Here is a 52,859-nt window from a genome sequence, read left to right on the forward strand (position 1 = left end):
GGGACGAGGTCTGCCGCCGCCTGGTGGCCGACCGGACCGCGTCCAGGATCCTGATGCTCACCGCGTCCGGCGACGTCGACGACAAGGTGGAGGGGCTGGGGCTCGGCGCCGACGACTACCTGGCCAAGCCCTTCGTGTTCATCGAGCTCGTCGCGCGGGTGCGGGCGCTCGGCCGCCGTTCGGCTCCCGCGCTGCCCCCCGTGCTGGAACGCGCCGGGGTCCGTCTGGACCCGGGCAAGCGGCTGGTCACCAGGGACGGCGAGGAGATCGCGCTCACGAAGAAGGAGTTCGCGGTCCTGGAGGAGCTGATGCGCGCCGAGGGCGCGGTCGTCAGCCAGGAGGACCTGCTGGACAAGGCGTGGGACGAGAACATCGATCCCTTCACCAACGTGGTGCGCGTGACCATGATGACCCTGAGGAAGAAACTGGGCGAGCCTCAGGTGATCGAGACGGTGCCCGGGGTCGGATACAAACTGTGAGCGTTCCAGGAGGCGGCGAGGACCGGTGGGCGGGCGTTCCCGCCGAGGAGCAGGGACAGTCGGTGCCGACCCACCCGATGATCAGCCCGCACTCCGAGCGGGGCGCCGGCAGGGGCGGGCGGCAGGCCGCGGTCTTCCCCGTGAACGTCCAGGCGCCTCCGCCGACGGGGCCGCCGGTGTGGGACGGGCCGCCTCCGCCCGGCGCGACGCAGGTCTCGCGCACCCCCATCGAACGACTGCAGGCGGTCGTCGACCGGATCAGCATCCGCTGGCGGCTGACCATCACCTACGGCGTGCTGTTCTTCATGGCCGGCGCCCTGCTGCTGTTCGTGATCTATCTGATAGTCGGCTCCGTGATGGACTCGGTATGGCCGGAGATCCCGTTCAACCTGGATTCGTGGCCCGCCGCCGTGGTGGCCAAGGCGGAGCAGGACTGGAAGTGGTACCAGCACGCCGCCGTCTACGAGGTGGGCAAGGAACTGCTCTCCCGGTCGCTGCTGGCCCTGCTGGGGGTCGGCGTCCTGGCGATCATCATCGGTTACCTGGTCGCCGACCGCGCGCTCAAGCCGATCCAGCAGATGACCGCGACCGCGCGCAAGCTCTCCGACAGCACACTGGCCCACGAGCGCATCGACCTCAAGGGGCCGGACGACGAGCTCAAGGAGCTGGCCGACACCTTCGACGCCATGCTGACCAGGCTGAACGTGGCGTTCGACACGCAGCGAAGGTTCGTGGGCAACGCCTCGCACGAGCTGCGCACCCCCCTGACGATCAACCGGACGGTCCTGGAGATCGCACTGGGCGATCCTGAGGCGTCGGAGGACCTCAAGGCGCTGGGCCGCACGCTCCTGGAGGTCAACGCCCGCAACGAGCAGCTCATCGAGGGCCTGCTGCTGCTGGCGCGCAGCGAGCGCGAGCTGACCGTGCGCAAGCCGGTGGACGTGAAGGACGTGGCGGAGACCGCCGTCGAGCAGCTCGCCCCGCGCGCGGAGGAGGCGGGGGTCACCGTGACCGCCGAGCTTCAGAGCGCGCACACCGTGGGCGACCCGGTGCTCCTGGAGCGCTGCGTGTCCAACCTGGTGGAGAACGCCATCAAGCACAACCTCCCCGACGCGGGACGTCTGTGGGTGCGGACGGGAATGGTGGAGGGGGCGCTGATTGTTCAGGTGGCCAACACGGGGCCGCACGTGCCCGCGTACGAGGTGAACGGTCTGTTCGAACCCTTCCGGCGCCTCAACGCCGAACGGGTCGACTCGTCCAAGGGGGCGGGGCTCGGGCTGTCCATCGTCCGCGCGGTCGTACGGGCTCACGGGGGCAACGTGACCGCCGTCCCCAGGGACGGAGGAGGCCTTGTGGTGACGGTGAGACTTCAGCCGCGCTGATCCGGCGGGGGGCGTCTCGTTCACGCCGTACATGTGGTTGGATGTGCCGTCGAACACGGTGGTGCATGCCGCCAATGTTGTGGTTTACGCCATATTTGGCTAACCGCGCCCATTGGCAGTGGGTCCCTCACGTGTGGGGAGGTTCAGCGACCATTCCGACGGGGTACCGATGCAGGAATCTATCTGGCGGATCGGGCACAAGTTGAGCCTCTCGGACGTTACACACGCGCGAACGAGCGCAGACAGATTGACAAGCGCAAACAGATAGATGAGGGGGATGGAGCAGACCGATGGCTACCGACTACGACAGTCCACGCAAGACTGACGACGACCTCAACGAGGACAGTCTTCAGGAACTGCAGGCACGCCGTACCGACAAGTCCTCGGGCAGCATCGACATCGACGAGACGGATCTCGCCGAGTCGCTCGAACTGCCGGGTGCGGACCTGTCGAACGAGGAGCTCTCGCTGAGAGTGATTCCTCGTCAGGCCGACGAGTTCACCTGCGCGCGGTGCTTCCTGGTGCACCACCGCAGCCAGCTCGCGGTCGAGAGGAACGGCCAGCAGATCTGCAAGGAGTGCGCGGCCTGACGATGTTCCGACGGCCGTCCGATGTGTGTCCTTCCATCGACGGGTAGGGCCCCAGGACAGCCTTGAGGAGGTTCCGCGACATGACGTCAGAGAACAAACAGACCGGTGCCGAGCCGGACGACTCCACAGCCGGGGAGTCGCCCGGCGCACCGGATCGAAAGGCCGGAGCGACGGGCGGATCGGCCGACGCGCCGGAACGGTCGAACGGCGCGCTCGAGCGGAGCGCCGACGCCTCCGACCGGGAGGTGTCCGAGCTCGTCGGCAGGCTCGCCGAACCGGGTGACATGGAGGGCGCCGAGCGGCGGCAGCTGCTCGGCCGCCTGACCGCCGCACTGGCCAGGGGGTCCAGGAAGGCCAAGGAGACCGGGATCGGCCGAGGACGCTGGCTGGCCGACGTGTTCACCGCCGTCGCCCCCCGCATCCCCATCCGCGATCTGGCCACCCTGTCCGAGCACCACCACGGTCTCACGTCGGAGGCGCTGGCCGACGACCTCGTGCGGACCGCGGCCAAGGCCACCATGACGGTCGGCGCCCTCGGCGGCGCCCTCGCCGCGGCCGAGTTCGCCGCCCCGCCCCTGCTGCTCTCCGCCCCGGCCCAGCTCGTGGCCGAAACCCTCGTGGTCGCCGCGATCGAGGTCAAGCTTCTCGCCGAGCTCCACGAGGTCTACGGCGTCCAGGTGCCCGGCAGCGGCACCCAGCGGGCCATGGTCTTCGTGGGCGCCTGGTCCAAGCAGCGCGGAGTCGACCCGCTCTCTCCGGCCTCGGTGTCCGTCGCGCTCGGCGCGGCCACCAAGACGGCGTTGCGCAACCGGCTGATGCGCACCCTCGGGCGTCACCTGACCACCTTCGGCCCCTTCCTCACCGGAGCCGTGGCCGGTGGAGCCCTCAACCGGGCCGCCACAAGGAAGCTCGCCGAGGCGGTCAGGGCCGATCTAAGAATTCATCGGGCACTTCCACCCGGTAAGTCATAGAAACGCCTGAATTGGGTAGTTGTTAGGAGTAGTCCGACTACCTGGAGGATTTTGTGCAGGGCCGCAGCTCGTTTCTGATCGTCGCAAACCGCCTCCCCGTCGACCGCGCGGGTGACGACATGTGGCGGCGCAGCCCGGGCGGCCTGGTCACCGCGATCGCTCCCGTCCTCCAGCGACGCGAGGGCGCGTGGATCGGCTGGCACGGCGCACCCGGCGAGTTCCTCGACTCCTTCGAGCACGACGGCATGCACCTCATCCCCGTGCCGCTGTCGGAGTCGGAGGTCGAGCTCTACTACGAGGGCTTCTCCAACGCCACGCTCTGGCCTCTCTACCACGACGTGGTCGCCCCGCCGGTCTACTCCCGCGTCACCTGGGAGGCCTACCGCGCGGTCAACGACCGCTTCGCCCGCGCCGCGGCCGAGGAGGCCGCGGAGAACGCGGTCGTGTGGATCCAGGACTACCAGCTCCAGCTGGTCCCCGCCATGCTCCGCAAGCTCCGCCCGGACCTGCGCATCGGGTTCTTCCTGCACATCCCCTTCCCGCCGGTCGAGCTGTTCTCGCAGCTCCCGTGGCGCAGGGAGATCGTCGAGGGCCTGCTCGGCGCCGACATGGTCGGCTTCCAGCGCCCCGGCGGCGCCTCCAACTTCATCAGGCTCTGCCGCAGGCTGCTCGGCCTCCAGCACCACAAGAACGAGATCTACGTGGAGGACCGCGTGGTGCGGGCCGCCGCGTTCCCCATCTCGGTCGACTTCGGGGAGCTCGACTCCCTGGTCCGCGAGCCGCACATCATCGAGCGCGCCAAGGAGATCCGCACCGAGCTGGGAGATCCCGAGTGCGTGCTGCTCGGCGTCGACAGGCTCGACTACACCAAGGGGATCGGCCAGCGCCTGAAGGCGTTCGGCGAGCTGCTGTCGGAGGGCTCGATCAAGCCAGGGGAGGCGGCGTTCGTGCAGATCGCGACGCCGAGCCGGGAACGGGTCGAGGAGTACATGCGCCTTCGCGACTCGATCGAGCTGCAGGTCGGCCGGATCAACGGGGAGCAGGGCGAGTTCGGCCAGCAGCCGGTGCAGTACATGCACCAGTCCTACGGCCGGGAGGAGCTCGCCGCGCTCTACCTGGCGGCCGACGTGATGGTGGTGACCCCGCTGCGCGACGGGATGAACCTGGTCGCCAAGGAGTACATCGCCTGTCGCAACGACCTGCGCGGCGCCCTGGTGCTCAGCGAGTTCGCCGGGGCCGCCGACGAGCTGCGGCAGGCGTTCATGGTCAACCCCTACGACGTGGACGGGCTCAAACGGACGATGCTGGCCGCGATGCGGGCCACGCCGCACGACCTGTCACGCCGGATGCGCTCGCTGCGCAGAAGGGTCGCGACCTACGACGTGGACCGCTGGGCGAAGGAGTTCCTCACCTCCCTGGAGGCATGACCCCGGACCTCCGCGCCCGCCGGGAGTCCGTGTCTCCGAGGTCCTCCGAGGTCCCCCGAGCCTCCGAGGCCTTTCGACGACCGAAGGCTCCGTGCCCGCCGGGGTCCCGCCGGGCGCGCCCGGCCCGGGGGAGGGCGTCAGGCGGTGACCTCCCTGGCCGCGTCACGCAGGGCCTTCCACGCGTCGTAGCGCCTCCTGGCCGTGCGGGCCACCAGGATCTGCGCGACCTGCATGCCCACGCCCATCACCACGGCGTAGCCGATCGCCTCGCCCAGGCCGATGTCCAGCGACTCGTTGTCCGCCGGGGGCTTCTTGCCGGTCGTCTTCTCCCAGGCGAACCCGATGGCCTTCCTGGCGGCCCAGGCCGTCACGAGCCCCGCCAGGCCCCCGATGGCCCGCCACGCCAGATCCTGCTTCTCGGTCTTGTCGGCCATGAGGCCTCCTCCCCTTTTCTCACTCCGTCAAGAACACTAGTCTCCTCCGTCGCGGTACCACGTGACGCCATACCATAGGGTGGCATGACACAACAGCGACTGCGCCGTGCGCCCATGCCCGAGAAACCCACTCTCGACGGGCTGGAAACCGTATGGGTAGCCCGCTGGGAGGCCGAGGGGACCTACCGCTTCGACAGGTCGCGCACCCGGGCGGAGATCTACTCCATCGACACCCCGCCGCCGACCGTCTCCGGATCCCTGCACGTCGGCCACGTCTTCTCCTACACCCACACCGACACGATCGCCCGCTTCCAGCGCATGCGCGGGCGCGAGGTCTTCTACCCCATGGGCTGGGACGACAACGGCCTGCCGACCGAGCGCCGGGTGCAGAACAACTTCGGCGTGCGCTGCGACCCCTCCGTCCCCTACGACCCGGACTTCCGGCCCCCGGCCAAGCCGGACGCCAAACGCCAGGTCCCCGTCTCGCGCGGCAACTTCATCGAGCTGTGCGAGCGGCTCACGCTCGAGGACGAGAAGGCGTTCGAGGAGCTGTGGCGCCGCCTCGGCCTGTCGGTCGACTGGTCGCTGACCTACGCCACCGTCGACGGGCAGGCGCGGGCCGCCTCCCAGCGCGCGTTCCTGCGCAACCTCGCCAGGGGCGAGGCCTACCTGGCGCAGGCCCCCACGCTCTGGGACGTCACCTTCCGCACGGCCGTCGCCCAGGCCGAACTCGAGAACAGGGAGTGGCCGGGAGCCTTCCACCGGCTCGGCTTCACCCTCTCGCCCGAGCAGCGGGCGGCGGGGCTCGGCGAGCGGGTCTGGATCGAGACGACCCGCCCCGAGCTGGTGCCCGCCTGCGTCGCGCTGGTCGCCCACCCCGACGACGAGCGCTACCGCCCGCTGTTCGGCGCCACGGTCAGGACGCCGCTGTTCGGCGTCGAGGTGCCGGTGCTGGCCCATCACCTGGCGGAGCCGGACAAGGGCTCGGGCATCGCCATGATCTGCACCTTCGGCGACCTCACCGACGTCACCTGGTGGCGCGAGCTGGACCTGCCGACCAGGGCCGTCGTGGGCAAGGACGGAAGGCTGCTGCCCGAGGCGCCGCAGGGCGTCCCGGCGGAGCCGTACGCCGAGCTGGCGGGAAGGACCGTGCACGGGGCCCGCGAGCGGATCGTGGAGCTGTTGCGCGAGTCCGGCGACATGGAGGGCGAGCCCCGCCCGATCAGGCGCCCGGTGAACTTCTACGAGAAGGGCGACCGGCCCCTGGAGATCGTCACCACCCGTCAGTGGTACATCCGCAACGGCGGGCGGGACCGCGCGCTCAGGGACGCGCTCCTGGCGCGGGGCGGAGAGCTGGCCTGGCACCCGCCGCACATGAAGGTCCGCTACGACAACTGGGTCGAGGGACTGGCGGGCGACTGGCTGATCTCCCGGCAGCGGTTCTTCGGGGTGCCGATCCCGGTGTGGTACCCGCTGGACGACAGCGGGCGGCCCGACCACTCCGCGCCGATCCTGCCCGAGGAGTCCTCGCTGCCGATGGACCCCGCGACCGACGTGCCGCCCGGCTACACCAAGGAGCAGCGCGGCGTGCCCGGCGGTTTCACCGGAGAGGAGGACGTCATGGACACCTGGGCGACCTCCTCGCTGACCCCGCAGGTCGCGGGCGGCTGGGAGCAGGACGAGGACCTGTTCGGGCGGGTCTTCCCGATGGACCTCAGGCCGCAGGCCCACGAGATCATCCGTACCTGGCTGTTCTCGACCGTGGTCAGGTCGCACCTGGAGAAGGGCACGCTGCCCTGGCGCAACGTCGCCATCTCCGGATGGATCCTCGACCCCGACCGCAAGAAGATGTCCAAGTCGGTCGGCAACGTGGTCACCCCGCTCGGCCTGCTGGAGCAGTACGGCTCGGACGCGGTCCGCTACTGGGCGGCCGGCGGCCGTCCCGGCACGGACACCGCCTTCGACACCGGCCAGATCAAGGTCGGCCGCAGGCTGGCGATCAAGATTCTGAACGCCTCCAGGTTCGTCCTCGGCCTCGGAGAGGACGGCGGCGAGGTCACCGAGCCGATCGACCTGTCGATGCTGGCCCGTCTCGACGAGGTGGTCCGCGAGGCGACCGAGGCGTTCGAGGCCTACGACTACACCCGCGCGCTCGAGCGGACCGAACGGTTCTTCTGGGAGTTCTGCGACGACTACCTGGAACTGGTCAAGGCGAGGGCCTACGAGACCGGTCCCGCGGCGCGCTCGGCCCACGCGGCGCTGCGCGAGGCGCTGGACGTCATGCTCAGGCTGTTCGCCCCGTTCCTGCCGTTCGTCACCGAGGAGGTCTGGTCCTGGTGGCGCGAGGGCTCGGTGCACCGCGCGGCCTGGCCCGAGGCCGCCCGCCGCGGCAGTGGTCCCGACGGCGGCCCCGACGGCAGGACGGAGCTGCTGCCCGCGGTGGCCGCGGTCCTCGGCCACGTCCGCAGGGCCAAGTCGGACGCCAGGCTGTCGATGCGCGCCGAGGTCGCCAGGTTGACCGTCACCGGAGGCCTGGCCGATCTCGTACGGCAGGCGCAGGACGACCTGTGCGGCGCGGGAGCCGTCGAGGAGTTCGTGCTCCAGCCCGGTGAGGGCGACCTGCTCGTCGAGGTGGCCCTCACCTGACCGCGCACGCGAATCTGGCCTTTTCGTCCGACGCTCCTGCCGTACGGTCGAGGCACGAGCAGGTGAGGGGAGGAGGAGAGCGTGCTTCCTGGCTGCGGCAACTGTGACTGCCACCTCGACGACAGGGTGATCGCCCGGCCGCCGGGCGAGCGCTGATCCGGATCGCACACGGAGGGGCCCACCCCGGGCCCCTCCCATTCAGCCGCCCGGAGACGCCCCGCCCGGCCCGGAGACGCCCCGCGCGGGCCGGGGCCGAGGTCCGCCCGGCCGCCTCCCTTTCCGTGTCCGGCCGATAACCATGCGCATCACACGCCGTGGCATGACAGTCTGGAAGCGTGATCTCCGATCGGGAACGTCTGACGAACCTGGTGCCGCGCACGTTGCTCCGCGTGGCCGTCTGGAGCCTGTGCCTGATCATCATCGGCTGGGCCGTGTTCTACTTCGCGCAGTTCATCGCGACGTTACGCATCGTGGTCCTGCCGGTGGCCATCGCGCTGCTGCTGACCGCGCTGATGTTCCCGGTCACCAGAAGGCTCAGGGCGGTGGGCGTCAGGCCGATATACGCCACCTGGATCACCATGCTGATCGCGTTCGCCGTGCTCGGCGGCATCGGCTGGTTCATCGGGCTGCGGGCCAACGACGAGATCCCCGCCCTGGTCGACCAGGTGCGCAAGACCTCCCAGACCGTGGAGCAGTGGCTCTACACCGGGCCGCTGCACCTGCAGCCGAACCAGCTCACCACCTGGGTCGACGAGATCAGCAAGCAGGTCACCGCCCAGCGCAACCAGATCACCCAAACGGTGCTCACCGGCGCGACGGTGGCGCTGGAGGTGCTCGCCTCCATCGTGCTGCTGCTCTTCGTCACCTTCTTCCTGCTCAAGGACGGCGACCGCATCTGGTCGTGGTTCCTCAAGGCGTTCGGCTCGGCCGCGCCCAGGGTCGACAGGGCGGGACGGGTCGCCTGGGTGACCCTGTCGCACTACGTGCAGGGCACCGTGGCGGTCGCCGCCGTGCACGGCGTGGTCATGGGCATCGTGCTCGCCGGGATGGGGGTTCCGCTCTGGGCGCCGCTCGCCGTGCTGATCTTCCTGGCCAGCTTCATCCCCATCGTCGGCATCTTCTTCGCCGGAGGCGTCGCCACCCTGGTCACCCTCGGCGCGAAGGGGCCGATCTACGCGCTGATCTTCCTCGGCATCCTGGTGGTCGAGCAGCAGCTGGAGAACCACGTCCTGCAGCCGCTGATCGTCGGCAGGGCGCTGAGCTTCCACCCGCTGGCGATCATCCTGGTGCTGGCCGTCGGCGGAATCGTGGCGGGCATCGCGGGGGCCGCGGTCGCGGTGCCGGTCGCCGCCGTGATCTACCGGGCGCTCCCCGAGCTCATGAGCGAACCACCGATCGCCCTGCCCCCCGTCCCGTCGGGGTCCCCGCCGTCCGCTGAGCCCCCGGCGTCCTCGTCCGGGCTCGTGGGAGCGGCGGCCGGGGCAGGGGCGGGCGAGGAGGCCGCCGGAGCCGCCGAGCCCGGTGAGACCGGTGAGAGGACCGACGCCGTGGAGCAGGCGGGACAAGCCGGGCACGCCGGTCAGGCAGGGCCCGCGAATGAGGGATCCCCGCAGCACAAGGGGTAACGTTCTGCTCCGTGACCCGTTCCACCGTGACGACCCCTCCGCCGGGGGCCACCCTGCCGGAGGCGCGGCCCGGCGCGCCCGCCCCCGGCGCCCGGCTCGGCCCGCACTACAGCCGCTGCTTCGGCTGCGGGGACCGGCATCCGACAGGCCTGCACCTGAACGCCGTGACCCCTGACGGGATCACGGTGACCGCCGAGTTCACCGTCGGAGAGGCGCACCAGGGCGCGCCGGGCCTCGCGCACGGCGGTGTGCTGGCCGCGGCGATGGACGAGGTCATCGGCATGTCGGTGTGGCTTTTCCAGCGTCCCTACGTCACCGGACGCCTCGAGACCGACTATCTCGCGCCCGTCCCGCTCGGCACGACCCTGCACCTGCGCGCCTGGTGCACCGGCATGTCGGGGCGGAAGGCGTACCTTGAGGCTGAGGGACGGATCGGCTCCGAGGACGGCCCGGTCGCCGTGCGCGCGGCCGCGCTCTTCATCGAGGTGGGCATGGAGCACTTCGCCAAGCACGGTGACGCCCAGGCGATCATCGACGAGCATCACGATTACGAGGTGAACCCGTGACCGGCAAAGTCGAGGTGTTGATCCACCGGCTCGACGCCGAACTGCCCATGCCGTCCTACGCCCACCCCGGCGACGCGGGCGCCGACCTCTACGCCGTCGAGGACGTCGAACTGCTTCCCGGAGAGCGCGTCATGGTCGGCACCGGCGTCGCGATCGCCCTGCCGGACGGATACGCCGCGTTCATCCACCCGCGCTCGGGCCTGGCCGCCCGGCACGGCGTGACGCTCGTCAACGCGCCCGGCACCGTGGACGCGGGCTACCGCGGCGAGATCAGGGTGACGCTGCTCAACACCGACGCCAAGGAGGCTGCACGGCTGCGCAGAGGCGACCGCATCGCCCAGCTCGTGGTCCAGCGGGTGGAGAGAGCCGTGTTCTACGAGGTGGACCGGTTGCCCGGTTCGGCGCGAGGCGCCGACGGGTTCGGATCCACCGGCCGCTGACGAGGAGGCGAACCCGATGACACCCGTGCAGCGGCCGGCGAGCCCGACGCGGGAACCGTCCCGCCGCCGGGCCGTCGCCCGTGAGACGAGGGCCGAGGGGAAGCGTCCAGTGAATCTTCAAGGAGCGTGAGAAAAGTGTTCGGACGTCGCCGTCGCGAGGAGCCCCGGGCTCAGGCCGAGCAGGTCGAGCGGAACGGGCCGTTGGAGGAGGAGGCTCAGGTCCGGGAGTCGGGGCCGTGGGACTCCGGCGAGCCGTACCCCGAGCGGGAGCGGGTCGATCTCGGAGGCCTGCGCCTGCCGGTCGATCCCGGCTTCGAGGTGCAGCTCAACCTGGCCGGCGACCACATCGTGGGCGCGGTCGTCATCTTCGAGGACAGCGCCCTGCAGGTGCACGCGTTCGCCGCGCCCAAGCGCAGCGGCATCTGGGACGAGGTCCGCGCCGAGCTCGCCGAGGGCGTGCGAGGCGCGGGAGGCACGGTCGAGGAGCGGGAGGGGCCGTTCGGGGCCGAGCTGGTCGCGCGGGTCCCGGGAGAGGAGGGGGCCCAGTCGGTGCGCTACATCGGCGTCGACGGGCCGCGTTGGTTCCTCCGCGCGGTGGTCAGCGGCCGTGCCGAGCCGAGCGAGGAGGTCACCGCGACCCTGGAGGGGGTCGTCCGCGACATCGTCGTGGTCCGCGGGGACGAGCCGATGGCCCCGAAGGAGGCCATCGAGCTGCGGCTTCCGCCCGAGGCCAGGCAGGCGGTCGAGCAGCAGGCGGGCGGACGGGACACCCCCGATCTCAACCCCTTCGATCGCGGTCCGGAAATCGCGGAGATTCGCTGACGTGAGGGATCGCGTACGCTGATTCAACACGTATGTGAAGGAGAGGTCGTGGGTTCTCAGGAACCGCATAAACAGGGCGGATTTCGAGGCTTCTTCCGTCGGCTGACGACGAGCCAGGCAGAGCTGGAGGCCAGCGAACTCCAGCAGGACCTCGATCGCCACGGCGCCACGCCGATCGTCTCGTGCGGCGGCCGACGCCGGTTCTGTGTCACCGGTACACTACGGACGGTCACGCTTCGCCCTCGCGGGGGCGCGCCCGCCCTTGAGGCGGAGCTCTACGACGGTTCCGACGTGATCGACCTGGTGTGGCTCGGGCGGCGGAGGATCGCCGGGATCGAGCCGGGCAGGATGCTGCTCGCGGAAGGGCTCGTCAGCCTTCAGGACGGGCGCAAGGTGATGTTCAATCCCAGGTACGAGCTGCGCCCGGCGGGCGGTGCGTGAGCGATCGACGACCACGGAGCGGTGAGCGAGAACAGATGAGCACCACCGACGAGAACAGCGCGCACCTCACGGTCGAGGCGGCGATGCGCAGCCAGCTCGCCAAGGCCTTCGGCGGAGTGCGGGGCATCGTCGAGGCCGCCGTGCCCACGATCGCCTTCACCCTGATGTGGGTCGTCACCTCCGACCTGAGGACGTCGCTGATCGTCAGCGTCTCCGCCGCGGTGCTGCTGCTGGTCGTGCGCGTGCTGCAGCGTTCGACGCCGCAGTTCGTGCTCAACAGCCTGGTCGGCATCGGCATCGGCGCGTTCTTCGCCTCGCGCACCGGCGACGCGAAGGACGTCTTCCTGCCGGGCATCCTCTACAACGCGGGATACTCGGTGGCGATGCTGCTGTCGATCGTCGTGCGCTGGCCGGTGGTCGGCTTCCTGATCGGGTCGGTCACCGGTGATCCGACCTCGTGGCGCGACGACCCGGCCGTCGTGCGCCTGTGCTCCAAGCTCACCTGGATGCTGATGATCCCGTGCGTGGTCCGGGTGGCCGTGCAGCTTCCCGTGTACCTCATCGGCGGCAACGACGCCGTCGCGGAGCTGGGCATCCTGAAGATCGTCATGGGATGGCCGCTCCAGGTCGCGAGCCTCGCCGCCATGGTCTGGCTGCTGGCCAGGGGGAGGACCCCGGTCCGGCCCGCCGTCTCCTGAGAAGACGGGCCGGACCCGCACGGCCATGCCGTACGGGACCGGTGCTCCGGGCGGGGGAGGTCAGCTCGCGGAGCGGTGGTGCGGCGAGAGCAGCCGCCCCAGCTCCTCCTCGACCTCCTGGTTGGCCACGAACATCAGCTCGTCGCCCGCCTCGAGCGGGTCGTCCGCGGTGGGGACCAGCACCCGGCCCTCCCGCAGGATCGCGACCAGCGCCGTGTCGGCGGGCCACGGCACCGAACCCGCCCGGTGCCCGACGACCGGCGCGTCCTCGGGCAGGGTGAGCTCGACCAGGTTGGCCTGTCCCTGGCGGAAGGTCATCAGGCGGACCAGGTCGCCGACGCTCACCGCCTCCTCGACCAGCGCGCTCAGCAGGCGCGGGGTCGAGACGGCCACGTCCACGCCCCAGGACTCGTTGAACAGCCACTCGTTCTTGGGGTGGTTGGTTCTGGCCACCACGCGCGGCACGCCGTACTCGGTCTTGGCGAGCAGCGAGACGACGAGGTTGACCTTGTCGTCGCCGCTGGCGGCGACGACCACGTGACAGTCGGCCAGGCCCGCCTCGTCCAGGGAGGAGATCTCGCAGGCGTCGGCGAGGAGCCACTCCGCCCTCGGCACGGTGTCGATCTTGATGGCCTTCGGGTCGATGTCGATGAGCAGGACCTCGTGGCCGTTCTCCAGGAGCTCGGCGGCGATGGAGCGCCCCACGGCTCCCGCACCCGCGATGGTGACGCGCATCAGTGACCCTCCTCCGGAGCCCCGGAGAGCACCTTGTTGATGCGCTCCATGTCGTTCTCGGCCGCCATGACGTGCAGGATGTCGCCCTCCTGCACCACGGAGTCGTTCCTGGGCAGCAGGGTCTCGCCCATCCGGTTGATGAACGCCACGCGGGTGGCGGCCGCCTCCTCGAGGTCCTTGCTCCTGGTGCCGATCCACCCGGGGTGGTAGGCGACCTCGGCCAGCACGACGGACCCGGTCGGGTCGCGCCACAGCGGCTCGGCGCCCTCGGGCAGGACCCGGCGCAGGATCTGGTCGGCGGTCCAGCGCACCGTGGCCACCGTGGGGATGCCGAGGCGCTGGTAGACCTCGGCGCGTCGGGAGTCGTAGATGCGGGCCACGACGTTGTCCACGCCGAACGTCTCGCGGGCGACCCTGGCGGAGATGATGTTGGAGTTGTCGCCGCTGCTGACCGCCACATAGGCGCCCGCGGACTCGATGCCGGCCTCCTCCAGGACGTCCCTGTCGAAGCCGATGCCGGTCACCCGGCGACCCCGGAAACCGGCCCGCAGCCTGCGGAAGGCCTGCGGATCCCGGTCGATGATCGCGACCGAGTGGCCGCTGTCCTCCAGGATGTGCGCCAGGGTCGAACCCACCCGGCCACATCCCATGATCACGATATGCATGCTCCCCCGCCGCTCGCGTTGAGGCGGATCTTGTTCCCTGTGTACCTAGTCAGTATGGCCCGCTTCGGGAGTGCCGCGTCAGCGGGGCGTATGGATGGGGACTAGCATCGGCAGACGTGTCAAAGGTGACGGACCTTGTCAAGCGCCTGTTCATCGGGCGCGCGCTGCGCAGCACGCAGTTACATGAGCAATTGCTCTCCAAGCGCATCGCGCTGCCCGTTTTCGCGAGTGACGCCCTCTCCTCGGTGGCCTACGCGCCACAGGAGATCCTCGTCATCCTCTCCATCGCCGGACTCTCGTTCTACCACTTCGCGCCCTGGGTGGCGGTGGGCGTCGTCCTGGTGATGCTCACGGTCGTGGCGTCCTACCGGCAGAACGTGCACGCCTATCCCAGCGGCGGCGGCGACTACGAGGTGGCCACGGTCAACCTGGGCCGCAACGCCGGCCTCACCGTCGCCAGCGCCCTCATGGTCGACTACGTGCTGACCGTCGCGGTCTCCGTCGCCAACGGCGTCGACTACGTGGGCGCGACCATTCCCTACGTCGCCGAGCACAAGCCGCTGGTGGCGATCGTCATCGTCGTCCTGCTGACACTGGTCAACCTGCGCGGCATCCGCGAGTCCGGCGCGGCGTTCGCGATCCCCACCTACGCCTTCATGATCTCCGTCATCGGACTGGTCGCCTGGGGCGGCTTCCGGCTGCTCGTCCTCGGCGACGAGCTGCGCGCGCCGACCGCCGACTACCAGATCGTCGCCGAGCAGACCAATCTGACCTCACTGGCGGCGGCGTTCCTGATCCTGCGCGCCTTCTCCTCCGGCTGCGCGGCGCTGACCGGCGTCGAGGCGATCAGCAACGGCGTCCCGGCGTTCCGCAAGCCCAAGAGCAAGAACGCCGCGACCACGCTGCTGATGATGGGCCTGATCGCGGTCACCATGTTCGTCGGCATCATCACGCTCGGCCTGGCCTCGGGCGTCAAGGTCGCCGACCCCGCCACCGCCGCCCACGACGTGCTCATCGACGGCAGGCCTGCGGGGCCCGACTACTACCAGCAGCCGATCATCGCCCAGGTGGCCGACGCGGTCTTCGGCAGCGGGTCGCTGTTCTTCATCGTCATCGCCGCGGTCACCGCGCTGATCCTGTTCCTCGCGGCCAACACCGCCTTCAACGGTTTCCCCGTGCTCGGCTCCATCCTGGCCCAGGACCGGTTCCTGCCCCGCCAGCTGCACACCAGGGGTGACCGGCTGGCCTTCTCCAACGGCATCGTCATCCTGGCCGCGGGCGCCTGCCTGCTGCTGTGGGGGTTCGACGCCGACGTCAGCCGCCTGCTCAACCTCTACATCGTCGGTGTCTTCGTGTCGTTCACACTGAGCCAGATCGGCATGGTCCGGCACTGGACCCGGCACCTGAGGACCGAGACGGACCCGAAGACCAGGGCGCAGATGCGGCGCTCGCGGGTCATCAACTTCTTCGGCGGCGTCATGACCGGCGTGGTGCTGGTGGTCGTGCTGCTCACCAAGTTCACCCACGGCGCGTGGATCGTCTGCGTGGCCATGCCGGTGCTGTTCCTGACCATGAAGGGCATCCACCGCCACTACGAGAACGTCGCGGCCGAACTCGCGGTGTCCGAGGACCTCCAGGTCGACGAGTCGATGCTGCCCGCGCGCAACCACGCCGTCGTCCTGGTCTCCAAGATCCACAAGCCGACCCTGCGGGCGCTCAGCTACGCCCGCGCCACCCGGCCCTCCACACTGGAGGCCGTCACCGTCGGGGTCGAGGGCGAGGAGGCGCGGGCGCTGCAGGAGGAGTGGGAGCGCAGGGGCATCCCGGTCCCGCTGAAGATGCTCGACTCGCCCTATCGCGAGATCACCCGGCCGATCCTGGAGTACGTCAAGTCGTTGCGCCGCCGCTCGCCCCGTGACGTGGTGACCGTCTACATCCCGGAGTACGTCGTCGGCCGCTGGTGGGAGCACCTGCTGCACAACCAGAGCGCGCTCAGGCTCAAGGGGCGGCTGCTCTTCCAGCCCGGCGTGATGGTCACCAGCGTGCCCTGGCAGCTGCACTCCTCCGACCGCCTCAAGGGCCGCCCCGAACCCTTCGCCCCCGGCGCGGTGCGCCGTCCCCGCCACGAGACGGTCGCAGGAGGGATGGCTCGGGACCAGGACGCCAAGGCTTAACCTTTCGTATGTACTCCTGACCGCGGGGAGGCTTGACCGACGACGAACCTGGGGGCGTGGCGATGGCGATCGAACTGACTGTGGGACCCGTCGCGCACGGTGGCTGGTGCGTCGCTCGCCATGACGGCCGGGTGGTCTTCGTACGGCACGCGCTCCCCGGCGAGCGCGTCCTCGCCGAGATCACCGAGGAGACCGCGAGGTTCCTGCGGGCCGACGCGGTCGAGATCCTCGACCCCTCGCCCGACCGGGTGACCCCGCCCTGTCCGTTCGCGGGCCCGGGGCGCTGCGGGGGCTGCGACTGGCAGCACGCCTCCCTCGACGCCCAGCGCCTGCTGAAGACCGACGTGGTGGCCGAGCAGCTGAAGCGGCTGGCCGGGATCGAGTGGAAGGGCATCGTCGAGGAGGTGCCGGGCGCCCCGGACGGCCTCGGCTGGCGCACCCGCGTCCAGTTCGCCGTCGACCGCGACGGAGTCCTGGGGCTGCGACGCCACCGTTCCCACGACATCGAGCCGATCGACGCCTGCCTGATCGCCCACCCCGAGGTGGAGAACGTCGGCGCCGAGGTCATGAACTGGCGCAACGCCTCCTCCGTCGAGGTCATCGCCTCCAACACGGGGGACCAGGCCGTCGTGGTGGCCCCCAAGCCGCGCCGTACGGTGGCCGTGCCGGATCTCGACACGAGCGTGGCCGTCTTCGTGGACGAGGGCAGGGGGCACTCCCGCGTCGTGCACGGCCGCAACCACCTCGTCGAGCGCGTCGGAGACCGCGACTTCCAGGTCACCGGCAGCGGTTTCTGGCAGGTCCATCCCGGAGCCGCGGAGACCCTGCTGGCCACCGTCCTGGAGTTCGCCGCCCCGCAGCCGGGGGAGTGGGCGCTCGACCTCTACTGCGGTGTCGGCCTGTTCGCCGCGGGCCTGGCGGAGGCGGTCGGTCCCGGCGGCGCGGTGTTCGGCGTCGAGTCCGAGTCGGTGGCCGTGCGCGACGCCGAACGCAATCTTCGCGACCTTCCCCAGGCGCGCTTCGCCAGGGGCCGTGTCGAGAACGCCCTCGATCACTTCGGCGTCGAGCGCGCCGACCTGGTCGTCGTCGACCCGCCCCGCGCGGGTCTCGGCCGTGACGTCGTCGACCGTCTCGCGAGCCTCGAGGCCACCCGGATCGTCTACGTCTCCTGCGATCCCGCGACCCTGGCCCGGGACCTCGCCTGGTTCGGCGACCGTGACTACGGCCTCGCCGACCTGCGGGCCTTCGACGCCTTCCCGATGACCCACCACGTGGAGTGCGTGGCGCTGCTGGTCAACGGTTCGATCTAGCCTCCGACCAGGAGTTGCGCAACACGTCATCTGTCGGTGTGAGTCATTGTGAGCCGGCGTTTTTCAAGATCGTTGCGCACGGGATGCGCACGATCACGAACCCGCTTCGCCCCACTCCGCGGAGACAAAGCGAAAGCCAGATCGATATCCACTGCCGAGTGGATCTCATGCAGATCGTCACATAAGGTCTCCGGCATCCGGTTGCGGAGGGGAGTCGCCCTCGCCCCGCAGTCGCAAGGCTCCCGCCTCAGGCGGGGGCCTTCGCCGTCCCGGAAGCTCCCAGAGCGCCCCTAGGCCTCCAGGGGGATCCTCCTGAGCTGAACCTCCTGGGGTCGTCCTCGCGGCCCACAGGGGCTCACCTGCCCAAAGTGAAAGCCCCGGCCGAAACCGGGGCCCTCAACCCCCGCGTAGGCGGGGAGCGGAACTCGTCGGCCAGGTAGGCGATTTCGGCCTTGGGATCATCCTCACCAGCGCCCACCACGGCGCCTGAAGAGGAAGTTCGACCGCGCCACCCAGGGCCGCCCCGACAACGTGGGCGCGCTCGTCAAGCTGTTGGCCGCAACGGTCGACATCCCCGCCGGAACCGTCGTGCACGGATTCGGCATCGACATCTGGAGCAATCCGCCAGGTGTTCGCCGATCGAGCTGGAAACACTGATCCGGCCGGCTGAGGCAGCACGCCACGACGCCCCCGTTCTCCGTGCTGGAGGCGGGGGCGCCGTCATGCCGCTCAGTGCCGCGTCAGTCGAGCAAGATGATCCTGTAGCCGACCAGCTTGCCCGATATGGACGCCACCGATATCTCGCCCACCCCTACCGGGTCGCCAGAGCGGTAGATGTACCCCACCTGAGGGTCTACGTGCAGGCCCTCGGCGTGGATCATTTGCCGGCCCGTGCCGCCCGTGCACTGGCTGTAGGCGGTGTTACCCGAGTGCCATGCGGTGCAGCCTGTCAGGGTGGCGTAGGCGGGGGATGCGGAGCCCACCAGCAGCGACGCGGTGAGCAGGGCGGTGGCGGACACAGCCGCGAACCGGTTTCTCATGTGCGCTTCCTCCGATTTCGAAGGTAAATGGCGCTTCCAGTAAGAAACTTTCCTAAATGGACGATACGTCCCAGGAAGGGCGACGCAAGCACTTTCCGCGCCCTCACCGGGACAAGAGCGCCTCGGCGCACCGACACTCCCCGGGGGCGTCCTGCTGTCTGCCTGCCCCGCCCGGCCGGTGGGCCGTACCCTGACCGCAACACCCCGAGGAGAGCGGAGCATGAGCAGCGGAACCGTGGAAGCCCGCACCGCAGCGCACTGGTGGGCCGATCAACTCACCGGCCCGACAACCACCGAACAGGTCGAAGCGTTCCGCGCCGCTCTGGAGGCGGCCATTCTCGCCGGGCCGGTCAGCCATTGGTCGTGGCGGAAAGCAGTTGAGTCCGGAGACCCACATTGGGGGGCAATCCTGCGCGTCGTAGCTGCTGGCTACGATCCGGAGCCGATCCTCATCACAGCTCTGAAAGCCGCCGGAATCGAGGCCTCCGACCTACTGGAGCCCTTACCTCCCGAAACGATCATGTGGATCAATCCTGGCCAGGTCCGCGTCTCCTCCGGACACAGCGACACCGTCGCGGAGCTGAAGCTGATCGCCCTCTAGGCCCTCCGCTGAGGAAGGGCGTTGTCTTGAGGATTTCGAAGGCTGAACGGGCACGGCTCTGCCTCGCCGCCGACGGAAGCCAGGCAGATGCACAAGGCGGTGCTGAAGGCTGCCGCGATTGGACACGAGGGCGGGGTGACCGCCGAGCAGGTGAACCGACAAGCCCTGCTCTGGCTGAGAAACCCGGGAAGGAACATGGGGTTTTGCTGAGAAACCTCCACACCCCTAGCTAGAGTTCCACCCTGGGTAAGCCTCCCAAAATGACCATCCCGACCCAGCTCGCCCTGTGCGCCTTCCTCGACGACCCCACAAGGGAGATGTACGGGCTGGAGATCTGCGCCGCCGCCGGGCCGGCCAGCGGTGCCATCCACCCCATCCTCGCCCGCGCCCTTCACCATGCACTTGAATGCACCCACGCCCTCGGTTTCGACCTCGACCGCATCCCCACCTACGAGCTCGACCGGTCTGGTAGCTACTGGAGGTGCATCACCCCGGGCGCCTACTGCCCGAAGGCAGCCCACAACCGGTACGGCTACGCCAAGGTCACCAACCGGCGGCACAAGTGCTCGCAGTACCCCAACGGCCAGTGACGGTGGAAGCGCGCCTGATCCGATGCAAGACGAATGAGCCCCTGCTTCCCTCGGGACGACAGGGGCTCTGCGTTTTCAGCCCCCGCCTGGAGCTGGTCCTCGTCGAGGCGCGCCCCCTGCGGAGGCCGAGGCGCCGGCCCGCGGCTGAATCCGGCTCGGCCCCGGCCCCGGCGAGGGGAGCCGGGCCCTCAGCCCGCCCTACTGGGCAGTGCGACATCGACTCCCAGGGCTTCCAACGCCCTGAGGGTGCTCCGCTGCTGGTGACCGAGACGGTCAACGTGTGGCGAAGGTAATACGGACAGTACGCATTTAGGCGAAGGCCGGGTACTTCGGAAAACACCGTCTTATGATCAGCAAGGCCGGGAAGGATCCGTTCCTTCTCTGTCGCTCCTGAAGACCTCCGAAGCAGACACCCCCAGCCAGGAGTCCGGTTGTCTTACCCTCCAGTGCCGCAGCCCTTCGGAGCGCAAATCGTGCCCGCCATGGGCGGCCGCGCCGCGTACGTCGGGATAGTGACCTGCGGACTCCTGGACGGCCGCCCGATCGTGATCAGCGAGGGTTACAACGACATGGTGCGAGTCTGGGATCTGGCCTCTCACCGGCAGATAGGTCCCTCGCTGACATGCGAAGAAGGACACGACCCTTGGTCGATAGCCTACGGACAGATCGATGGCCGTCCCGTCGCCGTCAAGGGCCAGGGCGACCTGATCATCTGGGAGCTGACCGGACACGCTCACGCTGAGCAACCCAGCGCCCCCCGCTACATCCGATACAACGCTCCTGGATCAATCTACGCACTGGCATGCACCATGCTGTACGGCCGCTCGGTCGCGGTCACCGGCAGCTACGACTGCACCGTACGCATGTGGGATCTGGCCGTCGGAACCCAGATCGGTGAGCCGTTGCACGGCCATGGGTCCGTAGTCAGATCGGTGGCCGCTGGAATGCTGGCCGGACGAGCGATCGCTGTCAGCAGTAGCGAAGATCACACCATCCGTGTCTGGGATCTGAATGCCGGCCAGGCGATCGGCGGCCCGTTAACCGGTCATACCGACGAGGTGTGGGCGGTGGACATCGGAATGCTGGATGGGCGCCCCATCGCCGTGAGCGGCGGCGACGACGACACCGTCCGCGTATGGCACCTGCCTACCGGCCAGCAGGTCGGCCCTCCCTTGACCGGCCATACTGGCCGCGTCCGGGCGGTTGCCTTCGGCGCCCCTGACGGCCGCCCCATCGCCGTCAGCGGCAGCGAGGACTACAGCATCCGCGTGTGGGACCTGCGGACCGGCCGCCAAATCGGCCTGCCGATGGAGGACGACCGCACCATCGGCATCCGCTCGATCGCCTACACGCTGCTGGGCGGCCGTCCCCGAGTCGTGGCAGCCGACGGCATGGGCAGGGCGCGCGTGTGGAATCTGGACGCGCACCATGCGATGGGGATGACCAGGCCCACGCAGATCGCTCCCGTGCTGCCCGACATGTGGACCGACCCCGACACCGGCGACGTCTATGACCTGACGGGCCCCATCGTCGACGATGACGGCAGAGAGTGGGACTACATCGACTGGGACGGCTTCGAGCCGCTGCTCGTTGAGGACGGGGATTTGGCCCTCGGCATCGTCCAGGTCCACCAGCAGTGGGGGCTCAGATCTATCATCACGTCAGCGTCGGGGCGTCAGCACGGCAGAGACGATGAGGACGACTGGACCGAATAGTGAGCCAGGCATGCGATCGTCTGTTCATCGATACCTCGCGGCCTTGCCCCTCCTCCCATGGGCGCGTCGCCGGCTGGGCGCTCACCGTCGACACCGCCGAGCGAGACACCCTGGCCGCACTCGCCCAAGACTGCCCGAACGTGCCGCTCCCCACGGTCGCCGCCGAGGGCGCTTAGGGCACCACCCGCTGACACCAGACGCACAAACGCCCCGCTCGTCCTCCAGACAGGAGAACGGGCGGGGCATCCTGCTGTTCAGGCCTGGCGAAACGATCGCAGGACAGCGCGCCATGCAGCCGAAATATGGGAAACCGGGAGCTCCCCACCCCCAGCGATCGGTGGTCACCTTGAGGTGTCCTCCTTCCCAGTCGTAAGGAGTCATCCAGTGCGAATCCGCCGACTATCCGCAGTCCTACTCGCGACGGCACTGGGCGCCGCCACGGTCGTCACCGGGGCGACACCGGCGCAGGCCGAGCCCACTGACTGCACCATCAGCGTCACCGCCGAGGGGTACACCAGCTACTGCGCGAGCGGCACCGGCTACCACCTGATCGGCGTGTCCTGGAAGCACCCCAACCCGCAAATGCCCGAGTCTGGAGTGTGGTACGGCGAGTGGGCGCCCGTCGGCGGCAAATCCGTCGTGAAGCCTCCCTTCGCCAGGGAGATCACCGGCGTTGGCGTTGTGAAAAAAGGCTAGTAAGAGTGCCCCGCTCGCCCTCCTGTGTGGAGGGCGAGCGGGGCGTCCTGTTGTTCAGGCCCGGCGAAACAGCCACGGACCTCAAACCATGCGGCCGAAATATGAGGAAATGCGAGCTCCCCACCCCCAGTGATCGGTGGTCACCTTGAGGTGTCCTCCCACCCGACCGTGAGGAGCCACCATGAAGATCCGCCGATTGTCAGCCGCAGCCCTGCTCGCAGCGGCACTGGGCACGGCCGCCCTGGCCGGCGTCACACCCGCTTCCGCCACTGCTCAGGTCAGCTCCGCCACTGCTCAGGCCGTAGTGTGGGCAGGCCCCTACGCCACCTATAGAAAGTGCGAGGACGCACGTCAATACGTCCTCACGCACGACCCCGTCTTGTTTGCCGACCCGTGCGAGTACAGCAGCGAGACTCCTCCCGGCTTCTACTTCCTCTACGTCTACTGAGCCGGCAGACGGACGGTTCGGGGCTGCGGTCAGGCCTTGGCGGTTTTCTGCAACGCGACCCACGCCCGGTGCCCGTCATCCACCGTTCCCACCACGAGTGCTTGTGGAACACCTCCAGGGCGTCCAAGTGTGCCGCGCGAGCCTCCGCCGGCCCGGCCCCCGCTGCTCCTCCGTGACCTCCGCCTCGCCCGTCGGCGCCGCGACCGACGACGGCAGCGCGTCCGTCACCTCCTGCACCTGGGCGTCGGCTGCCCAGTGGGCGCGCTGCGCGGCGATCAGGGTGTCTGGGAACGCGTAGTCGGATATGCCTCCCCCGGGTGTGCGTGGTTCCGGGTGATCCTATTCCGATCAGTATGTCGGACCGAAAAACCTCATGCGGTGGCGCGGCCGTACACATCGATCGGGCCTTCTCGATGACGCACCGCGACACCCTCCAGGCGAAGCGGATACAGATGTCCAAATGCGGACATTTAGCAACCCGGCGTCATCGGCAGCCGTCTCATCAGCGTCCGCACCTAACCTCCTGGGAGGGCTGCTCGTGTTCAGACGCTTACTCGCTTGCGCCATGCTCGGCTCAGCGCTCATCGCCCCGATCGTCGTCGCCCTGCCCGCCTCCGCGGCCACCGGGTCATGGACCGTATACCAGCCCCAGGGCACGATCACCTCTGATGGCGGATCCGCCATCACCTACTTCAGCAAAGCGACCACCCCGAGCACCGGCCAGATCACTGGCACGACCCTGCTGGTCCAGCCCTACTCCAACGGCAGAACAAGCGAAACGGTCGATGTCTGCTACCAGGAGCCGGGCACCGCCACCGACTACAGATGCGCAGGCCCGTTCTCCTTCAGCAGCAGCATGGGGATATGGCTTCACAGCTTCGATGGCCTGGACCCTAAGGGCACGATCACCGTCAAGCACACCCTGCACGGAGGCACCTACCCCGCGGCCGGCACCGGAGTAGACCGCGTCACAGTGGACTACCAGTACTAACCCGCACGCACGCAAAAGGCGCCCCGCCGCCCTCCGAGGAGGACGACGGGGTGCCGCGCGTTCCGAGGTGAGGTCCCGACCGGCATGGCCGCACGTCCGAGACCCACAGCTCTCGACCGGACTCGAAATCCCGCTTGTGACCAGCGCGATCCAGACGCTCTGTGGCGTCACTCCAGTCGTGGTTGGCAATCTCCGCGGCGAACTCGCGCGCAAGACGGCCAAGCGCCATGGGTCCCTCCTACCAGGACGGGGCGGCTTGGTTGACCATCCGAACAGGTCACCGCCCAATGTGGCTGTGCCCTGAGGCAGGCGAGCAAGCAGGGGCTGCCTATCCCTGCTCGCTCCTCTGCTCACTGTTCAGGCCCGGCGAAACAACCCGCGAACGGCGCGCCATGCAGCCGAAATATAGGAAACCGGGAGCTCCCCGCCCCCGGCGATCGGTGGTCCTCTGAAGGTGTTCTCCTACCCGACCGTGAGGAGTCACCCGTGAAGATCCGCCGATTACCTGCTGCGGCCCTGCTCGCGGCAGCGCTGGGTACCGCCACCCTGGCCGGCGCCACACCCGCTTCCGCTGTGCCCTGGATAATCAGATATGGCCCCTACCCCACCCTGGACCAATGCCAGACGCAACGGGACATCGTCGCGACGTACGGTGAGCCGACCAGCCACTGCATGCCCGACCGCGGGGGCTACAGCTTCACGGTGTACATCAGCCAGAGCGTCCAGGCGGACTGAAGGCGCCTCGCCACCAGGGCGGGGCGCGCCCGGTCAGCCCTTGGCCGCCTTCCGCGGCGCCAGTCGGGCGGCGTACCGGTCGTCCACCGTTCGCCCACCACTCGCGCCGGTCCAGCGCCTCCAGGGCCTGCAGGCGGGCCTCCCGCACGCCGGCGAGCTCGGCCCGCTGCTCCTCCGTGACCTCCGCCTCACCCGCCGGCACCGCGACCGACGACGGCAACGCGTCCGTCACCTCCTGCACCCGGGCATCCGCCGCCCAGAAAGCACGCTGCGCGGCGATCAGGGTTCCTGAGAACTCGTATTCGGAGCCGTACATGTCACGGTGGACAGGGAGTTCTCGGCCTTCTACCGCAGCACCTTCCGCCAGCTGATCGCTTTCCTGATCAAACAGGGGGCCTCGGTGCCCATCGCTTCGGACATCGCTCAGGACACAATGATCAAGGTGTATCAGCGTTGGACCGATATCGACCAGCCCAAGGCATGGGTACACACCGTGGCCTCCCGTGCCCTGGTCCGCAAGATCGCCGATATCCATGAACATCCCCACGATCAGGTGCCCGAACCGACATCACTACTGCCCTGCCCAGACACCGTCGCGGAATGGGAGACCCGCCACGACGCGCTGCGGGTGTTTCGAAGCCTGCCGCCTCGACAGCGCCAGGTCCTGGCCTGGACGTACAGTGGCTTCACGCCCTCCGAGATCGCCCAGCAACTCGGCATGACTCCCAACGTGGTCAGCGCCAACCTCAAGAAGGCTCGCCGCGCCGCCGCCGCGTACTTCCAGGCTGGAGAGGAGGAGCAGTGAACGCTCATCGCCCGTTCGATCATCATGACGAGCCCGTCGACCGCTGGCTCGACGAGCACCAGCGTGCCCTCGAGGACGACCTCGACACCGTCCTCGATGTCGAAGCTGGCCTGCGCGAAGTCTTGCTCCAGTCCCAGCACGACGCCCTCGTGGGCGATCTCGGCACCGTCCTCGATGTCGAAGCCGGCTTAGCCGCGATTCTCCCTGTTGCCCAGCCGGAACCACGCACGGAGGAGCAGGAGCACCCGGCTGCCAAGCAATTCAATTGGCCGGTCAGTCCCGAAGACCGCTTGGCACTACGCCTCAACCCCGATGTCACAGCGACATTCCGCGAGCTCAACCGCGCCCGCGCCCTCGACCGCAACCGCGCCCTCGACCGCGACCTCACCAGCTTCTACGTGGCGAAGGTGCGGAAAACCATCGCCCTGGTGGTAGGTCAAGATCTACCCATCCTTCACGAGAGCTTGGTGGAGGCTTTCCTGGATGACTTCACAACAGTTGATCTACGCAATGCCAACTTGATCGCCGTCGACCTCGGTGGCGTGCGCTGGTCCGCAAACGGAACAAAGTGGCCGGAAAGGATGGACATCGAAGCCCTCAAATCCCGTTCGAAAGAGATCGGCACCAGGAGCGGAATCTACGTTGTCCAATCAGGCTCAGCAACTGTGCGCGATTTCGCGGATCTGACATGAACACGGGGTGATCGGGCAAGGCTTCGGGAATCGCAGCTGTTTACCCCTTCCCTCAGGGTGGTCGTTGCGGTTTCTTCCTCGGGATGATCAGGCCTGGATGTCGTTCGGGCGGCCGAATGTGGGATGCGGCACACGGCGGCCGCACGGCCGCCCTGTGATCCGCTTTTCTTCAGGTGGTGCCAGGCGCACTCGGCGACGAGGTTTTCAGGCCGGTGGTCGTCGCAGTGGCCGAGGTGGTCGACGTCGGTCGCGGGACGCGGGTCCGGCCGCGTCCCGCGATTCGGCCCCGGCCTGCATGGTCGTCATCGCGCGGGGCCGGGTGCCCTGCGGGTCGCAGCGCAGCGCCTCGAAGACCAGCCGCTCCAGGCTCCAGTTCTCCGGCAGCTCCTGGGGGTCATCGACGCCCGGCCTGACACCCGCGTGCACCGAGCAGGCGCCGACCACGACGGGCGCCCGGTCGCGCGACAGGCACACCCAGACGCACCCAGACGGAGCTGTCATAGGCGAGGCTCTTGTGGCCCTCGACCTTGTACTCCCGGCTGCCCTCGACGGGCTTGCTGGCTCTGTAGGTGAATTTAGGAGCCGAATGTCGGTCAGTGGCTCTGTGGCGCTCGGTGGGGGTGGAGCCGTGTCAGCGAATTCCAGAGCCACCTGACTCGCTACCAAGCTCGTGAACGAACTCGTCGAGGCCGCCGACGAGAAGGTCCTCGCCAAGACTGTCGCCCGCTACGGACGCGTCGACCGGCTCGCCTTCACCTGCGACATCATCGAGACCGGCACCGACTCCTGCCGCCTTGCCCAGACCCGGGCCAGAGCCGAACAAGCCAGCTGACCACACTTGTCGGCGTACACCTCCATGTGCAGAGGCACGTACGGACAGACGCGCAGAGCATGGTGGTGTTGTGGTGCCTCCGCCAGGAACGGCGAGGCGAGCTCGACGGTGAGGCTTCTGATCCGCGAGGGATTCAGCGGCGAGGGATGGCGCTGGGGCTGGAGGCCCTCGTGAAGCTCATGTCCATCCAGTGCCGCCAGTTCGAGCCGTTGTCAGTGCGCTCCCATTCGGCCGTCATGGAGTCGCCGTCTTCGGCGATCACCAGCGTCGCCCGCTCCGTCTCACCGGCGAACGTCCAGACCCCCTCGTCGTCGACGCTTGCCCGCATGGTGACGAAGTTGCCGTGATTGTCGAAGGAGCGCATGGGGTAGGTCCGGCTCGCTGGATCGTAGGGCCCGATCATCTCGATGACCTCGACGTGCTCCTCATTCATGCGCACGTCCACACGGTGAATGAGGAAGTGCTCGCCCGCCAGCCACTCGTAGGTGTCCGACCCGGCGATGCGGATCGCCGGGTCGATCGCGGTGGCTGCTATACGCCCCTGCGAACGCCAACGGCCAACCAGCGCGTTCAGGCGCTGGTTCTCCGATCGCGGGGCACGGGTGTTGTCGTCTCCTGACATGGCGGATCCTCGTCATCGATAGAGTGTAAGATATTGCTTAAACACTTACATGCTGTCCCGGCATGTGCGCAAACGAAGGCGGTGGCCCATGGACGACGCGCTTCGCGCTGTGGCGGACCCGACCCGCCGCGCCATCCTCGTCCTGGTGCGGGATCGCGAGGTGTCGGCAGGCGAGATCGCCGAGCGCTTTCCCGAAATCAGTCGCCCTGCGGTATCCCAGCATCTGCGAACGCTGGCAGCGGCCCGCCTCGTCGACGTCCGCCGCGCAGGCAATCGCCGCTTCTATCGGCTACGTCCGGAGGGGCTGGCCGAGGCGGTGACGTTCCTGGAGACGATGTGGTCCACCTCGCTCAGCCGCCTCCAGCACGAAGCCGAGCGAGAAGAACGCGCGCACACTGGTGACCAGGACGTGAAGGGATCGTTGTGAGCAGGACGATTGAGCAGACGTTGCACATCCGTGCGCGTCCCGAGACGGTCTGGCGGTTCTTCACCGACCCGGCACGCCTGGCGCAATGGTGGGGAACGGCCGAGCTGGACGCTCGCCCCGGTGGCACATTGCAGGTTGCGATGCGCGAGGGCCCGCGCCCGGTGATGCGCGGACGGTTCGTGGAGCTCGTGCCGTACGAACGTCTCGTCTTCACCTTCGGCTGGGAGGCCACACCAGGAGCGCCCGACATGGCGCCAGAGGCATCCCGAGTCGAAGTCACCCTGACCCCGGACGGTGATGGCACCGAGCTCACCCTGCGCCACAGTGGTCTGCCGGCCGCACTCGAAGAGGAGACCGGCGATGGCTGGGCGCACCTGCTCCATCGTCTGGGCGAAACGGCAGAACGCCAGGAACTCCGCTGAACTTGGTCGAACATACGCGTACGTCGCACCCCTGCTGCCGCCTCACGAACCCCGGCCGCCGTCAAAGCCACATCGCCCCCACCTGCTAACCGTCCTCGGGCTGTGCACGTTTACGCGTACTCGCCTCCGCGGCGGGAGGTGGCCGGCGAGCATGCTCGGTGACGCCGTCCTGGAGGGCGTCATCCCGGTGTCGCCGTGCCAGAAGGTCGCCCTGCCCGCGACGGTGGCGAAGCCGCCCAGCTGGTTCACGCCGGCGCAGGTCGGCGCGATCGTCGAGCGGCTGCCCGAGGGGCACGGGGTGATGACCGACCTCATGTGCCACGCCGGACCCCGATGGGGAGAGGCCGCCGGCACACCGCGGCGAGCCGGCTCGTGCGGCCGGGTCGACCTCTACCGGGTGAAGGACCTTCTTGGTCACTCGTCGTACCAGACGACGCTTCGCTACGCGCATCTCGCCCCCGGCGCGCACGGGGAGATCGAAGAGGCGTGGTCGAAGATCGTTGCGCACGAGATGCGCACGAGCCCTGATCGGGAGTCCCTTCGATCCACCTGAGCTGCGGTGCTGGAAATTCCATGTGTTCCCGACGACCCACCGCGTGGAGTGCGTGGCGCTGCTGGTCAACGGGGCGGTCCAGTCTCCGGACGGCGGCGGCGGTGGCCGCCGCTCCGGAGCGCGTCGGCTGCCCTGACCGGCTCTCTCGGACTCTCCGCGGAAGTATGCCTCTCGGCGTCCACCTCGTTCAACAGCGGGCCGAACACTTCTACCGAATAGTTATTTATAGATAAACCCTGTTTGTGATAATTCAACCGCTTTAAACACTGCCAATGACTGATGTCGGGTATCACTGCTCCGTCAGGAAGTCGTGGTCGTGCCGCCACGGTTCCAGTGGGTGCGGCAGGCCATTCGATCGGCAAGGGAGATGGTTCCCGTGTCCAGTGAAATCCGCCAGGCGATCACAGTCTGCGCCACCGGCATCGCGCTGATCGGGAGCGCCACGATGGGCGTGGCAGCCGCCCCGACCGCCTCCGCCGCCACGAGGACGGCTGCCGTGGCGGGGGTCGACGCTCCGTATGTCGCGGCGACGAAAAACACGTCCCACGACAAACCATGTCAGAAAAACAAGGACTGCAGGAGAGGTTACGCCGATGGATACTCCGCCGGCAGGCAATCCTGTACTGGAGGCGGCGGCGGGGGAGGCGGGGGTGGAGGTGGAGGCAGAGGGTTCGGCGAGTATCAGCGCGGGTTCGACCTGGGATTCGACCGCGCCCACAGTAAATTCTGCAACAAGGGCTAACGGTCCTCGGTGAAACAGGGGAAGAGGCGCGATGTTCTCACATCTTCGCCTCTTCCCCTTCGCTGTGGCCGAACCGGCTTTGTCGTGGCCGAACCGGCGCGGCCGAGACGCCCGGGTCGCGACCGAACGGGCCCGGCGCGTGCTCGGCCCCGCGGAGGAGACGAGAGCGCCGAGTCGGCCCGAACCCGCCATGACGATGTGGCGTGGCGGTGACTTACCCGACCTCCTCACGACGACTACTTTAAGTGATGAATCTATTGCTCTGAGTGACAGGCGGGTGACCGCCTCCGCGACCGAGGAGACCTCGATGACAGTCAGGCGCACCGTCGCCACGACCGCCGGCGTGCTGGCCGCCGCCTGCACCCTCGCCCTCACCTGCCCGGCTCCGGCCTCCGCCGCGAGCGGGAGGCTGGTTCTCTACTCGCGGACCGGCTTCCAGGAGTACGTCGATCCCGAGCCCGGCTGTTACCCCGGCACCGGATCCAGGACCTTCGTGTGGAACGACACCGACAGCCGGGTGTTGCTGTTCCCCGACGACAGTTGCCGGACCAGGGTTTACTGGCCCGTGGAGCCGTACCAGATCTCTGTGAACCGGAACGTCGGCAGCGTCCGGGTCCTGGACCGGCCTGCCGTGGGCGGCGCTGACGCTGTGACGGACCGGCCGCAGGCGACGGCGCCCACGCCGTGACGGACCGGCCGTGGACGCGGCCGGTGTCGGCGGGGCTTTTCGGAGGCCTGTCCCCGGCCCGTGCCTCCGCGGCCTACGCGGACGGGTCGCCCTGCCCCGAGGACCGGGCCGTCGCGATGGCCGTCTGGACGCGCTGTTCCTCCGCCGCGCTGAGCGTGGTGCGGATGACGTGCCCGCCGTAGGGGGCGATCGCGGCGACGACCTTGTCGATGTCGGCGGTCAGCAACAGGAACAGGGCCGCGCCGCCCGCGGGCAGGTGCTCGCCGAGTTCCTTGACGAAGCCGATGTCGAGACTGTTGTCGTCCGCCTCCTTCACGGCCGCGCCGACGCCTGCTCCGGCGAGCGCCGTCGTGCCCGCTCCCAGAACGGTCGCGCCCGCGGCCGCGGAGGCGAACCCGGCCGCGGCCAGGGCGAGGCCGATGATCGGGCCGAAGGCGACCAGCCCGAGCAGGCCTCCCGCGACCGCCCCCTCGGCGGCGTAGGTTGAGGCTCTGTGGTGCGTGGGGTGCACCGTGATCCTGCCGTTGCCCTGACGCTCGACCAGCGCCAGGTCCGCCAGCTGTACGGAGTGCTCCCGCTGCAGCGACAGCAGCCTGTCCCTGGCCTGAACCGCGTTGTCGATGTGCGGGTAGGCGATGGTGACGAGTTCGCTCATGGAGTCCCCCGGACGCTTCGGGCGCGCCGGATCAGCGCTCAGGCGACGCCCCGGCGCGCTTCTTGGGAGCAATTCCCGGGATGGGCCGGATGCAGCGACCGTTCCGCGTCATCTTCCCCACCGGGAACCTTGGCGGGAACTTTGCGCGTCACACGGACGCGAGTCCTGAGGCAGATCGCGCAGCGTTGGGTGACGACGCGGCCGATGGCCTCGACGACGTACCAGTGGTGACGGAGGTGCACGGCGTCACCTGGGGCGGCGGCGCCGGTGGGCCGTCGGTGACGGGGCCGCCTCTCTCGCCGTGTCGAGCGAGGCGAAGGTGGTCGGGTGCAGGCGCATTTCCCACTCCAGTCGGAACTCGGTGTTCCCGCCGATTGCCGTGCCCAGCATGGGAGGGACGGCTTGGAACCCTCTTGTCCCTGACTGGTCGTCCTGTTCCTGACCGGTCGCCGTGGGGTCAGGCGGGTGGGGCCTCCCCGGCCATGCCCAGGTGCTCCTCCAGTCGTTCCAGGCGCAGGAGAACGGGGCGCAGCTCCTGGCGGACGGCGGCGGACAGGGCCTCGGCCTGGCCTCCGGGAGTCGAGGCGGAGGCCGCGGCACTCTGGTCCTGTGCTCTGAGGTGCACGTATCCGGCCAGCGCGGCGGTGACGGCGCGGCGGGTCAGCCTCGGCTCGGCGCCGAGACTCCGCAGGATGTGGCCCGCCACCCCGTTGGGCTCGGCGATGAGACCGAGGAGCAGGTGCTCGCACCCGACGTAGTTGTGTCCCAGGGCGATCGCGTCGGTGACGGTCAGCTCAAGGGCGCCCGCGGCCGACTCGCTGAACCGCAGCGTCGTGGTGTCGTCCGTCGCGGTCGTCGTGCCGGGGTTCAGCCCGTCCAGCTCGCGACGCACCTGCTCCGGGGCGATCTCGATGGCGCGCAGGACGTGCAGGGCCAGGTTGGTGCCCTCGGTCAGCAGACCGTCCAGCAGGTGCTCGGTGCTGACCTCGGCCGCCCTCGCGGCGCGCGCCCGCTCGACCGCGATCTTGATCACGGCGCGGGTCCGGGGAGTGAAGTTGGCGAAGCGCCCGCTCTGGCCGTCGAGGTCGGGTACGCCAAGGCCGGTCTCCCTGATGGCGGTGATGCGCCGTACGGCCTGCTCCAGGGCGTGCTGGCAGACAGCGGAGACGGGAACGCCCGCCTCCTTGACCGCCTCGGCCAGCTCGTCGGGCAGATAGACATTGATCTTTGGCATGTCTCCCCTATGGGGTTAGTAGAGGGTTATAGGCCATTTATAACCCCATGGGGGGCACATGTCTAGCGGGCGGCGCCCGCGAGAACGCGGGTCACCCCCGAGGAGGGGGAGGCGCCACGGGTGGAGAGCCAGGCCATCCTGTTGCGGGTGGTGAACGCCACCAGCCTGCGCGCGTCGGCCGAACTCAGGTCTCCCGCGCCGGCCAGGACCGGGCTGAGGGCGATCCCGCGCCAGCCGGTGGCCGTGCCCAGCGATCGGGTGATCTGGGGGTGGGCCGCCTGGACCGCCGAGGCGATCGGTCGCAGGCGGGACCCGCCGACGGACGCGCCCCGGATCGGCACGAGGAGGTTGACCGCCGAGATCTCGGCTCCCCGCCGCCGGGTGGCGCGGAGCATCGTCTGGTCGTCGCGGGTCAGGCCGGTCCTGCCCGCGGGCAGGGTGAAGCTCACCGTGAGGGGCCTGCCCTCCGCCGCGGCCTCGCGCTGGAGGGTCGCGATGGCGTCCGCGCGCCGCAGGACGGTCGCCTCGTCCACCGGCCCCCTGATCTCGAAGTCGATGTGGCCCGCCCCGAAGGAGCGGACCGCCCGCCGGTAGGCCTCGGTGAGGCGTCCCGTGTCGGCGCACGCGGCGGCCAGCTCGCGCCCCGAGGGGCCGCCGAAAGCGAGCCCGGCCTCACCACCCGCCGCGCGCAGGCGGCCGAGGCGGTCCGCGACGGGGTCGCCGCGCCGCTGTCCGTGACCGTCCCAGCCCGGGGTGCAGCCGTCCGTCCCCGCGGTGAGATGCCCCAGGGTGAACCAGCGGACGCGGTCGCGCCCGGCCGCCCGGGGCAGCTCGAAGAGCGGGTCCCGGCCGGCGTCCACGAACGTCACGAATCCCGAGGGGCGCGAGACCCGCCGGGGCGCCGGGCTCGTGACGGGCCTCGGGACGGGGCTCGCGGTCGGCGGGGGTGCGGCGACCCCCGAGGCGGGCGAGTGTCCTGGCGGGCCGGGGCGCTCGTCGACGCCCGAGGGCAGCAGCCAGAGCGCGGTCCCCGTTCCGGCGGCGAGCGCGAAGGACGCGAGCGCGACGAGGGAACGCGGCGGGGTGCCGGGCTCGCGGACGCGGCGGGCGGCGGAACGCTCTGTCGCCACCGGCATGGGATCCACCTCCTCGACGGCACCAACCGGTCGCGATGGGTGCTCGAATGGTCACGTGGCGCATGGAGGTCTGAACCGTAGCAAGTGTTCCGCCACGCCGTTGGCTTTCTATGGATGCCGTCCGGAGTGCCCGGATAATGATGTTCATGAAGTTGCGCATCTTCACTGAGCCGCAGCAGGGCTCCACCTACGACGAACTCCTGACGGTCGCCCGGACCGCGGAGCGCCTCGGCTTCGACGCCTTCTTCCGCTCCGACCACTACATGCGGATCGGCCCGGGCGATCACGGTCCGGGCTCCAGCGACGCCTGGGTGACTCTCGCGGGCCTGGCCAGGGAGACCTCCACGATCAGGCTCGGCACCCTGGTCACCCCCGCCACCTTCAGGCTCCCCGGGCCGCTGGCCATCAGCGTGGCCCAGGTCGACCAGATGAGCGGCGGCCGGGTCGAGCTGGGCCTCGGCACCGGCTGGTACGACGACGAGCACATCGCGTACGGCGTCCCCTTCCCCCCGTCCGGCGAGCGCTTCGCCCGGTTCGAGGAGCAGCTGGAGATCGTGACCGGGCTCTGGACCACGCCGGTGGGCGAGACGTTCTCCTTCGAGGGCGCCCACTACCGGCTGGCCGACTCGCCCGCCCTGCCCAAGCCCGTGCAGAGCCCCAGGCCGCCGATCATCATCGGCGGGTTCGGCGCCAAGCGCACCCCGCGCCTGGCCGCGCGGTTCGCCGACGAGTACAACCTGCCCTTCCGCACCCCGGAGGACGTCGCCCTGGCCTTCGACCGGATCAGGAAGGCGTGCGAGGACGAGGGGCGTGACAGGCCGATCACGTTCTCGGTCGCGCAGACCGTCGCCGTCGGCGCCGACGACGCCCAGATCGCGCGCCGCGCGCAGGCGGCGGAGCAGGACCTGGAGGCCCTGCGGGCGAGCGGCCTGGCGGGCACCCCCGCCGAGGTGGTCGACAAGATCGCGAAGTTCGCCGAACTGGGCGCGGACCGGGTCTACCTGCAGGTGATGGACCTGTCGGACCTCGACCACCTGGAGCTCATCGCCGCCGAGGTCCTTCCCCACGTGTAGGCCGCGCGCCCCGTCACGCACGGGGCGTCGGTGGGATCCTTCACGGGTACGGAACCCTGGCGGTCATCGCCTCTCCCGCGAAGCCGCGGGGAGGGCGATAACCCATGGCAGAGTGGATCAGGCGTCAGGCAGACTGTGCCGGGTGTTGCTCACGATCTCCACGACCCTGCGGCCCGCGACGGACCTCGGGTTCCTGCTGCACAAACACCCGGACCGAGTCCAGGAGTTCGAGCAGTCGTACGGCGTGGCCCGGGTCTTCTACCCGGAGGCCGGACCGGAGCGCTGCACGGCGGCGCTGATGCTCGAGGTCGACCCGGTCCGGCTGGTGCGCTCGCGCGGCAGGTCGACGCCCGACTACGCGCTCGGCCAGTACGTCAACGACCGGCCCTACGCCGCCTCCTCGCTCCTGGCGGTCGCGATGGCGGACGTGTTCCGCACGGCGCGCGCCGGACGCTGCCACAGCCGTCCGGAACTGGCCGCAGGCCCGATCCCGCTGGAGATCTCCCTGCCCGCGCTGCCGTGCAGGGGCGGCCCCGAGCTGGCCCGCCGGCTGTTCGAACCACTCGGCTGGGAGGTCGAGGCGCGGGCCGTACCGCTGGACGAGGGGTTCGCCGAGTGGGGCGACTCCCGCTACGTCCGCCTCTCGCTGCGCGGCGAGGTGCGCCTGGCCGACGCGATCAACCAGCTGTACGTGCTGCTTCCCGTGCTCGACGACTCCAAGCACTACTGGGTCGCCTCCGACGAGGTGGACAAGCTGATCAGGGCGGGGGAGTCCTGGCTGGCGGCGCATCCGGACAGGAGTCTGATCACCCGCCGTTACCTGGGCAGGCGCTGGGCGCTGACCCGCACGGCCTTCGCCCGTCTGGCAGAGATCGGTGACGACGTTGAGGAGGACCTCGAGCCTCCCGTCGAGGAGGAGCCGCCGGCGACCGGCTCAGGCGCGGAGAACGCGGAGGGCACGGGGAGCACGGCGGAGAACACCGAGGGAAACACCGAGGGGAACACGGGGAGCACAGAGGGCACAGAGGGCGCCGGGAGCGTGGGAGTCGCGGAGGGCGCCCCCGCCGTCGCGTCCGCGCGGCCGCTGAACACGCTGCGGCGCGAGGCGGTGCTCGGCGTGCTGGCCGAGCTCGGCGCGCGCGAGGTCATCGACCTGGGGTGCGGGTCGGGGCAGCTGCTGGGGGAACTGCTGCGCAGGCCGGAGTTCACGAGGGTGACCGGAGTGGACGTCTCGGCGCAGGCGCTGGCGCTCGCGGCCAGGAGGCTGAAGCTCGACCGGATGCCCGAGCGGCAGCGGGAGCGGCTCGAGCTGTTCCAGGGCGCGCTGACCTACACCGACAAGCGGTTCGCGGGCTACGACGCCGCCGTGCTCATGGAGGTCGTCGAGCACGTCGACCCGCCCAGGCTCGGCGCGCTCGAACGGGTCGTCTTCGGCGTCGCCAGGCCGGGGAACGTGATCGTGACGACGCCCAACGCCGAGTACAACGTGCGGTACGAGTTCCTGGACGGCATGCGCCACCAGGACCACCGTTTCGAGTGGACCAGGGCCGAGTTCAGGGCGTGGGCGGCGGGAGTCTGCGGCGAGCACGGCTACCGCGTCACGTTCCACCCGGTGGGCGACGACGACCCCGAGGTGGGCCCGCCGACCCAGATGGCCGTCTTCGCAGTGGGAGGGGGAGCCGGAGATGACTGAGATCTCTGTGCCGGAGATGTCGCTGGTCGTGCTCGTCGGAGTCTCGGGAAGCGGCAAGTCGACCTTCGCCCGCAGGCTCTTCACGCCGACGCAGGTGGTCTCCTCCGACTTCTGCCGGGGCCTGGTCGCCGACGACGAGAACGACCAGGCCGCCACGCCCGACGCTTTCGACGTGCTCAACTACATCGTCGCCACCCGCCTGCGGCGCGGTCTGCTGACGGTGGTCGACGCGACCAACGTCCAGTGGGACGCGCGCAAGAAGCTGATCGACGTCGCCAAGGCCCACGACGTGCTGGTCGACGCGGTCGTGCTGGACGTCCCCGAGGAGGTGGCGATCGAGCGCAACGCCGCCAGGCCCGACAGGGCCTTCGGGCCGCACGTGGTCAGGCGCCAGAGCAAGGAACTGCGGCGGTCCATGGGGAAGATCTCCAGGGACGGCTTCCGCCGGGTCCACGTGCTGCGCGGCGTCGAGGAGATCGAGACCGCGACGCTCGTCACGGAGAAGGCCTGGAGCGACAGGCGCGAGCTCGCGGGGCCGTTCGACATCATCGGCGACGTGCACGGATGCCGAGTCGAGCTGGAGACGCTGCTGCGCACCCTGGGCTGGCGGATCGACCCCGACGGCACGGGCGCGACCCACCCGGAGGGCAGGACGGCGGTGTTCGTCGGCGACCTCGTGGACCGGGGTCCCGACTCGCCGGGCGTGCTCCGGCTGGTCATGGGCATGGTCGGGGCGGGGACCGCCCTGTGCGTCTCCGGCAACCACGAGCAGAAGCTGGTCCACGCCCTCAACGGGCGCAAGGTGCGGGTGGCCCACGGGCTGCAGGAGTCGCTGGACCAGCTCGCCGCCGAGCCCGAGGAGTTCCGCGCGGCCGCGCTGACCTTCATGGACGGCCTGATCAGCCACTACCGGCTCGACGGCGGCAAGCTCGTCGTCGCGCACGCGGGGCTCAAGGAGGCCTACCACGGTCGCGCCTCGGGGCGGGTGCGCTCCTTCGCGCTGTACGGCGAGACCACCGGCGAGACCGACGAGTACGGCCTGCCGGTGCGCTACCCCTGGGCGAGGGAGTACCGGGGCCGGGCCATGGTCGTCTACGGTCACACCCCGGTTCCCGAGACCGAGTGGGTCAACAACACGATCTGCCTCGACACCGGAGCCGTGTTCGGCGGGAGGCTGACCGCGCTGCGCTACCCGGAGAGGGAGATCGTCTCGGTTCCCGCGGAGCGGGTCTGGTACGAGTCGGTCAGGCCGTTCGGCTCTCCCGGTCACCGTGAGCCCGAGGTGCTGTCCATCGAGGACGTCCAGGGCACCAGGCACATCGAGGTGCGTCACGGCGGCGGCCACGTCAAGGTCAGGGAGGAGAACTCCGCCGCGGCACTGGAGATCATGAGCCGGTTCGCGGTCGACCCGCGCTGGCTGGTCTACCTGCCGCCGACGATGGCGCCGCCCGAGACCTCCCGGCTCGACGGTTACCTGGAGCACCCGGCCGAGGCGTTCGCCGAGTTCGCGGCGGCCGGGGTCACCCGGGTCGTGTGCGAGGAGAAACACATGGGGTCGCGGGCGGTGGCCGTGCTCGCCAGGAGCCCCCAGGCCGCGGCGGCGCGGTTCGGCGTCACCGACGGCACGGCGGGGGCGGTGTACACCCGCACCGGCAGGTCCTTCTTCGACGACACCACCGAGCTGGTCGACCGGCTGAGACGGGTGTGCGAGTCGCTCATGGACGAGCTGGGGTCGGACTGGCTCGCGCTCGACTGCGAGCTGCTGCCCTGGTCGGCCAAGGCGGAGGGGCTGATCCGCAACCAGTACGCGTCGGTGGGGGCCGCCGCCCGCGTGGCGCTGCCGGAGGCGGTCGCCGTGCTGGAGGCGGCGGCCGGGCGCGGGTTGGATGTGGGCGATCTGCTGGACCGCACCCGTCGCCGCCTCGTCAACGCTTCCCGGTTCAGGGACGCCTATGCGCGTTACTGCTGGCCGGTCTCCGGGCTTGACGGGGTACGGCTGGCGCCGTTCCAGATCCTCGCCTGCGAGGGCAGGGCGACCGCGGCGCTGGAGCCGCACTCCTGGCATCTGGAGCGGTTGTCCGCGCTCGACGACCCGCTCGTCGCGCCCACCCGGCACGTGTTCGTCGACCTGGCCTCGCAGGAGTCCATGGACGCGGCGACCGGCTGGTGGGAGGCGCTGACCGCCGAAGGCGGGGAGGGCATGGTCGTCAAGCCCCTGCCCCCCGAGGGCGCCCGCGCGCAGCCGGGGATCAAGGTGCGCGGGCGGGAGTACCTGCGGATCATCTACGGCCCCGACTACACCGAGAGCCTGGACGTCCTGCGCCGTCGCTTCCTCGGCCGCAAGCGCTCGCTCGCCCTGCGCGAGCACGCCCTGGGCCTGGAGGCGCTGTCGAGGCTGGCCGAGGGGGAGCCGCTGTGGCGGGTGCACGAGCCCGTCTTCGCGATCCTGGCGCTGGAGTCCGAGCCGGTCGATCCGCGCCTTTGACGTCCTCCCGGCCCGAAAGGAGCGGGATTCCCGGCCGGAGCCAGGCGGTTCGCGGTTCACAGCCCGCCCGGCGGGCCACCTCATGCCCTGGGGCGGTCAGCGGAGGCGGCGTCCGGGTAAAGACACGTGCAGAGGTAGGACATATTACCGACTGCGACGATGATCCCCTTTGTCTTGCTTCCTAGTGTGGTTGAGAACCCGACCACCAGGGGGGACACCGTGGAATTCGAGCGATTCGATCGTGCCGCTCTGCGGGAGGTCGTCGCCATGAGCGACGAGCTGGGCGTGCTGTCGTTCTATGTGACCGCCTCCCCGCAGGAGGAGTCGTCGGTTCGGCCCGCGTGGCGGATCCGCTTCGGCAACGAGCTGTCCAGCCTGCGGGAACGGGTGACGGCCGACCCCGACCGGACGCGCCGGATGGCCGTGCTCAAACGGCTCGAGGAACTGGAGCCGGACTTCCGGCAGCTGCTCGACCCGTCGGAGTCCGGCCTGGGCCGGGTCATGTTCGCGCCGGTCGGCGACGGCGCCGTGCGGTCCTTCTCCTTCCAGCTGCCGGTGACCGACCAGACCGTGATGGAGTCGACGGCCTACGTGCGCCCGCTGGTCAACACGGTCGAGACCGCGCCGCCCGCGGGTCTCGTCGTGCTCTCCAGGGACGGCCTGCGCATGATCGACTACCGGTACGGCCTGGCCGAGGACATCGGCAGGACGGGCTTCGAGATCCCCGTCGAGGAGTGGAAGCAGATGCGCGGTCCCGCGACCGCGGAGATCGCCAGGTCGGCCGCGACGCACCGCGACAAGTTCGAGCGGCGCGTCGAGGAGAACCTCACCCGGCAGCTGCGCGCCGCGGGCCCCGCGACGGCCGAGGAGGCCCGGCGCCGGGGCTGGCAGACGATCGTGCTGCTCGGCGACGTCCAGCTCACCGAGATCCTGGCCTCCGCGGTCGGCGGCGACGTCATCCAGGTCGACGCGGTGGTCGACTCACTGACCCCGGCGAAGCTCGCCGAGTACGTGGAGCCCCAGCTGCTGGCCGCCCGCACCCGCCACGGCGTCGATCTGGTGAACCGGGCCAAGGACGCCGCGCTGTCCGGCGGGCAGGGCGCCCTGGGGCTTGAGGCCACGCTCGGCGCGCTGAACGACAGCCGGGTGGCGCAGCTGCTGCTGGACGAGTCCCGCGAGTGGAGCGGCGGCCGTACGGAGGACGGGCGGCTCTACCCGCAGGACGCGACCCCGGAGGGGGAGTCGCAGGACACGCTCGTGCGGGACTCCACCATGGGGGAGCGCATGATCGAGCGCGCCCTCGACATCGACGCCGAGGTGATCGTCCTGGACGGTGAGGCGGCGGAGAACCTCGCCGAGTTCGACGGGGTCGCCGCGATCCTGCGCTGGTGAACACCGCGCCCCGGATCCGCCCCGTCCGCGCGGGACGCGGGGACGCGAGCCACAATGGTGAGCGTGACCAGTTCACTGTTGACGCCGTGCGGGCGCACGCGTCCTCGCACCCGGGCGGGAGCCGTTCCGGTCCTGGGGGAGACCGCGCCCACCCGCATTCTCGACTGGGGGCATCCGCGCGTGAGCGCACTGGTCGGACGGGTGACCTCCCGGAACCCCGAGGGGCCGCTCGACCTGCTGAGGATCGCCCACGGAGTCATCGCGCGGACGGTTCGGCCCGTGTACTCGGTCAAGGACCTGAGGCCGGTGTCGGAGACCCTGCGGCGGGGGCGCGGGTCGTGCAGCCAGCGCCTGGCGGTCCTGGAGGCGGTCGCCAGGGCGTCCGGGGTGCCCACCCGGGTGCGTGGCCTGCTGGTCGACGGCGCCATGTGGTACCCACGCTTCCCTCGTCTCCGTCTCCTCGTGCCGGACCGGGTCGTGCTCGCCTGGCCGGAGTTCCGGCTGGCGGACGGCTGGCTCCAGGCGTCGGAGCTGTTCGGCGGCCTGGACGACCTGAGCCGCGCGCCGGGCGGCGGATTCGCCAACGACGGCGGGGAGACTCTGTTCGAGGCGCTGTCACGGACCGCCGTCGACTGGGACGGGGTCACCAGCCCGCCGGGGGCGTGCTCGGTGTGCGACCTGTCGGCGAGGGTCCTGACCGACCTGGGGCGTCACCGCTCCAGGGACGCGCTCTTCGCCGAACACGGCCAGACGCTGTGCTGGGCCGCGAGGACCCTGGCAGAACCCCTCCTCGGCCGCTGGAGCGCGGGCGCCGACCTCCCCCGGTGACGGGCGGGCCGTGCCGCGCGACGGCCCCGAGGCGAGGGACGCCGTCGGCGGACAGCGAGCCGCGATGAGATCACGATCAGGCACCGTGAGACACTCCAGATAGGGCTTGGACTGAGTTTCCGCAGCTCAGGGCAGACTCCGGTGTTGTGATCGAGAACGGGGCGATCTCGGGAGGCGGCCCAGTTACACCCATGTGTTTCGGGGAAAGGACTGTCATGGTCGGTACCACCCCTTCGGGCACCTCCAAAGAGAACCTGGGGCACGTCGTCTTCATCACCGCCGCGGCCGCGATCGGCGGGTTCCTCTTCGGCTACGACAGCGCCGTCATCAACGGCGCGGTCACCGGCATCCAGAAACATTTCCACGTCGGCCCGGTCCAGATCGGGTTCGTCGTCGCGATCGCGCTGCTCGGCTCGGCGATCGGCGCGTGGATAGCGGGTGGCATCGCCGACCACTGGGGGCGCACCAGGACCATGCAGGTGGCCGCGCTGCTGTTCGCGGTCAGCTCCATCGGCCAGGCGCTGCCGTTCGCGATCTGGGACCTGGCCTTCTGGCGGGTGTTGGCCGGCGTCGGCATCGGCATGGCCTCGGTGATCGGCCCCGCGTACATCGCGGAGGTGGCGCCGCCCGCCTACCGGGGACGTCTCGGGTCCTTCCAGCAGCTCGCGATCGTGCTGGGCATCGCGGTCTCCCAGCTGGTCAACTTCGCGATCGCGCAGGTGGCCGGGGGTGACGTCAACAACAAGCTGCTCAGCCTGGAGGCGTGGCAGTGGATGCTCGGCGCCTGCCTCGTGCCGGCCCTGCTCTACCTGCTCTTCTCGACGATCATCCCCGAGTCGCCGAGGTTCCTCGTCGCGGTCGGCAAGACGGAGATGGCGCGCAGGGTGCTCAGAGAGGTCGAGGGCGACAAGGTCGACCTGGACGAGCGGATGACGGAGATCCAGAACTCGCTGCGTCTCGAGCACCGGCCCAGACTGCGCGACCTGCGCGGCCCCTCACTCGGGCTGCTGCCGATCGTCTGGATCGGCATCCTGCTGTCGGTGTTTCAACAGTTCGTCGGGATCAACGTCATTTTCTACTACTCGGCGTCGCTGTGGCAGTCGGTCGGCATCAACCAGAGCGACTCGCTGCTGATCAGCTTCTCCACCTCGATCATCAACATCGTCGGCACGTTCATCGCCATCGCGCTGGTCGACCGGATCGGCCGCAAGCCGCTGCTGCTGATCGGCTCCGCGGGCATGGCGATCTCACTGGCGGTGGCCGCCTGGGCGTTCAGCGCGGGCATTCCCACCGGCGAGGGCGTCAGGCTGCCGTCGATGCAGGGCACCGTCGCCCTGATCGCCGCGCACGTCTTCGTGCTGTTCTTCGCGCTGTCGTGGGGCGTCGTGGTCTGGGTGCTGCTCGGCGAGATGTTCCCCAACCGGATCAGGGCCGCCGCGCTGTCCGTGGCCGCCTCCGCCCAGTGGGTGGCCAACTGGCTGATCACGGTCTCGTTCCCGTCCCTGTCCGCCTGGAGCTTGGCGGGCGCCTACGTCGGATACGCCTTCTTCGCGGTGCTGTCCTTCGTCTTCGTGTGGTTCAAGGTGCGAGAGACCAAGGGGCGCAAACTGGAGGAGATGGGCTAGGTTCCCTCCATGCCCCCGGCGAACCCAGAGCCCCCGAGAGACCGTCGTCCGGCAGCGCGGGAGAGGACCGCGGCGCGGACCGTGCCGCCGACGAGGGCCGAGCTCGAGGCCGCGGCCGGCCTGACTCTCGACGACGTGCTCGGACCGTCGCTGGACGTGCTGTTCTGCGGCATCAACCCGGGTCTGTACTCGGCCGCCACCGGACACCACTTCGCCAGGCCGGGCAACCGCTTCTGGCCCGCGCTGTACCGTTCGGGCTTCACCCCCCGGCTGCTCGCCCCCGCGGAGCAGTGGGAGTTGCCCTCCTACGGGCTGGGCATCACCAACGTGGTCGCGCGCGCCACCGCCCAGGCGGCCGAGCTGTCCCCCGAGGAGTTCCGCGAGGGCGGCGTACGGCTGGCGGAGCTGGTCGAGAAGGTCAGGCCAAAGGTGCTCGCGGTGGCCGGGGTGACCGCCTACCGGACGGCGTTCGGCAGGCCGAAGGCGGCCGTCGGACCGCAGGAGACGGGGATCGGGGACACCGCCGTCTGGGTGCTGCCCAACCCCAGCGGGCTGAACGCCCACTGGACGCTGGACCGCATGGCGGCGGAGATGCGACGTCTACGGGAGTCGCTCACCTGATCGGCTCCCGCGCGGCGGCCGCGTGATCTCCCCGCGTCCGGCGGCGTCACGCGGTCGCCGTGTCCCGCTCCTTGAGGCGCCTCGCCGAGGACCCGCAGGCCGTTCGGAAGGCTCCCGGGGCGCTCTAGAAAGCGCCCGGGTGGTTGATCCGCCGGCCGTGGGCGTGGGCGTGCATGGCGTACATCCGGTGGTGCCTGCGCCTGCGGTGGAACATGCCCGCCACGGCGAGCACCAGCAGGGGCAGAAGCAGGAACTTGAACGTCCAGAACCCGGCGATCGCCACCACGGCGATCAGCGCGACCACCAGCGGGAAGCCCGAGGGGCCGCCCCTGTGGCCCATCCGGCGGCTCATCCGCCGCTGGTGCCGCGCCATGGCCCGCTGCGTCGCCTCGGCGTGCTTGCGGGCCACGAGCTGCTGCACCGCGGGGTTGTCCCACTTGCCCCACGGAGCGGAGTGGTGCCATGCCGCCGGGTCGTGCCAGGAGGCGGGATGGGGCGCCCACTGCCCGTGCCGCCTGCGGCGCCTGCGCTCCTCGAGCTCTTCCCTGTGCCGGTGGTGGCGGCTCCAGGCATGGTCCCACTGCTCCCCGTACTCCTCCCCGCCGCCGGGGAGGCCGCCGTGGCCGTTGAGCCCGGTGCCGTACGGGTCGGGGAGATCGGCGCCCACCGCGGCCAGGTCGCGGCCGGTGCGCGCGGACAGGACCAGTTCGAGACGCTCGTCGAGCTCTTCGTGGGTCAGCCTGCCCTGCGCGTAGTGCTCGCGCAGGGCGTCCATGGCGGCGTCACGCTCGGCGTCTCCGATGCGGAGATCGTCGGGAAACGTCATTGTGGGATCACTCCTCGTCGGGGTCGCCGTCTGCCAGGATCTGGTAGAGCTTGCGACGCGTCTCGATCATGATCTGCCTCGCCTGGCGGATCTGTGCCTCACTGCCGGTCTGCATGACCTGGAGCAAGGCGGACGCTGACTGGCGAGCCAGATCCATCAGCTCCCAGGTGCTCTCGCCGATGTCGGGAGTCATCTCCTCCCACGGGGCGCGGACCTCGTCGGGGTGCTCGGAGACGTAGGCCTGGCCCGCCTCGGTGAGCCGGAAGGACTTGCGCCCGTCGCTCTCCTCGGCCAGCACCAGCCCCTCGTCGGTGAGCTGCTGCAGCGCCGGGTAGACCGCGCCGGGGCTGGGCTTCCATCCGCCCTGACTGCGCTGGGCGATCTCCTGGATGATCTGGTAGCCGTTCCGCGGCTCCTCGGAGAGCAGGGCGAGGATCGCGGCGCGGACGTCGCCCCGCTTCGCCTTGCGCCCGCGCCCGAACGGGCCGCCCCCGCCGAACGGGCCACCTCGCCCGAACGGGCCGCCCCTGCCGAAGTCCCAGGGGAAGGGGCCGCCGGGGAACGGCCCGCCGCGGCGTCCGCCGCGCTCCCTGTGCCGGTGCTCGCGGGGACCGAAGTCGCGCGCGTCGCGGTCATGCGGCCCGTGCGGCCCCGGTGGGCCGTGGTGCCAGCCGGCGGCCATGTTCTTGAAGGCCTCTCTGGCGGCGCGCCTCATCTCGCGCCGGAGGTCGTGCGAGCCCGCGGCGGCCCAGCCGCCCCCCATCGCGTTCGCCGAAGACATGTGGTTACCCCCTTCTGTCGCGACCGTCTTCTGATCGGTCTCGATGGCTCAAAGATATATCGAGAACATTCTTAAGACAACCCTCGCTATCTACGCGCTTCCCCCGCTCTGGTGCGAACCGGCTATTGTGTAACCTTCTAAAGGCTTTAGGGGGTTACATGGCGGACGCTCATCCAGGACGGGCGGTGCGAGCGACGCGGCGGAACGAGACGGCGCTCATCGGGTTCACGGTGGCGACCAACCTCGCCGACGGGGTGGCCAAGATCGCGTTGCCCCTCCTCGCCGTCGAGCTGACCGACTCACCCGGCCTGGTCGCCGGGGTGGGGCTGACCCTGACCCTGCCCTGGCTGCTGGCCTCGCTCCACGCGGGCGTGCTGGTCGACCGGGGCGACCGCAGACGCCTGGCGGCCCTGGCCAACCTGGTCAGGCTCGCGGTCGCGCTGGCCCTGCTCGCCGCCGTCGCCACGGACGCCCTCTCGCTGCCGTCGCTCTACCTGGCGGGCGTCCTCATCGGCCTGGCCGAGGTGGTGGCGAACTCCGCGATCGGCGCGCTGGTCCCCGCCGCCGTGCCGAGGGAGCGACTCAGCCGGGCCAACGCCTGGATCGCGGGGGCGGAGACCGTCGCCAACGAGTTCGCCGGTCCGGCGGTCGGAGGCCTGCTGGTCGGCGTCGGCGCCGCTCTCGCCCTGGGGGCGTCGGCAGGGGCCTTCGCGCTGGGGGCGGTGCTGCTCGCCCTGCTCGTGGGCCGCTTCCGCGCGGCCCCCCGGGAATCCGGGAGTCCGCAGGAGCGGGCGCCGCGCAGGACGCGGGCGGAGATGGCCGAGGGGCTGGCCTTCCTGTGGCGGCACCGCCTGCTGCGCACCATGTCGCTGACGATCGCGGTGCTGGTGGTCTGCTGGAGCGCCTGGCTGGCGCTGCTTCCCTCCTACGCCGTCCGGGTTCTTCACCTCGACCCGGCGGGGTACGGCCTGCTGCTCGGCTCGATCGGCGTGGGCGGCCTGGCCGGCGCGGTGCTCACCGCCGCGGCCAACCGGTTGCTGGGCGTGCGGTGGGTGCTCTTCGCCGACCTCGTCGGCACGGTCCTCATGATGATCGTCCCCGCCGTGTTCCCCGACGCCTGGGCGGTCGGCGTCGCGGCGTTCGCGGGCGGCATGGGCGGCACGCTCTGGACGGTCAACAGTCGCACTCTGGCGCAACTGATCGTCCCCGACCGGTTACTGGGAAGGTACGGCGCGGCCTCGCGCCTGCTGAGCTGGGGCACCCTTCCTCTCGGCGCGGGCCTGGCGGGAGTGTTTGCCGAGGTCACAGGGTTGAGATGGGCTTTCGCGATCTTCGCCGCGCTGGCGGTCGTGCCGGTCGTGCCCTTCCTGCTGACCGTCACCGAGAGCGAGATCGCCGCCGCGCAGCGAAAAAGTGAGGTAGATCACGTAATTCTCGGCCGAATCCGGAACAACTCCTGAGACCTGCACGTTACAAAGGACGTAGACGGGATTCGTTCCGTGTCGGAAGGGCTGGGGGGTGCTTTCGGTACGGAACGGTCCCGTCTGTCGTTCCTGAAGTGAGAGGGCGATCCGCCGGAGATTTTCCGGCGGATCGCCCTTTTTCGTCGAAGCGTGCGGTGGCGGTCACCGCGCGCATCCGGCCGTTAGTCGTCTGGCTGATCCGGGTAGAGAACCATTCGTAGAGATCTGCCCCCGAAAGATCAAACAACGGGGGTGGATTCGAATGAGCATCATGCGAGCCGGCCTGGTGGCCGCGCTCCTGGGAACAGCCGCGGTCGGCGCCGTCCAGCACTCGAAGTCGACGGGCGACCGGCCCGTGAGCTCGGTGGCCAAACGGTGGGGGACACCGGAGGGAAAGCGGGCCGCGAACCGGCAGGGCAGGCGGCCTGGCCGGGCGGGCGCTCGCGACAGGGTCCTGACGTTCGGGCGGGACGGCGCCCAGGGGACGAGGCGTTCCGGCACCTGGAGGATCACCTGGCCCGACCCGGACGCCCGGCACGACAGGGGCTGGGGGGTCAGGCGGCCCGAGAGGCCCGGTCCGAGGTCCTCCGGGAGGCGCGACGGCGGACGCCCCCGGGGCAGGGCGTTCGAGCAGCCGGACGGCCGGAGCGCCCGGCCGTCTCGAAGGTGGACGTTCCTGCCGTCCGAGGAGCGAAGCCCAGGCCGGTCCCGGAGATGGACGTTCGGGCGGTCCGACGACCGAGGCGCCGCACGGCCTCGTGGCCGGGGGTACGGACGCCCTGACGACCGGGGCTCCCCGCGGTCCCGAGGGCGGGAGTACGGACGGTACGACGACCGGGGGACCGGACGGTCTCGTGGCCGGGAGTACGGCCGGTACGACGACCGGGGATACGGCCGGTACGACGACCGGGGATACGGCCGGTACGACGACCGGGAGGCCGGGCGGCCTCGCGGCCGGGGGTACGGACGGTACGGGAACAGGGATTCCCGGGAGCCTCGGAGATGGACGTTCGGGCCGTCCGGCGACTGGGACGCCGGACGACCTCCGCGGGCGCGGGACGACGTCCGGTCCCGCCCGCGGTGGAGGGAGTAGGGGGCGGCGGTCCCGGGTGAGGCCCCCGGATCCCGGGAGGCGTCAACGCCCCACGGCCGTCCTGGAACGACTCGGGAGCGTCCCCCGGTGTTCCCGAGACGGCTCCGGACCCGCCGATCCGTCACGGACTCACACATCCCGGCGCGCGGCGCATCCCATGCCCGGTCGCCCGCGTGACCCACGTCTGCCCATCACCCGCATGGCCCACGCCTGTCCGCGGCGTGCCCGCCCGAGGCGGTGCCCAGTGTTGTGCCCGGGAACGTTCACCGGGTCGCGCGCCGTTCGAAGGCACCGGACATGTCCGTGTCGGCACTCGCCGTACCGGTGCCTGGAAACACCGCGAACGCGGTGGAGGGATACCCGGGCACAGCACTGGAGGAGGTGCTCCGAGGCGATGCCCCGGCGTGGTGTTCCGACGCGGTGTGCCGAAATCTCTCCGCTCCGCCCCGGGGGTTGCGTACGTTTCACCTCGACGTTCCTTACGGCCGACACGCCGATGATGGAGAATGACACGATCATCCGCTTGGGGTGGGCTTTGCCGTACAGTCGACCAACGATCTTGATGGGAGTGTTTGGCCGATGATGGGGCATACGCACGCGCTGACGGGAGCGGTGGCCTGGCTGGGGGTGGCGCCGTCGCTGGCCGCCCTGCCGCTGCTCACGGAGTCCTCGAGGTTCATAGAGACCGGTGTCATGGTGCACGCCCTGACCCCGGCCGAGTTCGTCGCCGGAACGCTGATCTGCGCCGGTGCGGCGATGCTGCCGGACCTGGACCATCCGAGCGCGACGATCGCCCAGACCTTCGGCCCGATCACCTGGGGGCTGAGCAAGGCCGTCGCGTGGCTGAGCGGAGGCCACCGCCACGCCACCCACTCGCTGCTGTTCGCGGTGGCCGCCGGGTTCGGGGCCCACTACCTGGCCAACACCTATCCCATCGGCAGGGACATCCTGGTCGTGCTGCTCATCGGCCTGGCGCTGCGGGCCATCGGCATCGGCGTGCCGGGCAAGAAGTTCGCCTCGGCGATGGTCAACATCGGCCTGACGTTCGGGCTGTTCGTCGTCTTCCGCAGTGACAACGTGGGCTATGCCTGGCTGGGGGTGGCCGTCGCGGTCGGCTGCCTGGTGCACGTGGTGGGAGACTGCTGCACGGAACAGGGCTGCCCGGTGCTCTGGCCGATGAGGCAGCGCTGGCTGCTGCCGTGGAAGATCGGCATCAAGACGGGGCGCGCGTTCGAGCAGAAGTTCCTCGCCCCGGCGCTCTCCGTCGTCGTCCTCGGCCTGCTGTACTTCCGGCTCGTCCAAGCCTGAGCGTACCAACAAGTAACTTGATGTCGAGATATATCCCGCGATATCTTGATATCGAGACAACCGCTGCAACCTGTGGGGACCCGCTGGTTAGGCCTACCTAACCGACTGGGGCACTCCGGCGGTGCGGCAGGATTCAGTTGCGCCCTTTATGTGTGGGTGCGTCAGACATCACAGGGTGAATAAGGGAGGCGAACCGTGTCCGCGAACAGCTTCGGCAGCCGTGACACGCTCCGCGTCGGTGACGCGGCATACGAGATCTACCGGCTGGACGCCGTCGAGGGGTCGGGACGCCTCCCGTACAGCCTGAAGATCCTCTTGGAGAACCTGCTCCGCACCGAGGACGGCGCGAACATCACGGCCGACCACATCCGCGCCGTCGGCCAGTGGGACCCCTCCGCCGCGCCCAGCGTGGAGATCCAGTTCACCCCGGCCCGCGTCATCATGCAGGACTTCACCGGTGTGCCCTGTGTCGTGGACCTGGCCACCATGCGTGAGGCCGTACGCGACCTCGGCGGCGACCCCGCCAGGATCAACCCGCTCGCGCCCGCCGAGATGGTCATCGACCACTCGGTGATCGTCGACTTCTTCGGCGGCCAGGACTCCTTCCAGCGCAACGTCGACAGGGAGTACGAGCGCAACCGCGAGCGCTACCAGTTCCTGCGCTGGGGCCAGACGGCGTTCGACGAGTTCAAGGTCGTCCCGCCGGGCACCGGCATCGTGCACCAGGTGAACATCGAGCACCTCGCCCGCGTCGTCATGATCCGCGACGGCAAGGCCTACCCGGACACCTGCGTCGGCACCGACTCCCACACCACCATGGAGAACGGCATCGGCGTCCTGGGCTGGGGCGTCGGCGGCATCGAGGCCGAGGCCGCGATGCTCGGCCAGCCGATCTCCATGCTGATCCCGCGCGTGGTCGGCTTCAAGCTGACCGGCAAGCTGCCCGCGGGCGCGACCGCCACCGACCTCGTGCTCACGATCACCGAGATGCTGCGCAAGCACGGCGTTGTCGGCAAGTTCGTCGAGTTCTACGGCGAGGGCGTCTCCAGCGTGCCGCTGGCCAACCGGGCCACGATCGGCAACATGAGCCCCGAGTTCGGCTCGACCTGCGCCATCTTCCCGATCGACGGCGAGACGGTCAGCTACCTGCGGCTCACCGGGCGTTCCGAGGAGCAGGTCGCGCTGGTCGAGGCCTACGCCAAGGCCCAGGGCCTCTGGCTGGACCCGTCGGCCGAGGAGCCGGTCTTCTCCGAGTACATCGAGCTGGACCTGGCCACGGTCGTCCCGTCGATCGCCGGCCCCAAGCGCCCGCAGGACCGCATCGCGCTGTCGGAGGCCAAGAGCGCCTGGCGCGCGGCCGTCAAGGACTACGCCCCCAGCATCCAGGGCCCGGCCGACGAGGCGTCCGCCGAGTCGTTCCCCGCCTCCGACTCCCCGGCGATCTCCCACGACGGCAACGGCGACAAGCCGCACGCCCCCGGCGTCAACGGCGACCGTCCCCGCAGGCCGGTCCAGGTCACGCTGGCCGACGGGACGAGCTTCGAGATCGACCACGGCGTGGTGACGATCGCGGCCATCACCAGCTGCACCAACACCTCCAACCCCTACGTCATGATGGGCGCCGCCCTGCTGGCCAGGAACGCGGTGGAGAAGGGCCTGACCCGCAAGCCGTGGGTGAAGACCTCCCTCGCTCCCGGCTCGCAGGTCGTGACCGGCTACTTCGAGCGCTCCGGCCTCCAGCCGTACCTCGACAAGATCGGCTTCAACCTGGTCGGCTACGGCTGCACCACCTGCATCGGCAACTCGGGCCCGCTGCAGGAGGAGATCTCCGCCGCCATCCAGGCCAACGACCTCGCCGTCACCGCGGTGCTGTCCGGCAACCGCAACTTCGAGGGCCGGATCAACCCCGACGTCAAGATGAACTACCTGGCCTCGCCGCCGCTGGTCGTCGCCTACGCCCTCGCGGGCACCATGGACCTCGACCTGAACAACGAGCCGCTGGGCACCGGGACCGACGGCGAGCCGGTCTTCCTCGCCGACATCTGGCCCTCGCCCGAGGAGGTCTCCGCCGTCGTCGCGTCGTCCATCGACCAGGACATGTTCCTGCGCGACTACGCCGACGTGTTCAAGGGCGACGAGACCTGGCAGTCGCTGCCGATCCCGACCGGCGACACCTTCGAGTGGGACCCCGCCTCGACCTACGTCCGCAAGGCCCCCTACTTCGACGGCATGCCCTCGAAGCCGAACCCCGTCACCGACATCGCGGGCGCGCGGGTCCTGGCCAAGCTGGGCGACTCGGTCACCACCGACCACATCTCCCCGGCCGGCGCCATCAAGGTCGGCACCCCCGCCGCCGACTACCTCAAGGAGCACGGCGTCGAGGTCAAGGACTTCAACTCCTACGGCTCCCGCCGCGGCAACCACGAGGTGATGATCCGCGGCACCTTCGCCAACATCCGGCTGAAGAACCTGCTGCTCAACGGTGTCGAGGGCGGCTACACCCGCGACTTCACCCTCGACGGCGGCCCGCAGTCCTTCATCTACAACGCCTCCGCCAACTACCAGGCCGCGGGCATCCCGCTCGTCGTCCTGGCCGGCAAGGAGTACGGTTCCGGCTCCTCCCGGGACTGGGCGGCCAAGGGCACCGCGCTGCTCGGCGTCCGCGCCGTGATCGCCGAGTCCTACGAGCGCATCCACCGCTCGAACCTCATCGGCATGGGCGTGCTGCCGCTGCAGTTCCCCGAGGGCGAGACGGCCGATTCGCTGGGCCTGACCGGCCAGGAGACCTTCGACATCACCGGTGTCGAGGAGCTCAACGCCGGCGGCGTCCCGCAGACCGTCACGGTCAGGGCGGACGGCAAGGAGTTCCAGGCGGTCGTGCGCATCGACACCCCCGGAGAGGCCGACTACTACCGCCACGGCGGCATCATGCAGTACGTCCTGCGCTCCCTGCTCGCCAAGAGCTGACCCCCGCGGGCCGTACTCCGGGACACCCGCTCGCAGAGCCCCAGCCGGGCTCTGCGAGCGAACGGGCGGGACCCCACGGGTCCCGCCCGTCTTTCGTCGGCGGAAGCGGATCATTCCCCGGCGGATAATCGGAAAGTCGTTGTCTCCCGGGCGGAATGTCGGGACAATCCTCCTAACGGGGAAGGGGAGTACCCTCACGCTGCCTGGTCGTCAATACGGCCGACGCCCGGTCAGGCAGGGCCCATTCGCGCACGCGGGCCAGGGGAGACCTTCCAGCTACGTCGACGTGGCTGGAAGGAGAAGCATGCACAGCCACACCCCTCACGGCCTGCGCGTCCGGATGTTCGTCTCGATGGCGCTGCTCGGCGTCGTCTACGCGATCCCGGTGGCCGCCGTCCTCCTGATCGGCGTTCCCTGGCCCGTCGTCGCCGTCCTGGCGGTGCTGACCGTCACCGTCCAGTGGTTCGGCACCGAGTGGCTCGCCAGACAGGCGGCGGGGGCGAGGTTCGTCGACGCGAACCAGGAGCCCGAGCTGCACGCGGTGCTCGACCGGCTCTGCGCGCTCAACGACCTGCCCAAGCCGCGGGTCGCCGTCAGCCTCGACTCCGCCCCGAACGCCTTCACGGTCGGGCGCTCCCGCAGGCACACCACCGTGGTCGTCACCAGCGGGCTGCTGCGGACCCTGGAGCCCGACGAGCTCACCGCGGTGCTCGCCCACGAGATCGCGCACATCCGCCACCGCGACGTCGCGGTGATGACGCTGGCCAGCTCGTTCGCCATCGCCCTGGCCTGGATCGGCCGAAACACCGGACGCACCTTCCTGTACGCGCCCGGCGAGCTGCTCGAGGCCGGCCTGATCGGGGTGGCCGTCGTGGTCGTCGGCGCCTTCGCCGCTCTGCTCGGCGCCCTGGCCCAGCTGCCCCTGCGCGCGCTCAGCCGCTACCGTGAGCTCGCCGCCGACCACGGCGCCGCCGTACAGCTCGGCCAGCCCGCCCTGCTCGCCTCGGCCCTCCTCAAGGTTCACAACCCCGACGTCATCCCCAGAACCGACCTCCGCGTCTCTCGAATCCCCGCCCTCGGCCTCGTCGCCCGCCGCCCCGCCCGCCTGTCCTGGCTGTCCACCCACCCCCCGCTGGCCAAACGCGTGAACAGACTGGAGGCCCTCCTGCGCCGGTAACCCCGTATCCCGATTGCCCTCCGGCCCGACCACGGGCGATCGTCGCCCCATCGGCAAGGGCATCACCGAGCGGGGTCCTCCGGCCACGATGGGGATCGTCATTGAATCGTTTCGCCTTTCCAGGTTTCCCGGAGAGAGGAAAGTCTTTCGAATTTGTTTCCGGCTCCATGTCGAAAACTTCGTCATCGCGATCCGTGACCGCGCATGTGAGAATCGAAAGTGTCGGATGGGCGACTGGTTTCGCGTGATTTCTTCTCTTGGAGATCTTGTGTGTTCGAATGGTCGATGTATATATTCCGATCGTTTGTGCTTGAACATGCCTTGAACCGTCGGCCTGGCCCTGGTCGGGACCTCCCGCGGGATGGGGTGACGCGGGGACGTCGGTCGTCGCGCTGACCGGTTCGGAGGGTGACGGCGTATGCGCCGTGCTGTGTCGTGGCCGAATTCAGTTCGCTGGGTGTTCCTGATGCTCGTGGTCCCCGGGCTGCTGCAGATTCC

52 protein-coding genes (1 of these 52 only partly in view) are annotated in these 52,859 nt (G+C 69.7%); 39 read left to right on the forward strand and 13 right to left on the reverse strand.

Features of this window, described 5'->3' with window-relative positions; genetic code table 11:
* The 5 genes from PKF00_RS36685 to PKF00_RS36705 form a co-directional block, all read left to right on the forward strand.
* Positions 1-479: the 3' portion of a response regulator transcription factor gene (locus PKF00_RS36685; RefSeq protein ID WP_271222329.1), read on the forward strand. It extends 175 nt beyond the left edge of the window; only the last 479 of its 654 coding nucleotides appear in the window; its start codon lies off the left edge, out of view; it ends in the stop codon at positions 477-479.
* Between the two features lie 77 nt (positions 480-556).
* Positions 557-1,861 carry a sensor histidine kinase gene (locus PKF00_RS36690; RefSeq protein ID WP_425582183.1) on the forward strand — a complete coding sequence of 435 codons (1,305 nt, stop codon included), beginning with the start codon at positions 557-559 and terminating at the stop codon, positions 1,859-1,861.
* A 290-nt stretch (positions 1,862-2,151) separates the two neighbouring features.
* The gene (locus PKF00_RS36695) at positions 2,152-2,451 is read left to right on the forward strand and encodes a DUF4193 domain-containing protein (protein WP_271222331.1); all 300 of its coding nucleotides are present in this window, start codon (positions 2,152-2,154) and stop codon (positions 2,449-2,451) included.
* A gap of 80 nt (positions 2,452-2,531) precedes the next feature.
* Positions 2,532-3,422: a hypothetical protein gene (locus tag PKF00_RS36700; protein ID WP_271222332.1), complete on the forward strand. Its 891-nt coding sequence runs from the start codon at positions 2,532-2,534 to the stop codon at positions 3,420-3,422.
* Positions 3,423-3,475: 53 nt separating this feature from the next.
* Positions 3,476-4,849 carry an alpha,alpha-trehalose-phosphate synthase (UDP-forming) gene (locus tag PKF00_RS36705; protein WP_271222333.1) on the forward strand — a complete coding sequence of 458 codons (1,374 nt, stop codon included), beginning with the start codon at positions 3,476-3,478 and terminating at the stop codon, positions 4,847-4,849.
* Between the two features lie 137 nt (positions 4,850-4,986).
* Here the strand turns inward: PKF00_RS36705 and PKF00_RS36710 are convergent, their stop codons facing one another.
* Positions 4,987-5,283 (reverse strand): DUF4235 domain-containing protein, encoded by a 297-nt coding sequence (locus tag PKF00_RS36710; protein ID WP_271222334.1) that lies wholly within the window; start codon positions 5,281-5,283, stop codon positions 4,987-4,989.
* 84 nt (positions 5,284-5,367) lie between these two features.
* Between PKF00_RS36710 and valS the strand changes: the two genes are divergently transcribed.
* The 7 genes from valS (at position 5,368) to PKF00_RS36745 (ending at position 12,521) form a co-directional block, all read left to right on the forward strand.
* Complete coding sequence (gene valS, locus PKF00_RS36715) at positions 5,368-7,929, forward strand: valine--tRNA ligase (protein ID WP_271222335.1); 2,562 nt, start codon at positions 5,368-5,370, stop codon at positions 7,927-7,929.
* 335 nt (positions 7,930-8,264) lie between these two features.
* On the forward strand, positions 8,265-9,554 hold the full coding sequence (locus PKF00_RS36720) for an AI-2E family transporter (RefSeq protein WP_271222336.1): 1,290 nt from the start codon (positions 8,265-8,267) through the stop codon (positions 9,552-9,554).
* An 11-nt stretch (positions 9,555-9,565) separates the two neighbouring features.
* Entirely contained in the window at positions 9,566-10,120 is a 555-nt protein-coding gene (locus PKF00_RS36725; RefSeq protein ID WP_271222337.1) for a PaaI family thioesterase, read from the forward strand.
* Complete coding sequence (gene dut, locus PKF00_RS36730) at positions 10,117-10,560, forward strand: dUTP diphosphatase (protein ID WP_271222338.1); 444 nt, start codon at positions 10,117-10,119, stop codon at positions 10,558-10,560. The genes PKF00_RS36725 and dut overlap by 4 nt, the downstream gene beginning before the upstream one ends.
* Positions 10,561-10,686: 126 nt before the next feature.
* Complete coding sequence (locus PKF00_RS36735; protein WP_271222339.1) at positions 10,687-11,382, forward strand: DUF3710 domain-containing protein; 696 nt, start codon at positions 10,687-10,689, stop codon at positions 11,380-11,382.
* 48 nt (positions 11,383-11,430) lie between these two features.
* A complete protein-coding gene (locus PKF00_RS36740; protein WP_271222340.1) occupies positions 11,431-11,823 on the forward strand; it encodes an OB-fold nucleic acid binding domain-containing protein in 393 nt (130 codons plus the stop codon).
* Positions 11,824-11,858: 35 nt separating this feature from the next.
* Positions 11,859-12,521 carry a DUF3159 domain-containing protein gene (locus PKF00_RS36745; RefSeq protein WP_271222341.1) on the forward strand — a complete coding sequence of 221 codons (663 nt, stop codon included), beginning with the start codon at positions 11,859-11,861 and terminating at the stop codon, positions 12,519-12,521.
* A 60-nt stretch (positions 12,522-12,581) separates the two neighbouring features.
* On the opposite strand, the gene PKF00_RS36750 is transcribed toward PKF00_RS36745, so the two are convergent.
* Positions 12,582-13,256, reverse strand: coding sequence for a potassium channel family protein (locus tag PKF00_RS36750; RefSeq protein ID WP_271222342.1), 675 nt, complete (start codon positions 13,254-13,256; stop codon positions 12,582-12,584).
* Complete coding sequence (locus PKF00_RS36755; protein WP_271222343.1) at positions 13,256-13,921, reverse strand: potassium channel family protein; 666 nt, start codon at positions 13,919-13,921, stop codon at positions 13,256-13,258. Before PKF00_RS36755 ends, PKF00_RS36750 begins: the two co-directional genes overlap by 1 nt.
* Before the next feature lie 116 nt (positions 13,922-14,037).
* Here PKF00_RS36755 and PKF00_RS36760 point away from each other — a divergent pair, with 116 nt between their 5' ends.
* On the forward strand, positions 14,038-16,095 hold the full coding sequence (locus PKF00_RS36760; RefSeq protein ID WP_271222344.1) for an APC family permease: 2,058 nt from the start codon (positions 14,038-14,040) through the stop codon (positions 16,093-16,095).
* Between the two features lie 62 nt (positions 16,096-16,157).
* Positions 16,158-17,405: a class I SAM-dependent RNA methyltransferase gene (locus tag PKF00_RS36765; RefSeq protein WP_271222378.1), complete on the forward strand. Its 1,248-nt coding sequence runs from the start codon at positions 16,158-16,160 to the stop codon at positions 17,403-17,405.
* A 740-nt stretch (positions 17,406-18,145) separates the two neighbouring features.
* On the opposite strand, the gene PKF00_RS36770 is transcribed toward PKF00_RS36765, so the two are convergent.
* A complete protein-coding gene (locus tag PKF00_RS36770; protein WP_271222345.1) occupies positions 18,146-18,445 on the reverse strand; it encodes a hypothetical protein in 300 nt (99 codons plus the stop codon).
* 220 nt (positions 18,446-18,665) lie between these two features.
* Here PKF00_RS36770 and PKF00_RS36775 point away from each other — a divergent pair, with 220 nt between their 5' ends.
* The 7 genes from PKF00_RS36775 (at position 18,666) to PKF00_RS36805 (ending at position 24,221) form a co-directional block, all read left to right on the forward strand.
* Positions 18,666-19,046 carry a hypothetical protein gene (locus PKF00_RS36775; protein WP_271222346.1) on the forward strand — a complete coding sequence of 127 codons (381 nt, stop codon included), beginning with the start codon at positions 18,666-18,668 and terminating at the stop codon, positions 19,044-19,046.
* A gap of 260 nt (positions 19,047-19,306) precedes the next feature.
* Complete coding sequence (locus PKF00_RS36780; RefSeq protein WP_271222347.1) at positions 19,307-19,636, forward strand: hypothetical protein; 330 nt, start codon at positions 19,307-19,309, stop codon at positions 19,634-19,636.
* Between the two features lie 482 nt (positions 19,637-20,118).
* On the forward strand, positions 20,119-21,351 hold the full coding sequence (locus PKF00_RS36785; RefSeq protein WP_271222379.1) for a WD40 repeat domain-containing protein: 1,233 nt from the start codon (positions 20,119-20,121) through the stop codon (positions 21,349-21,351).
* 384 nt (positions 21,352-21,735) lie between these two features.
* Positions 21,736-22,047: a hypothetical protein gene (locus PKF00_RS36790; RefSeq protein WP_271222348.1), complete on the forward strand. Its 312-nt coding sequence runs from the start codon at positions 21,736-21,738 to the stop codon at positions 22,045-22,047.
* A 196-nt stretch (positions 22,048-22,243) separates the two neighbouring features.
* The gene (locus PKF00_RS36795) at positions 22,244-22,495 is read left to right on the forward strand and encodes a hypothetical protein (RefSeq protein ID WP_271222349.1); all 252 of its coding nucleotides are present in this window, start codon (positions 22,244-22,246) and stop codon (positions 22,493-22,495) included.
* Positions 22,496-23,060: 565 nt separating this feature from the next.
* Complete coding sequence (locus PKF00_RS36800; protein ID WP_271222350.1) at positions 23,061-23,486, forward strand: hypothetical protein; 426 nt, start codon at positions 23,061-23,063, stop codon at positions 23,484-23,486.
* A 486-nt stretch (positions 23,487-23,972) separates the two neighbouring features.
* Positions 23,973-24,221 (forward strand): hypothetical protein, encoded by a 249-nt coding sequence (locus PKF00_RS36805; RefSeq protein WP_271222351.1) that lies wholly within the window; start codon positions 23,973-23,975, stop codon positions 24,219-24,221.
* On the opposite strand, the gene PKF00_RS36810 is transcribed toward PKF00_RS36805, so the two are convergent.
* On the reverse strand, positions 24,196-24,537 hold the full coding sequence (locus tag PKF00_RS36810) for a DUF8825 domain-containing protein (protein ID WP_271222352.1): 342 nt from the start codon (positions 24,535-24,537) through the stop codon (positions 24,196-24,198). The two genes, PKF00_RS36805 and PKF00_RS36810, sit on opposite strands and share 26 nt — an antisense overlap.
* Positions 24,538-24,543: 6 nt before the next feature.
* Between PKF00_RS36810 and PKF00_RS36815 the strand changes: the two genes are divergently transcribed.
* A complete protein-coding gene (locus PKF00_RS36815; protein WP_271222353.1) occupies positions 24,544-25,026 on the forward strand; it encodes a sigma-70 family RNA polymerase sigma factor in 483 nt (160 codons plus the stop codon).
* On the forward strand, positions 25,023-25,718 hold the full coding sequence (locus PKF00_RS36820; RefSeq protein WP_271222354.1) for a hypothetical protein: 696 nt from the start codon (positions 25,023-25,025) through the stop codon (positions 25,716-25,718). The genes PKF00_RS36815 and PKF00_RS36820 overlap by 4 nt, the downstream gene beginning before the upstream one ends.
* 204 nt (positions 25,719-25,922) lie before the next feature.
* Here PKF00_RS36820 and PKF00_RS36825 read toward each other — a convergent pair whose 3' ends face one another.
* Entirely contained in the window at positions 25,923-26,219 is a 297-nt protein-coding gene (locus PKF00_RS36825; protein ID WP_271222355.1) for a hypothetical protein, read from the reverse strand.
* 169 nt (positions 26,220-26,388) lie between these two features.
* On the opposite strand from PKF00_RS36825, the gene PKF00_RS45270 reads away from it, so the two are divergent.
* Positions 26,389-26,550, forward strand: coding sequence for a hypothetical protein (locus PKF00_RS45270; protein ID WP_425582182.1), 162 nt, complete (start codon positions 26,389-26,391; stop codon positions 26,548-26,550).
* 133 nt (positions 26,551-26,683) lie between these two features.
* Here PKF00_RS45270 and PKF00_RS36835 read toward each other — a convergent pair whose 3' ends face one another.
* Positions 26,684-27,172 (reverse strand): DUF1579 family protein, encoded by a 489-nt coding sequence (locus PKF00_RS36835; protein ID WP_271222356.1) that lies wholly within the window; start codon positions 27,170-27,172, stop codon positions 26,684-26,686.
* A gap of 88 nt (positions 27,173-27,260) precedes the next feature.
* On the opposite strand from PKF00_RS36835, the gene PKF00_RS36840 reads away from it, so the two are divergent.
* The 3 genes from PKF00_RS36840 to PKF00_RS36850 all read left to right on the forward strand — a co-directional run bounded on the left by PKF00_RS36840 (position 27,261) and on the right by PKF00_RS36850 (position 28,574).
* Positions 27,261-27,599: an ArsR/SmtB family transcription factor gene (locus PKF00_RS36840; RefSeq protein ID WP_125636530.1), complete on the forward strand. Its 339-nt coding sequence runs from the start codon at positions 27,261-27,263 to the stop codon at positions 27,597-27,599.
* Positions 27,596-28,021, forward strand: a complete 426-nt coding sequence (locus tag PKF00_RS36845) for an SRPBCC family protein (protein ID WP_271222357.1) — start codon at positions 27,596-27,598, stop codon at positions 28,019-28,021. The genes PKF00_RS36840 and PKF00_RS36845 overlap by 4 nt, the downstream gene beginning before the upstream one ends.
* A gap of 151 nt (positions 28,022-28,172) precedes the next feature.
* Positions 28,173-28,574 carry a site-specific integrase gene (locus PKF00_RS36850; RefSeq protein WP_271222358.1) on the forward strand — a complete coding sequence of 134 codons (402 nt, stop codon included), beginning with the start codon at positions 28,173-28,175 and terminating at the stop codon, positions 28,572-28,574.
* Positions 28,575-28,874: 300 nt separating this feature from the next.
* On the opposite strand, the gene PKF00_RS36855 is transcribed toward PKF00_RS36850, so the two are convergent.
* Complete coding sequence (locus PKF00_RS36855; RefSeq protein WP_271222359.1) at positions 28,875-29,114, reverse strand: hypothetical protein; 240 nt, start codon at positions 29,112-29,114, stop codon at positions 28,875-28,877.
* Between the two features lie 509 nt (positions 29,115-29,623).
* Here PKF00_RS36855 and PKF00_RS36860 point away from each other — a divergent pair.
* Positions 29,624-30,004 carry a hypothetical protein gene (locus PKF00_RS36860; protein ID WP_271222360.1) on the forward strand — a complete coding sequence of 127 codons (381 nt, stop codon included), beginning with the start codon at positions 29,624-29,626 and terminating at the stop codon, positions 30,002-30,004.
* Positions 30,005-30,077: 73 nt separating this feature from the next.
* Here PKF00_RS36860 and PKF00_RS36865 read toward each other — a convergent pair whose 3' ends face one another.
* The 3 genes from PKF00_RS36865 to PKF00_RS36875 all read right to left on the reverse strand — a co-directional run bounded on the left by PKF00_RS36865 (position 30,078) and on the right by PKF00_RS36875 (position 33,029).
* On the reverse strand, positions 30,078-30,659 hold the full coding sequence (locus tag PKF00_RS36865) for a DUF1269 domain-containing protein (RefSeq protein WP_271222361.1): 582 nt from the start codon (positions 30,657-30,659) through the stop codon (positions 30,078-30,080).
* A 457-nt stretch (positions 30,660-31,116) separates the two neighbouring features.
* On the reverse strand, positions 31,117-31,893 hold the full coding sequence (locus PKF00_RS36870) for a Clp protease N-terminal domain-containing protein (RefSeq protein WP_271222362.1): 777 nt from the start codon (positions 31,891-31,893) through the stop codon (positions 31,117-31,119).
* A gap of 62 nt (positions 31,894-31,955) precedes the next feature.
* A complete protein-coding gene (locus PKF00_RS36875; protein WP_271222363.1) occupies positions 31,956-33,029 on the reverse strand; it encodes a glycoside hydrolase family 18 protein in 1,074 nt (357 codons plus the stop codon).
* Positions 33,030-33,175: 146 nt separating this feature from the next.
* Here PKF00_RS36875 and PKF00_RS36880 point away from each other — a divergent pair, with 146 nt between their 5' ends.
* The 7 genes from PKF00_RS36880 to mug all read left to right on the forward strand — a co-directional run bounded on the left by PKF00_RS36880 (position 33,176) and on the right by mug (position 42,746).
* Positions 33,176-34,102, forward strand: coding sequence for an LLM class F420-dependent oxidoreductase (locus tag PKF00_RS36880; protein ID WP_271222364.1), 927 nt, complete (start codon positions 33,176-33,178; stop codon positions 34,100-34,102).
* Positions 34,103-34,244: 142 nt separating this feature from the next.
* On the forward strand, positions 34,245-35,795 hold the full coding sequence (locus PKF00_RS36885) for a 3' terminal RNA ribose 2'-O-methyltransferase Hen1 (protein WP_271222365.1): 1,551 nt from the start codon (positions 34,245-34,247) through the stop codon (positions 35,793-35,795).
* On the forward strand, positions 35,788-38,280 hold the full coding sequence (locus PKF00_RS36890) for a polynucleotide kinase-phosphatase (protein WP_271222366.1): 2,493 nt from the start codon (positions 35,788-35,790) through the stop codon (positions 38,278-38,280). Before PKF00_RS36885 ends, PKF00_RS36890 begins: the two co-directional genes overlap by 8 nt.
* A gap of 219 nt (positions 38,281-38,499) precedes the next feature.
* On the forward strand, positions 38,500-39,672 hold the full coding sequence (locus PKF00_RS36895; protein ID WP_271222367.1) for a VLRF1 family aeRF1-type release factor: 1,173 nt from the start codon (positions 38,500-38,502) through the stop codon (positions 39,670-39,672).
* Between the two features lie 63 nt (positions 39,673-39,735).
* The gene (locus tag PKF00_RS36900; RefSeq protein ID WP_271222368.1) at positions 39,736-40,500 is read left to right on the forward strand and encodes a transglutaminase domain-containing protein; all 765 of its coding nucleotides are present in this window, start codon (positions 39,736-39,738) and stop codon (positions 40,498-40,500) included.
* A gap of 215 nt (positions 40,501-40,715) precedes the next feature.
* Complete coding sequence (locus PKF00_RS36905; protein WP_271222369.1) at positions 40,716-42,125, forward strand: sugar porter family MFS transporter; 1,410 nt, start codon at positions 40,716-40,718, stop codon at positions 42,123-42,125.
* An 81-nt stretch (positions 42,126-42,206) separates the two neighbouring features.
* Positions 42,207-42,746: a G/U mismatch-specific DNA glycosylase gene (gene mug, locus PKF00_RS36910; protein WP_271222370.1), complete on the forward strand. Its 540-nt coding sequence runs from the start codon at positions 42,207-42,209 to the stop codon at positions 42,744-42,746.
* Between the two features lie 124 nt (positions 42,747-42,870).
* Here the strand turns inward: mug and PKF00_RS36915 are convergent, their stop codons facing one another.
* Both PKF00_RS36915 and PKF00_RS36920 read right to left on the reverse strand, forming a co-directional pair.
* The gene (locus PKF00_RS36915) at positions 42,871-43,572 is read right to left on the reverse strand and encodes a DUF1707 SHOCT-like domain-containing protein (protein WP_271222371.1); all 702 of its coding nucleotides are present in this window, start codon (positions 43,570-43,572) and stop codon (positions 42,871-42,873) included.
* Between the two features lie 7 nt (positions 43,573-43,579).
* Positions 43,580-44,353 (reverse strand): PadR family transcriptional regulator, encoded by a 774-nt coding sequence (locus PKF00_RS36920; protein ID WP_271222372.1) that lies wholly within the window; start codon positions 44,351-44,353, stop codon positions 43,580-43,582.
* A gap of 185 nt (positions 44,354-44,538) precedes the next feature.
* Here PKF00_RS36920 and PKF00_RS36925 point away from each other — a divergent pair, with 185 nt between their 5' ends.
* From PKF00_RS36925 to PKF00_RS36940, 4 genes are all read left to right on the forward strand, one after another.
* Positions 44,539-45,813 carry an MFS transporter gene (locus PKF00_RS36925; RefSeq protein ID WP_271222373.1) on the forward strand — a complete coding sequence of 425 codons (1,275 nt, stop codon included), beginning with the start codon at positions 44,539-44,541 and terminating at the stop codon, positions 45,811-45,813.
* A gap of 1,675 nt (positions 45,814-47,488) precedes the next feature.
* Positions 47,489-48,217 carry a metal-dependent hydrolase gene (locus PKF00_RS36930; protein ID WP_271222374.1) on the forward strand — a complete coding sequence of 243 codons (729 nt, stop codon included), beginning with the start codon at positions 47,489-47,491 and terminating at the stop codon, positions 48,215-48,217.
* A 195-nt stretch (positions 48,218-48,412) separates the two neighbouring features.
* Positions 48,413-51,184 carry an aconitate hydratase AcnA gene (gene acnA / locus PKF00_RS36935; protein WP_271222375.1) on the forward strand — a complete coding sequence of 924 codons (2,772 nt, stop codon included), beginning with the start codon at positions 48,413-48,415 and terminating at the stop codon, positions 51,182-51,184.
* A 304-nt stretch (positions 51,185-51,488) separates the two neighbouring features.
* Positions 51,489-52,361, forward strand: coding sequence for a M48 family metalloprotease (locus tag PKF00_RS36940; RefSeq protein WP_271222376.1), 873 nt, complete (start codon positions 51,489-51,491; stop codon positions 52,359-52,361).
* Positions 52,362-52,859 lie beyond the last annotated feature (498 nt).

The organism is Streptosporangium carneum, from assembly GCF_027922005.1.
GTDB classification, from domain to species: Bacteria; Actinomycetota; Actinomycetes; order Streptosporangiales; family Streptosporangiaceae; genus Streptosporangium; species Streptosporangium carneum.

Bases quoted from the DNA above. Each gene is read 5' to 3' on its own strand.
- PKF00_RS36690 (WP_425582183.1), top strand. From the start codon at position 557: ATGATCAGCCCGCACTCCGAGCGGGGCGCCGGCAGGGGCGGGCGGCAG.
- PKF00_RS36695 (WP_271222331.1), top strand. From the start codon at position 2,152: ATGGCTACCGACTACGACAGTCCACGCAAGACTGACGACGACCTCAAC.
- PKF00_RS36700 (WP_271222332.1), top strand. From the start codon at position 2,532: ATGACGTCAGAGAACAAACAGACCGGTGCCGAGCCGGACGACTCCACA.
- PKF00_RS36710 (WP_271222334.1), bottom strand. From the start codon at position 5,283: ATGGCCGACAAGACCGAGAAGCAGGATCTGGCGTGGCGGGCCATCGGG.
- valS (WP_271222335.1), top strand. From the start codon at position 5,368: ATGACACAACAGCGACTGCGCCGTGCGCCCATGCCCGAGAAACCCACT.
- PKF00_RS36745 (WP_271222341.1), top strand. From the start codon at position 11,859: ATGAGCACCACCGACGAGAACAGCGCGCACCTCACGGTCGAGGCGGCG.
- PKF00_RS36750 (WP_271222342.1), bottom strand. From the start codon at position 13,256: ATGCGCGTCACCATCGCGGGTGCGGGAGCCGTGGGGCGCTCCATCGCC.
- PKF00_RS36755 (WP_271222343.1), bottom strand. From the start codon at position 13,921: ATGCATATCGTGATCATGGGATGTGGCCGGGTGGGTTCGACCCTGGCG.
- PKF00_RS36765 (WP_271222378.1), top strand. From the start codon at position 16,158: ATGGCGATCGAACTGACTGTGGGACCCGTCGCGCACGGTGGCTGGTGC.
- PKF00_RS36770 (WP_271222345.1), bottom strand. From the start codon at position 18,445: ATGAGAAACCGGTTCGCGGCTGTGTCCGCCACCGCCCTGCTCACCGCG.
- PKF00_RS36775 (WP_271222346.1), top strand. From the start codon at position 18,666: ATGAGCAGCGGAACCGTGGAAGCCCGCACCGCAGCGCACTGGTGGGCC.
- PKF00_RS36780 (WP_271222347.1), top strand. From the start codon at position 19,307: ATGACCATCCCGACCCAGCTCGCCCTGTGCGCCTTCCTCGACGACCCC.
- PKF00_RS36785 (WP_271222379.1), top strand. From the start codon at position 20,119: ATGGGCGGCCGCGCCGCGTACGTCGGGATAGTGACCTGCGGACTCCTG.
- PKF00_RS36800 (WP_271222350.1), top strand. From the start codon at position 23,061: ATGCTCGGCTCAGCGCTCATCGCCCCGATCGTCGTCGCCCTGCCCGCC.
- PKF00_RS36810 (WP_271222352.1), bottom strand. From the start codon at position 24,537: ATGTACGGCTCCGAATACGAGTTCTCAGGAACCCTGATCGCCGCGCAG.
- PKF00_RS36825 (WP_271222355.1), bottom strand. From the start codon at position 26,219: ATGACAGCTCCGTCTGGGTGCGTCTGGGTGTGCCTGTCGCGCGACCGG.
- PKF00_RS36835 (WP_271222356.1), bottom strand. From the start codon at position 27,172: ATGTCAGGAGACGACAACACCCGTGCCCCGCGATCGGAGAACCAGCGC.
- PKF00_RS36840 (WP_125636530.1), top strand. From the start codon at position 27,261: ATGGACGACGCGCTTCGCGCTGTGGCGGACCCGACCCGCCGCGCCATC.
- PKF00_RS36850 (WP_271222358.1), top strand. From the start codon at position 28,173: ATGCTCGGTGACGCCGTCCTGGAGGGCGTCATCCCGGTGTCGCCGTGC.
- PKF00_RS36860 (WP_271222360.1), top strand. From the start codon at position 29,624: ATGACAGTCAGGCGCACCGTCGCCACGACCGCCGGCGTGCTGGCCGCC.
- PKF00_RS36865 (WP_271222361.1), bottom strand. From the start codon at position 30,659: ATGAGCGAACTCGTCACCATCGCCTACCCGCACATCGACAACGCGGTT.
- PKF00_RS36870 (WP_271222362.1), bottom strand. From the start codon at position 31,893: ATGCCAAAGATCAATGTCTATCTGCCCGACGAGCTGGCCGAGGCGGTC.
- PKF00_RS36875 (WP_271222363.1), bottom strand. From the start codon at position 33,029: ATGCCGGTGGCGACAGAGCGTTCCGCCGCCCGCCGCGTCCGCGAGCCC.
- PKF00_RS36880 (WP_271222364.1), top strand. From the start codon at position 33,176: ATGAAGTTGCGCATCTTCACTGAGCCGCAGCAGGGCTCCACCTACGAC.
- PKF00_RS36890 (WP_271222366.1), top strand. From the start codon at position 35,788: ATGACTGAGATCTCTGTGCCGGAGATGTCGCTGGTCGTGCTCGTCGGA.
- PKF00_RS36905 (WP_271222369.1), top strand. From the start codon at position 40,716: ATGGTCGGTACCACCCCTTCGGGCACCTCCAAAGAGAACCTGGGGCAC.
- PKF00_RS36915 (WP_271222371.1), bottom strand. From the start codon at position 43,572: ATGACGTTTCCCGACGATCTCCGCATCGGAGACGCCGAGCGTGACGCC.
- PKF00_RS36920 (WP_271222372.1), bottom strand. From the start codon at position 44,353: ATGTCTTCGGCGAACGCGATGGGGGGCGGCTGGGCCGCCGCGGGCTCG.
- PKF00_RS36930 (WP_271222374.1), top strand. From the start codon at position 47,489: ATGATGGGGCATACGCACGCGCTGACGGGAGCGGTGGCCTGGCTGGGG.
- PKF00_RS36940 (WP_271222376.1), top strand. From the start codon at position 51,489: ATGCACAGCCACACCCCTCACGGCCTGCGCGTCCGGATGTTCGTCTCG.